The 44,128-nt window shown below is 43.0% G+C and carries 37 protein-coding genes and 5 tRNA genes (1 of these 42 running past the window's edge); 29 read left to right on the plus strand and 13 right to left on the minus strand.

Features of this window, described 5'->3' with window-relative positions; all coding sequences use genetic code 11:
* The 19 genes from FTT83_RS01505 to rpoC all read left to right on the plus strand — a co-directional run.
* Nucleotides 1–835, plus strand: partial view of a type II secretion system protein N gene (locus FTT83_RS01505; RefSeq protein ID WP_180042016.1) — the 3' portion only. The gene continues 8 nt to the left of window position 1, outside the view; the window shows 835 of its 843 coding nt (coding positions 9–843); its start codon lies off the left edge, out of view; its stop codon occupies nt 833–835.
* A gap of 43 nt (nt 836–878) precedes the next feature.
* Nucleotides 879–3,140 (plus strand): type II secretion system secretin GspD, encoded by a 2,262-nt coding sequence (gspD, locus tag FTT83_RS01510; RefSeq protein ID WP_180042018.1) that lies wholly within the window; start codon nt 879–881, stop codon nt 3,138–3,140.
* Nucleotides 3,141–3,209: 69 nt separating this feature from the next.
* Nucleotides 3,210–3,893 carry an FHA domain-containing protein gene (locus FTT83_RS01515; RefSeq protein ID WP_180042020.1) on the plus strand — a complete coding sequence of 228 codons (684 nt, stop codon included), beginning with the start codon at nt 3,210–3,212 and terminating at the stop codon, nt 3,891–3,893.
* A gap of 85 nt (nt 3,894–3,978) precedes the next feature.
* Nucleotides 3,979–4,650 carry a phosphoglycolate phosphatase gene (locus FTT83_RS01520; protein WP_180042022.1) on the plus strand — a complete coding sequence of 224 codons (672 nt, stop codon included), beginning with the start codon at nt 3,979–3,981 and terminating at the stop codon, nt 4,648–4,650.
* Nucleotides 4,651–4,764: 114 nt separating this feature from the next.
* Nucleotides 4,765–6,258 carry an anthranilate synthase component I gene (gene trpE / locus FTT83_RS01525; RefSeq protein ID WP_180042024.1) on the plus strand — a complete coding sequence of 498 codons (1,494 nt, stop codon included), beginning with the start codon at nt 4,765–4,767 and terminating at the stop codon, nt 6,256–6,258.
* Between the two features lie 98 nt (nt 6,259–6,356).
* Nucleotides 6,357–6,432, plus strand: a tRNA-Thr gene (locus tag FTT83_RS01530).
* 54 nt (nt 6,433–6,486) lie between these two features.
* A tRNA-Tyr gene (locus FTT83_RS01535) sits at nt 6,487–6,570 on the plus strand.
* 38 nt (nt 6,571–6,608) lie between these two features.
* Nucleotides 6,609–6,684: transfer RNA gene (locus FTT83_RS01540), tRNA-Gly, on the plus strand.
* A gap of 15 nt (nt 6,685–6,699) precedes the next feature.
* A tRNA-Thr gene (locus FTT83_RS01545) sits at nt 6,700–6,774 on the plus strand.
* A 147-nt stretch (nt 6,775–6,921) separates the two neighbouring features.
* Nucleotides 6,922–8,112 carry an elongation factor Tu gene (gene tuf / locus FTT83_RS01550; protein WP_086196440.1) on the plus strand — a complete coding sequence of 397 codons (1,191 nt, stop codon included), beginning with the start codon at nt 6,922–6,924 and terminating at the stop codon, nt 8,110–8,112.
* A 56-nt stretch (nt 8,113–8,168) separates the two neighbouring features.
* Nucleotides 8,169–8,244, plus strand: a tRNA-Trp gene (locus FTT83_RS01555).
* 73 nt (nt 8,245–8,317) lie between these two features.
* Entirely contained in the window at nt 8,318–8,758 is a 441-nt protein-coding gene (secE, locus tag FTT83_RS01560; RefSeq protein WP_092820249.1) for a preprotein translocase subunit SecE, read from the plus strand.
* A 7-nt stretch (nt 8,759–8,765) separates the two neighbouring features.
* The gene (nusG, locus tag FTT83_RS01565) at nt 8,766–9,299 is read left to right on the plus strand and encodes a transcription termination/antitermination protein NusG (protein WP_086197255.1); all 534 of its coding nucleotides are present in this window, start codon (nt 8,766–8,768) and stop codon (nt 9,297–9,299) included.
* Between the two features lie 118 nt (nt 9,300–9,417).
* Nucleotides 9,418–9,846 (plus strand): 50S ribosomal protein L11, encoded by a 429-nt coding sequence (gene rplK, locus FTT83_RS01570; RefSeq protein ID WP_034587972.1) that lies wholly within the window; start codon nt 9,418–9,420, stop codon nt 9,844–9,846.
* A 3-nt stretch (nt 9,847–9,849) separates the two neighbouring features.
* Complete coding sequence (gene rplA, locus FTT83_RS01575) at nt 9,850–10,545, plus strand: 50S ribosomal protein L1 (RefSeq protein ID WP_092820248.1); 696 nt, start codon at nt 9,850–9,852, stop codon at nt 10,543–10,545.
* A gap of 354 nt (nt 10,546–10,899) precedes the next feature.
* Entirely contained in the window at nt 10,900–11,406 is a 507-nt protein-coding gene (rplJ, locus tag FTT83_RS01580; protein ID WP_004813562.1) for a 50S ribosomal protein L10, read from the plus strand.
* Nucleotides 11,407–11,454: 48 nt separating this feature from the next.
* The gene (gene rplL, locus FTT83_RS01585; RefSeq protein WP_086197252.1) at nt 11,455–11,823 is read left to right on the plus strand and encodes a 50S ribosomal protein L7/L12; all 369 of its coding nucleotides are present in this window, start codon (nt 11,455–11,457) and stop codon (nt 11,821–11,823) included.
* 304 nt (nt 11,824–12,127) lie between these two features.
* Nucleotides 12,128–16,216 carry a DNA-directed RNA polymerase subunit beta gene (gene rpoB, locus FTT83_RS01590; protein WP_086197250.1) on the plus strand — a complete coding sequence of 1,363 codons (4,089 nt, stop codon included), beginning with the start codon at nt 12,128–12,130 and terminating at the stop codon, nt 16,214–16,216.
* Nucleotides 16,217–16,363: 147 nt separating this feature from the next.
* Nucleotides 16,364–20,554: a DNA-directed RNA polymerase subunit beta' gene (gene rpoC, locus FTT83_RS01595; protein ID WP_180042026.1), complete on the plus strand. Its 4,191-nt coding sequence runs from the start codon at nt 16,364–16,366 to the stop codon at nt 20,552–20,554.
* A gap of 158 nt (nt 20,555–20,712) precedes the next feature.
* Here the strand turns inward: rpoC and FTT83_RS01600 are convergent, their stop codons facing one another.
* Nucleotides 20,713–21,579 carry an alpha/beta hydrolase gene (locus FTT83_RS01600; protein ID WP_166168486.1) on the minus strand — a complete coding sequence of 289 codons (867 nt, stop codon included), beginning with the start codon at nt 21,577–21,579 and terminating at the stop codon, nt 20,713–20,715.
* Between the two features lie 385 nt (nt 21,580–21,964).
* On the opposite strand from FTT83_RS01600, the gene FTT83_RS01605 reads away from it, so the two are divergent.
* Nucleotides 21,965–22,324, plus strand: coding sequence for a DNA transfer protein p32 (locus tag FTT83_RS01605; protein ID WP_086197247.1), 360 nt, complete (start codon nt 21,965–21,967; stop codon nt 22,322–22,324).
* Nucleotides 22,325–22,375: 51 nt separating this feature from the next.
* Here FTT83_RS01605 and FTT83_RS01610 read toward each other — a convergent pair whose 3' ends face one another.
* Nucleotides 22,376–22,861: a PaaI family thioesterase gene (locus FTT83_RS01610; RefSeq protein ID WP_180043493.1), complete on the minus strand. Its 486-nt coding sequence runs from the start codon at nt 22,859–22,861 to the stop codon at nt 22,376–22,378.
* A gap of 119 nt (nt 22,862–22,980) precedes the next feature.
* Here FTT83_RS01610 and FTT83_RS01615 point away from each other — a divergent pair, with 119 nt between their 5' ends.
* From FTT83_RS01615 to htpG, 5 genes are all read left to right on the plus strand, one after another.
* On the plus strand, nt 22,981–23,850 hold the full coding sequence (locus tag FTT83_RS01615; protein ID WP_180043490.1) for an alpha/beta fold hydrolase: 870 nt from the start codon (nt 22,981–22,983) through the stop codon (nt 23,848–23,850).
* Between the two features lie 129 nt (nt 23,851–23,979).
* On the plus strand, nt 23,980–25,392 hold the full coding sequence (locus FTT83_RS01620; RefSeq protein WP_180043488.1) for a Na+/H+ antiporter family protein: 1,413 nt from the start codon (nt 23,980–23,982) through the stop codon (nt 25,390–25,392).
* A gap of 300 nt (nt 25,393–25,692) precedes the next feature.
* Nucleotides 25,693–26,355, plus strand: a complete 663-nt coding sequence (locus FTT83_RS01625) for an OmpW family protein (protein ID WP_180043486.1) — start codon at nt 25,693–25,695, stop codon at nt 26,353–26,355.
* Nucleotides 26,356–26,537: 182 nt separating this feature from the next.
* Nucleotides 26,538–26,882 carry a lysozyme inhibitor LprI family protein gene (locus FTT83_RS01630; protein WP_180043484.1) on the plus strand — a complete coding sequence of 115 codons (345 nt, stop codon included), beginning with the start codon at nt 26,538–26,540 and terminating at the stop codon, nt 26,880–26,882.
* 93 nt (nt 26,883–26,975) lie between these two features.
* On the plus strand, nt 26,976–28,895 hold the full coding sequence (gene htpG, locus FTT83_RS01635) for a molecular chaperone HtpG (RefSeq protein WP_180043482.1): 1,920 nt from the start codon (nt 26,976–26,978) through the stop codon (nt 28,893–28,895).
* Between the two features lie 98 nt (nt 28,896–28,993).
* Here the strand turns inward: htpG and FTT83_RS01640 are convergent, their stop codons facing one another.
* The 5 genes from FTT83_RS01640 to FTT83_RS01660 form a co-directional block, all read right to left on the minus strand.
* Entirely contained in the window at nt 28,994–30,052 is a 1,059-nt protein-coding gene (locus FTT83_RS01640; RefSeq protein ID WP_373456097.1) for a hypothetical protein, read from the minus strand.
* Between the two features lie 145 nt (nt 30,053–30,197).
* Entirely contained in the window at nt 30,198–31,697 is a 1,500-nt protein-coding gene (locus tag FTT83_RS01645; RefSeq protein WP_180176162.1) for a hypothetical protein, read from the minus strand.
* A gap of 15 nt (nt 31,698–31,712) precedes the next feature.
* Nucleotides 31,713–31,892 carry a hypothetical protein gene (locus FTT83_RS01650; protein WP_086197238.1) on the minus strand — a complete coding sequence of 60 codons (180 nt, stop codon included), beginning with the start codon at nt 31,890–31,892 and terminating at the stop codon, nt 31,713–31,715.
* 353 nt (nt 31,893–32,245) lie between these two features.
* On the minus strand, nt 32,246–32,431 hold the full coding sequence (locus FTT83_RS01655; RefSeq protein ID WP_086197237.1) for a hypothetical protein: 186 nt from the start codon (nt 32,429–32,431) through the stop codon (nt 32,246–32,248).
* A 242-nt stretch (nt 32,432–32,673) separates the two neighbouring features.
* Nucleotides 32,674–32,889, minus strand: coding sequence for a hypothetical protein (locus FTT83_RS01660; RefSeq protein WP_180043476.1), 216 nt, complete (start codon nt 32,887–32,889; stop codon nt 32,674–32,676).
* A 241-nt stretch (nt 32,890–33,130) separates the two neighbouring features.
* Here FTT83_RS01660 and FTT83_RS01665 point away from each other — a divergent pair, with 241 nt between their 5' ends.
* Nucleotides 33,131–33,331 (plus strand): dodecin family protein, encoded by a 201-nt coding sequence (locus FTT83_RS01665; RefSeq protein ID WP_086197235.1) that lies wholly within the window; start codon nt 33,131–33,133, stop codon nt 33,329–33,331.
* Nucleotides 33,332–33,416: 85 nt separating this feature from the next.
* On the opposite strand, the gene FTT83_RS01670 is transcribed toward FTT83_RS01665, so the two are convergent.
* Nucleotides 33,417–34,118: a DsbA family oxidoreductase gene (locus tag FTT83_RS01670; RefSeq protein WP_180043474.1), complete on the minus strand. Its 702-nt coding sequence runs from the start codon at nt 34,116–34,118 to the stop codon at nt 33,417–33,419.
* Between the two features lie 246 nt (nt 34,119–34,364).
* Between FTT83_RS01670 and FTT83_RS01675 the strand changes: the two genes are divergently transcribed.
* Both FTT83_RS01675 and FTT83_RS01680 read left to right on the plus strand, forming a co-directional pair.
* On the plus strand, nt 34,365–35,624 hold the full coding sequence (locus FTT83_RS01675; protein ID WP_180043472.1) for an OmpP1/FadL family transporter: 1,260 nt from the start codon (nt 34,365–34,367) through the stop codon (nt 35,622–35,624).
* 218 nt (nt 35,625–35,842) lie between these two features.
* Nucleotides 35,843–36,592 (plus strand): hypothetical protein, encoded by a 750-nt coding sequence (locus tag FTT83_RS01680; protein ID WP_086197232.1) that lies wholly within the window; start codon nt 35,843–35,845, stop codon nt 36,590–36,592.
* 95 nt (nt 36,593–36,687) lie between these two features.
* Here the strand turns inward: FTT83_RS01680 and FTT83_RS01685 are convergent, their stop codons facing one another.
* From FTT83_RS01685 to ompR, 3 genes are all read right to left on the minus strand, one after another.
* Nucleotides 36,688–38,205, minus strand: a complete 1,518-nt coding sequence (locus tag FTT83_RS01685) for an acetyl-CoA hydrolase/transferase family protein (protein ID WP_180043471.1) — start codon at nt 38,203–38,205, stop codon at nt 36,688–36,690.
* Between the two features lie 205 nt (nt 38,206–38,410).
* Nucleotides 38,411–39,871, minus strand: a complete 1,461-nt coding sequence (locus FTT83_RS01690) for an ATP-binding protein (RefSeq protein ID WP_086197230.1) — start codon at nt 39,869–39,871, stop codon at nt 38,411–38,413.
* Nucleotides 39,872–40,118: 247 nt separating this feature from the next.
* A complete protein-coding gene (ompR, locus tag FTT83_RS01695) occupies nt 40,119–40,883 on the minus strand; it encodes a two-component system response regulator OmpR (protein ID WP_086197229.1) in 765 nt (254 codons plus the stop codon).
* A 335-nt stretch (nt 40,884–41,218) separates the two neighbouring features.
* Here ompR and FTT83_RS01700 point away from each other — a divergent pair, with 335 nt between their 5' ends.
* The gene (locus FTT83_RS01700) at nt 41,219–43,579 is read left to right on the plus strand and encodes a Tex family protein (protein WP_180043468.1); all 2,361 of its coding nucleotides are present in this window, start codon (nt 41,219–41,221) and stop codon (nt 43,577–43,579) included.
* A gap of 52 nt (nt 43,580–43,631) precedes the next feature.
* Here FTT83_RS01700 and FTT83_RS01705 read toward each other — a convergent pair whose 3' ends face one another.
* Both FTT83_RS01705 and FTT83_RS01710 read right to left on the minus strand, forming a co-directional pair.
* Entirely contained in the window at nt 43,632–43,949 is a 318-nt protein-coding gene (locus tag FTT83_RS01705; protein ID WP_180043466.1) for a hypothetical protein, read from the minus strand.
* An 85-nt stretch (nt 43,950–44,034) separates the two neighbouring features.
* On the minus strand, nt 44,035–44,128 hold a 94-nt coding region (locus FTT83_RS01710; protein ID WP_180176163.1), incomplete at its 5' end, for an IS3 family transposase.

The following is a 44,128-nucleotide window of genomic DNA, read 5'->3' on the forward strand; positions in this document are numbered from 1 at the left end:
GTGGTTAGAAAAAATTCAACAACTCAACTGGAAGCAGACAGACCGGATTGCTCCCTTATTTTTGGTCCTGCTGATTTTATATTTATGCTGGAAGTTGGCAAACATTTTTTGGCTGCTGGTGGCGCCGCCTCAGGTCATGCAGCTGGACCGTGTTGAGCTGGGTTCACACCAGCCACAGGTACCCAATATTTCTTCATTTGCCCTGTTTCAGGAAGCAGGTAGAACAGCTGCGGCAGAAGACACGGCTAATTTGATTTTGCAAGGTGTGGTGGTTGGTCATCCCAATCAGTTTTCCTCCGCAGTCATTAAAGTCAATGATCAGGCCGATCGCTATCAGGTGGGTGAAAATATTGCCCCGACCTCTTATCAGTTGGCTGAAGTGTACTGGGATCGGGTAGTGTTGCGTCAAAGTAATGGGACTACGCGAGAACTACAATTCAAAGGTATGGAAAATGGTCTGGATCAGAGCATTATTCCGCCTGTAGCAACAAACAGCTTACCGATGAATAATCAGACCACACCGCCTATGCCCAGTCAGGAACAAAATGCTTTAGGGCAGGCGGTGCAGAAGATACAGGAAGACCGTGATCAGTATTTAAAAGATATGGGGGTCAATGCAGCGAGTGGGGGCTATGAAGTTACGGCAAGAACGCCAGCGGCATTGCGCAGTAAGCTGGGACTGCAACCAGGTGACCGCATCATGTCTTTAAATGGACAGGCTGTGGGGCAGGGGCAAAGTGATGCCCAGCTGCTGGAACAGGCTCGACGTGAAGGTCAGGTCAAAATAGAAATAAAGCGTGGTGATCAAGTGATGACCATACAACAAAATTTTTAAGTGATGCATCGTCACCTTACAGGATTAGGAAGCACGGAACTTTATGGCTTTATTTAATCATCGTCCAGTGTGGGCTTTATTTGCGGCTGCACCCCTGATTGCTATGGTGAGTACCTCTACTCAAGCGCAAACATGGAAAATCAACTTACGAGATGCTGATTTAACTGCATTTATTAATGAAGTGGCCGATATTACCGGGAAGAATTTTGCTGTTGATCCGCGTGTGCGCGGCAATGTCACGGTCATTTCCAATAAGCCTTTAAATAAAGCCGAAGTCTACGATCTGTTTCTGGGCGTATTGAACGTGAATGGTGTGGTCGCCATTCCTTCAGGCAATACCATCAAACTGGTTCCAGATAGCAATGTCAAAAGTTCCGGTGTGCCTTTTGACAGCAAGCACCGTGCGACTGGTGATCAAATTGTCACACGGGTGATCTGGCTGGAAAATACCAACCCGAATGACCTGATTCCTGCCATCCGTCCATTGATGCCGCAATTTGCCCATTTATCGGCAGTGGCTGGAACCAATGCACTGATTGTGTCAGACCGTGCCAGTAACATTTATCAGCTGGAAACCATTATCCGTAATCTGGATGGTACCGGACAAAATGACATTGAAGCGGTGAGCCTGCAATCCAGTCAGGCTGAAGAAATGATTGGTTTGCTGGAATCTATGAGCTCTACCGGCGCAGCCAGAGATTTAAAAGGTTCCCGTATCCGTATCATTGCAGATACCCGGACCAACCGCATTGTATTGAAAGGTGACACCGCAACACGCAAACGCATCCGCCAGATGATTGAAATGCTGGATGTGCCAGCAGCAGATCGTTTGGGTGGTTTAAAAGTGTTTCGCTTAAAATATGCCAGTGCCAAAAATCTGGCGGAAATCTTACAGGGCTTGGTGTCTGGTCAGTCGTTATCCGGTTCATCCAATTCAAATAGTTCATCAAACAATAATGTGATGAACAATTCAAACAATAACAATTCGGGCAGTAGTTCATCTGGTAGCAGTTCTTCCAGTATTTCGACCCCAAGTATTAATCTGGGTGCAGGATCAAATACTAGTAATCAGAATAGCATCACCAGTTTTAATGCTAATGGCGTCAGTATTATTGCTGATGACAGCCAAAATTCATTGGTGGTGAAAGCTGATCCACAACTGATGCGTGAAATTGAATCGGCCATTCAGCAGCTGGATATCCGTCGTCAACAGGTCCTGATTGAAGCCGCCATTATTGAAGTGGAAGGCAATGATGCCGATCAGCTGGGTGTGCAGTGGGCTTTGGGTGATCTGACCAACGGCGTCGGCTTAATTAATTTTAGCAATGTCGGTGCAAGTATTGCCGAGCTTGCCGCCGGATATGTAGCCGGTGGTGCGGCAGGTGCTGCGGCCAATTTGGGAACCGGTACCTCGTTGTTACTTGGTGATTACAGGGAAAGCGATAACGGTTCACGCAAACTTTATGGCGCATTGATTCAGGCGCTAAAAAGCAAAACCAAGTCCAATCTGCTCTCGACACCTTCCATTGTCACCATGGATAATGAAGAGGCTTATATTGTAGTGGGACAGAACGTGCCGTTTGTGACCGGTTCTGCAACAACGACTTCAGCAGGGTTGAATCCTTATACCACGGTAGAACGCAAGGATGTTGGCGTCACGTTAAAAGTGGTGCCGCATATTGGGGAGGGTGGTTCGGTGCGTCTTGAAGTCGAGCAGGAAGTTTCTGCGGTACAGGACAAAGGTCAGGCCCAGGATCTGGTGACCAGCAAGCGTGCCATTAAAACCTCGATTCTGGCAGAACATGGACAGACTATTGTTTTGGGTGGCTTGATTTCCGACAACTCGATTCATAGCCGTCAGTCGGTACCGGGTTTGGGTGCAATACCTGGTTTGGGGCGTCTCTTCCGTGCCGATGCCAAATCCAATGAGAAGCGCAATTTGCTGGTCTTTATCCATCCCACGATTGTTGGAGATAAGAATGATGTGCGCCGTTTGTCGCAGCAGCGTTATAGCCAATTGTACAGCTTGCAGTTGGCCATGGATCAGGATGGTACTTTTGCCAAATTACCTGAAAATGTAGAAGATATTTATCAGCAGCGCATTCCGGTTACCTCATCGGCACCGAAAGCCTCTGATTATCAAACATTGCCATCAGCAACCCAAAATCAGCCCAATACAGCCACGTTTAGTACACCGGTTGCGATAGAACCGGTAGTGCAGAAACAAAGTGTTGCTATGCCGGTGACCGAGGTTAAAAAAACCAAAAATACCGTGACCACAACCACGATTCGTTCTGGTTCTTGACAGCGTGGCTAAAGAATTGAATATTTGCCGTGATATGATGATTCAAAATCACAAAGAGAAGTGCATTTCATGACTTGGAAAATACAAGCAATTACTGGTGAATTAACGGGACAGGAAATCAGCATCGACCGTGATATGTTGGTCGGGCGCCATCAGAGTGCAGATATCGTATTGCAGGCCGGGGAAATTTCCCGTAAACATGCGGCTTTCTTGCTCAAAGACCAAGCCTTATGGCTGCAAGATTTAAACTCATCCAATGGCACCTTTGTCAATGATGTACGTATTGAACATGAAACCTTGTTAAAAGAAGGGGATATCATTCAGTTCGCAAGCCTGAAATTTTCAGTTCTAGAACCTGCTCAAGCAATAGACGTGCCGCTTGAGATTGAACAGACTGTCGCTGCATTAAATCAGGAAGGGCCAGCAGTTAAACAGCCTGTAGAAACTGAAGTGCTAAAGACCGCAGCACAGCAAATGAATGATCAGGGCATGCCTGAACTGACCGAGCGCGATGCCAGCGTTCAGCTGAGTCGTGATGGTATGCCACAAGGGGTTGCCATCCCAAAACCTGCACCTATTCCTGAAGGTGTAGACTTGAGTACAATTCCCGAGAAGCAAATACCTATCGCGGTTGAAACACCGGTATTACGTGTAGAGCAAGTCAAGGAAGAGCAGAAAAATGCATCGGTGGGCCTAATCTCCATTGTTGTATTGATTATCCTTGCAATCATTGCCTGGTTGTTCTTTAAATAAGCCTGCACGCGACATACAATAAAGGCATGCAATCGCATGCCTTTATTGTATCTGTATGGTCGAAATCAATCATAAGAGGGAAATGATGTCTGTAGCAAAACTTGCAAGCCGTAAACTGATTTTATTTGACTTGGATGGTACCTTGGTTGACTCGGCATCAGATTTATACCGGGCCATGAACATGAGTCTCAATGTCTTGCAATTGCCGACCGTGACTGAGCAACAGGTGCGTACCTGGATCGGTAAGGGCACTTCTGTTTTTTGCCATAGCACTTTGCAATATCTTACCGGAAAGGTCGATCCTGCACAGCATCAGCAATTATTGGCGACTTTTTTAAGTATTTATAATGCAGATCCCTGTGTGGATACCCAGCCTTTTAAAGGGGTAGTTGAATTTCTTGACTGGGGTTTAAGCTGCAATAAGCAAATGATTTGTGTCACCAATAAACCCGAACAGCCGGCACGTGCGATTGTTGAAGCCTTGGGGCTGAATCATTATTTTGTCGATGTGATTGGCGGGGACCGTTTTGAAGAACGTAAACCTCATCCACGGCAGTTGCTGTTTTGTGTTGGTGAATATAATGCCACTGCGGCAGAAACGCTCATGATTGGGGACTCCAGTAATGATGTGGAAGCAGCAAGACGTGCGGGAGTTGATTGTATTGTGGTGAGCTATGGCTATAATCATGGTGAAGATATTCATGATTGCCAGCCGCAACAAGTGGTTGATGATTTAACAGAATTACTTGCGCAATAAGTGAAAATTAAGGATAGTGGAATGAGAAATTGTATGGTTTTTCGATGGCGAAACTAAGTCAGATTACAGGAAAACAAACTTAAACCAGCCATATCGAAAACATAGAGAATACTCATGACAACTCAAGCTCAATTCGAACAGTTAAAATCTGAGGGTTATAACCTGATTCCGGTTTATCGTCAGCGTTTGGCCGATACCGAAACTCCATTATCCGTATTTGCACGTCTGAAAGACCACAGTCAGGCCTATCTGTTTGAATCGGTCGAGGGAGGAGAGAACTGGGCACGTTATTCCATTATCGGTTTGGGTGAGTCCACTGTTTTTTCATGCAACCGCGGTGTATTAACCGTTCAGCAGGTGGATGGTTCTGTTGATACTCAGCCATGTAGCGACCCATTTCAGTATATCCGTGATTTTCAGGCGCAGTTCCATGTGCCGACGCAAAAAGATTTGCCTGATTTACCGAGCTTCACCGGGGGGCTGGTGGGCTATTTGGGTTATGATTCAGTACGCTATATTGAACCGCGCCTAAAAAATGTGCCTGAAGCCGATCCGGTCGGTTTGCCGGATATCTGGATGATGCTGTCTAAAACCGTCATTGTGTTTGATAACTTAAAAGACACCTTGTTCCTGATTGTACATGCAGATGCAAATGATCCCGAGGCCTATGCCAAAGCCCTGGTTCAATTGGATGAACTAGAAAATACGCTGGCAACCCCGATCAGCCTGCAAGCCAAAAAGCATACCGCTCCCCATTTTGAGTCTTTAACCGGGCATGACAAGTTTATTGAGTCGATTGCCAAGGTGAAGGAATATATTAAAGCGGGCGATGTCATGCAGGTAGTGCCGGGGCATCGTATGGTCTCGAATTTCGATGGCGAGCCTTTACAGGTCTATCGTGCCTTGCGTCATTTAAATCCATCACCTTATCTGTTTCTGGTTCAAGGGCGGACGTTAGATAATCAAAAGCCATTTCATATCGTAGGATCTTCACCTGAAATTTTATCGCGTCTGGAAAATGGCATTGCAACTGTGCGTCCTTTGGCCGGGACGCGTCCACGTGGTAAAACCAAAGAAGAAGATTTGGCACTTGAGCAAGATCTACTTTCTGATGAAAAAGAGATTGCTGAACATTTGATGTTGATTGATCTGGGGCGTAACGATGTCGGGCGTGTGTCAAAAATCGGTAAAGTGCAGGTCACGGATAAAATGGTGATCGAACGTTATTCGCATGTCATGCATATTGTCTCGAATGTGCAGGGTGAAGTTCGCGATGATGTCGATGCGCTGGATGTGTTTAAAGCCACTTTTCCGGCTGGTACGCTTTCGGGTGCACCTAAAATCCGTGCCATGGAAATTATTGACGAAGTTGAACCGGTCAAACGCGGAATTTTCGGCGGTGCTGTGGGTTATTTAGGCTGGCATGGTGAAATGGACATGTCGATTGCCATTCGAACCTGTGTGATTCGTGAAAATAAGGTTTATGTTCAGGCTGGCGCAGGGCTGGTTTATGACTCAAATCCTGAATCTGAATGGAATGAAACCCAAATAAAAGCTCGTGCAGTGATCAAAGCGGTTGAATTATCGTCAAACGGATTGATTTTATGAGTTTTTGACGGTTTTTTTGAAAAAAACACTTGCACGGATTCTAAGTTTTGCTAAACTGCACACCGTTCCGATACGAAACGTACGAAACACTAAGAAACGCCGGCATAGCTCAGTTGGTAGAGCAACTGACTTGTAATCAGTAGGTCCACAGTTCGAATCCGTGTGCCGGCACCATCTTAGAAGTTTGGGTAGTGGGGTAAAAGAACAACACTGAAGTAAGTGTAAAATGGTGAGATTCCCGAGCGGTCAAAGGGAACAGACTGTAACTCTGTCGCGTAAGCTTCGAAGGTTCGAATCCTTCTCTCACCACCAATTTTAAGACTTCGATAAGTGGTTTATACCAACATCGTGCGGGAGTAGCTCAGTTGGTAGAGCGGTAGCCTTCCAAGCTACATGTCGCGAGTTCGACCCTCGTCTCCCGCTCCATTGAAGTTTTTATTTGCTCTTATAGCTCAGTGGTAGAGCACTCCCTTGGTAAGGGAGAGGTCTCGAGTTCAAATCTCGATAAGAGCTCCAGATACAGTTTGGCAACTTTGTTGCAAAGATTTTAAAAAGCAGGCTTATTAGTCTGCTTTTCAAGTATTGGGTGTTTGATTTTTTAAACGACATGTCGGAGCTGGGTTTTACTCAGGATTGTGTTCGACGTAAACGAGGAAGATGAACATGGCTAAGGCTAAGTTTGAACGTAACAAGCCACACGTAAACGTGGGCACAATTGGTCACGTCGACCATGGTAAAACTACTTTAACTGCTGCGATTGCAACTATTTGTGCAAAAACTTACGGCGGTGAAGCGAAAGATTACGCAGCAATTGACTCTGCACCAGAAGAAAAAGCACGTGGTATTACCATTAATACTTCACACGTAGAATACGATTCTCCATCTCGTCACTACGCTCACGTAGACTGCCCAGGACACGCCGATTATGTTAAAAACATGATCACTGGTGCTGCTCAGATGGACGGTGCAATCCTTGTATGTGCTGCGACTGACGGTCCTATGCCACAAACTCGTGAACACATCCTTTTGTCTCGCCAAGTAGGTGTACCTTACATCCTTGTGTTCCTGAACAAATGTGACCTTGTAGACGACGAAGAGTTGCTTGAACTGGTTGAAATGGAAGTTCGTGAACTTCTTTCTACTTATGACTTCCCTGGTGATGACACTCCTGTTATCCGTGGTTCAGCTTTGGCTGCGCTTAACGGTGACGCTGGTCAATATGGCGAATCTTCAGTTCTTGCTCTTGTTGAAGCGCTTGACACTTATATCCCAGAACCAGAACGTGCAATCGACAAAGCATTCTTGATGCCAATCGAAGACGTATTCTCAATTTCTGGTCGTGGTACAGTAGTAACTGGCCGTGTTGAATCAGGTATCGTGAAAGTAGGTGAAGAAGTTGAAATCGTAGGTATCAAAGATACAGTTAAGACAACTGTAACTGGCGTAGAAATGTTCCGTAAATTGCTTGACGAAGGTCGTGCAGGCGAGAACTGTGGTGTTCTTCTACGTGGTACTAAACGTGAAGACGTTCAACGTGGTCAAGTACTTGCTAAACCAGGTACAATCAAGCCGCACACTAAATTCGATGCAGAAGTATACGTACTTTCTAAAGAAGAAGGTGGTCGTCACACTCCATTCCTTAACGGTTACCGTCCACAGTTCTATTTCCGTACAACTGACGTAACTGGCGCGATTTCTTTGAAAGAAGGCGTTGAAATGGTTATGCCTGGTGACAACGTAGAAATGTCAGTAGAATTGATTCACCCAATCGCAATGGACCCAGGTCTACGTTTTGCGATCCGTGAAGGTGGTCGTACAGTTGGTGCTGGTGTTGTTGCTAAAGTAACTGCATAATAGCAACCATAAGTTGAAATTACAGATCGGGGACTTTAGTTCCCGATTTGTACTGTAGGTCAGTAGTTCAATTGGTAGAGCGTCGGTCTCCAAAACCGAATGTTGGGGGTTCGAGTCCCTCCTGGCCTGCCATTTTTTTAAAAAAAAGCTTGATGCTGGTTAAATTGTCATATAATAAGTCGCGAAGCCTACGACGAGTACAAAAATGTCGAATGATAAATCGCGTGACGCATTAAGCGAAGCGCCAATTCCACAAAGAAATAATTCTGCTGAAGTTGTTAATTCTGGTTCCCCTTTAGATATTGTTCTATGGGTTATCGCATTGATTTTATTAATCGGTGCAGCCATGGTGGGTCAGTATTTGCCAGCGTATTGGGCACCTGCCAACAATGTTTGGGTGCGCGTTGGAGTAATTTTGGCTTGTATCGTAGTGGCTTTAGGTTTATTATACGCCACCCATCAAGGCAAAGGCTTTGTTCGTTTGTTGAAAGACTCTCGAATTGAGCTGCGTCGTGTGACTTGGCCGACTAAGCAGGAAACGGTGTCCACATCCTGGCATGTTCTTGCTGTTGTTGTAATCGCTGCCATTGTTTTATGGTGTTTTGATTACATCTTGGGCTGGTTAATGAAGTTTTTTATCGGGTAAAAGAGCTATGAAACGTTGGTACATTATTCATGCCTATTCAGGTTATGAAAAACAAGTGATGCGTTCACTTAATGATCGAATCCAGCGTAGCGCTGTAGCCGATAGCTTTGGTGAAGTCCTGGTTCCTACCGAAGAAGTGGTAGAGATGAAGGATGGCAAGAAGCGTAAATCAGAGCGTAAATTCTTTCCTGGCTATGTATTGGTCGAAATGGAAATGAATGATGATACCTGGCACATTGTTAAAGAGTGTCCAAAAGTATTGGGTTTCATTGGTGGTACAGCAGAGAAACCTGCACCAATTACGCAAAAAGAAGCTGATGCGATTCTTGCACGTGTACGCAATACTGGTGAAGCGCCTCGTCCTAAGACGATGTTTGAGCCAGGCGAAGAATTACTTGTTATTGATGGTCCATTCACAGACTTTAAAGGTGTGGTGGAAGAAGTTCTTTACGAGAAGTCACGTTTAACGTTGACAATCAATGTATTCAATCGTCCAACTCAGGTTGAGCTCGAATTTCGTCAAGTCGAAAAAGCGAACTGATTTAAGCTGGATTGAAAACGCCCGATTTGTTATGGATCGGGCATTGTTGTTGTAACAGTTTTGTTACGTGAATAATGTTGGGGAGCCTAGCGGCGTTTGTACCCAGAGGTAATTTGAAATGGCTAAGAAGATTGACGGCTATATCAAGCTGCAAGTTCCAGCTGGTAAAGCGAATCCATCTCCACCGATTGGTCCTGCACTAGGTCAACGTGGTGTTAACATCATGGCATTCTGTAAAGAATTCAATGCTGCAACACAAAAAGTTGAACCAGGTCTTCCAATTCCTGTAGTGATTACTGTGTACAACGACAAGTCGTTCACATTCATCATGAAAACTCCACCTGCTGCTATTCTTCTTAAGAAAGCTGCTGGTATTCAAAAGGGTTCAGCTGTACCGAACAAAACTAAAGTTGGTAAGTTGACTCGCGCTCAGTTAGAAGAAATTGCGACTACTAAAGAACCAGATTTAACTGGTGCTGATTTAGACGCACGTGTACGTACCATTGCTGGTTCTGCGCGTTCTATGGGCTTGGAAGTGGAGCTATAAGACATGGCAAAGTTAACTAAACGTCAAAAAGCCATTGCTGCTGCTGTAGAAGCAAACAAAGTTTACACTTTGGAAGAAGCGGTACAAGTTTTAACTAGCCTTCCTGCTGCTAAATTCAAAGAATCTTTGGATGTATCAGTAAACCTGGGTGTTGACCCTCGTAAATCTGACCAGGTTGTTCGTGGCGCGACTACACTTCCTGCAGGTACAGGTAAAACTGTACGTGTTGCTGTGTTTGCTCAAGGCGCTGCTGCTGAAGCTGCTAAAGCTGAAGGCGCAGACATCGTTGGTTTTGATGACCTTGCTGAAAGCATCCAAGCGGGTAACCTTGACTTTGACGTTGTAATTGCTGCTCCAGATGCAATGCGCGTTGTAGGTAAACTTGGTACGATTCTTGGTCCACGTGGCTTAATGCCAAACCCTAAAGTGGGTACAGTAACTCCTGACGTAGCTGGCGCGGTTAAAAACGCTAAAGCTGGTCAAGCACGTTACCGTGTAGACAAAGCGGGTATCATCCACGCTGCGATCGGTCAAGTTGGCTTTGAAGCTGCTGCTGTTCGTCAAAACGTTGAAGCTCTTGTAGCTGACCTTAAGAAAGCAAAACCTGCTACTTCTAAAGGTGTTTACATTAAAAAGATCACTTTAAGCTCAACTATGGGTCCTGGTCTTACTATTGATGTAGCAAACGTAACTAACTAAGTTTGACTTAGAAAAGAATTTTAAAGCCCTGAGTAAAAATCAAAGCGCTGCTTTGATTTTTACGCAAGATAAGAAATAGGCTTCACTCGAAGCGTAGCTTCTTGTCTTGCGTGTCGGCAAAGCGATACTTTGCTGATCGCCCCTCAGGCAAACTTTGAATTGATAAATGTAAATTTGTCAGCGTCAAAGACCTCGGGCGAGGGGAGTTCTTTGGAACTCACTTCTTAAAAGTCCAGTCCGAGTAGACGCGGTGGTGTGATTTGTTCATCCTCCGCGTGTAAGTCCAGTGATGGCCTTACGAATTGGGAGTGTACTTCTTTGTAAGTGCATAAATCACCGTTAGGAGGTTTTACAATGGCTCTTCTTATCGAAGGCAAAAAACAGATCGTAGCTGAAGTAGCTGAAGTTGCTTCTACTGCATTTGCTGCTGTTGTTGCTGACTACCAAGGTTTAACTGTTGAGCAATTAACTGCTCTTCGTGTTGAAGCTCGTAAACTAGGTGTTCACACACGTATCGTGCGTAACACTTTGGCTAAACGTGCTCTTCAAGATACTCAATTCAATATCTTGAATGACAACCTTGTTGGCCCAACAATCTTAGCTTTCTCAACTTCTGAAGACGACATGGGCGCAGCTGCTCGCTTGTTTGAAGAATTTGCTAAAACGAACAAAGCATTTGAACTTAAAGCTGCTGCCTTTGATGGCAAAGTTTATCAAGGTGCTGAAGTTAGCGTTATCGCAAACCTTCCAAACCAAGAAAAAGCGCTTACTATGCTTGCAAACGTTCTTCAAGCTCCTATTTCGAAATTGGGTCGCCTTATTACTGCGCTCAAAGAGAAAAACGAGTCAGAAGCTGCATAAGCTTAAATTTACTTTCACACCATTCAATCCCCATTTGGAGTTATTCTCATGGCTTTAACTAACGAAGAAATCTTAAACGCAGTTGCTGAAAAAACTGTTCTTGAACTTGTTGAACTTATCTCTGCTTTTGAAGAAAAATTCAACGTATCTGCTGCTGCTGTAGCTGTTGCTGCTGGTCCTGCTGCTGGTGCTGCTGTTGAAGAACAAACTGAATTCAACGTTGAGTTGACTTCTTTCGGTGCTAACAAAGTAGCTGTAATTAAAGCAGTTCGTGAAATCACTGGTCTTGGCTTGAAAGAAGCTAAAGACATGGTTGAAGGCGCTCCTTCAGTTCTTAAAGAAGGCGTTTCTAAAGAAGAAGCTGAAGAACTTAAGAAAAAACTTGAAGAAACTGGTGCTACAGTTACTGTTAAGTAATTTCGATCGGGGTCTAATTTTAAATTGACCCCAAAAATTGGCTGATGGCTCTTGGGTCATCAGCCTTTTTGCGTTACAATTATCGGCTCGATTTTTGTTTGATTGGTGTAAAAAAGCATCAATTATTATAATAATCAATAATATCAAACGTTTACCAATATTTTTTATATTTGAAAATATTGCTAAGCGTTTTAATACCACTAAAAATTGCAGCATTTGTAAAAAGTGGTGGCCATATCGGCCTGTGTAATTCCTTCTAGGTCCGTTCTGCAGGCGGACTTAGTTTACTTTCCGAGGACTCCAGATGGCATACTCATATACCGAAAAGAAACGGATCCGTAAGAATTTTGGTAAATTGCCTAGCGTCATGGATGCTCCGTACTTGCTCGCGATTCAGGTCGACTCGTACCGAACATTCTTACAAGATGGCAAAACACCAAAAAACCGCGAAGATATCGGTCTCCAAGCCGCATTTCGTTCAGTTTTTCCTATTGAAAGTTATTCTGGCAATGCTGCTTTAGAATTTGTTGAGTATAGTCTTGGTAAGCCTGAGTTTGACGTGCGTGAATGTATTTTACGCGGTTCAACTTATGCAGCACCAATGCGTGTAAAAATTCGTTTGATCTTAAAAGATCGCGAAACCAAATCAATTAAAGACGTACGTGAACAAGAAGTGTACATGGGTGAAATGCCACTCATGACAGAAAACGGTACTTTTGTCATCAATGGTACTGAGCGTGTAATCGTATCTCAATTACACCGTTCACCAGGCGTGTTCTTTGACCACGATAAAGGCAAAACACATTCTAGCGGTAAAGTTCTTTATTCTGCACGTATCATTCCTTACCGTGGTTCATGGCTGGATTTCGAATTCGATGCTAAAGACCTTGTATATGTTCGTATTGACCGTCGTCGTAAATTGCTTGCGACTGTGGTTCTTCGTGCTTTGGGTTATAGCAACGAACAAATCCTGGATATGTTCTACGAAAAAGTACCTGTGTATCTTGACATGGGTAGCTACCAGATTGACCTGGTTCCAGAACGTCTTCGTGGCGAAATGGCGCAATTCGACATTGCTGACAATGACGGTAAAGTGATTGTAGAGCAAGGTAAACGTATCAATGCGCGTCACGTACGTCAGATGGAAGCTGCTGGTTTAGAAAAACTTTCTGTTCCGGATGAATACTTGTACGAACGTATTGTTGCTGAAGATGTTGCTTTACGTGACGGTGAAGTGATTGCAGCCAATACGGTATTGAGCCATGAGATCATGGTGAAATTGGCTGAAGGTGGCGTAAAACAATTTAACGTATTGTTCACGAATGATATCGATCGCGGTTCATTCATTGCTGACTCTTTACGTGCTGATACAACTACTGGTCGTGAAGAAGCACTGGTAGAAATTTACAAAGTGATGCGTCCAGGCGAGCCACCAACAAAAGAAGCTGCTGAGAACCTGTTCAACAACCTGTTCTTCTCTTCTGAACGTTATGACTTGTCTCCGGTCGGTCGTATGAAGTTCAACCGTCGTTTGGGTCGTCCTTACGAAGTCGGTACTGATCAGAAGTCTCGTGAAGTTGAAGGTATTCTTTCAAACGAAGACATCACTGATGTATTAAAAACATTGGTTGAAATTCGTAACGGTAAAGGTGAAGTCGACGATATTGACCATTTAGGTAACCGTCGTGTTCGTTCTGTTGGTGAAATGACAGAAAACCAGTTCCGTGTTGGTCTTGTTCGTGTTGAACGTGCTGTTAAAGAACGTTTAAGCCAAGCTGAAACTGACAACTTGTCTCCGCAAGATTTAATCAATGCGAAACCAGTTGCTGCTGCAATCAAAGAATTCTTTGGTTCAAGTCAGTTGTCTCAGTTCATGGACCAAAACAACCCGTTGTCTGAAATTACACACAAACGTCGTGTATCAGCGCTTGGGCCTGGTGGTTTGACACGTGAACGTGCGGGCTTCGAAGTACGTGACGTACATCAAACTCACTATGGTCGTGTGTGTCCAATTGAGACTCCTGAGGGTCCAAACATTGGTTTGATTAACTCACTTTCTGTTTATGCGAAATGTAATAACTTCGGTTTCCTGGAAACTCCATACCGTAAAGTTGTAGATGGTCGTGTAACAGATGACGTTGAATATCTTTCTGCAATTGAAGAAGTAGGTACTGTCATTGCACAGGCCGATTCTGCAATTGATAAAGAAGGTAACCTGACTGAAGAATTCGTTTCTGTACGTCACCAAGGTGATTTCGTACGTATGCCTCCTGAAAAAGTGACGCATATGGATGTATCTGCTCAACAGGTTGTATCTGTTGCTGCATCACTTATTCCATTCCTTGAACACGATGATGCGAACCGTGCATTGATGGGTTCAAACATGCAACGTCAGGCAGTACCTACGTTGATCGCCGACAAGCCGCTTGTTGGTACTGGTATGGAAGCAAACGTAGCGCACGACTCAGGTGTATGTGTACTTGCGAAACGTGGTGGTCGTATTGAATTTGTAGACGCGTCTCGTGTGGTAATTCGTGTCAACGAAGAAGAGATGATCGCAGGTGAAGCAGGTGTAGATATTTACAACCTGATCAAATATACACGTTCGAACCAGAACACTTGTATCAACCAGAAAGTTCTTGTGAAACTTGGTGATAAAGTTGGTCGTGGTGACGTTCTTGCGGATGGTCCATCTACGGATGGCGGTGAATTGGCGCTTGGTCAAAACATGCGCGTAGCGTTCATGACCTGGAACGGTTACAACTACGAAGACTCGATCTTGTTATCTGAGCGTGTTCTTCAAGAAGACCGTTTAACGTCGATTCATATTCAAGAATTGTCATGTGTTGCACGTGATACCAAGTTAGGTGCAGAAGAAATTACTGCTGATATTCCTAACGTTGGCGAAGCTGCACTGTCTAAACTGGACGAGTCAGGTATTGTTTACATCGGTGCTGAAGTAACAGCGGGTGACATCCTGGTTGGTAAAGTAACACCGAAAGGTGAAACGCAGTTGACGCCTGAAGAAAAATTGCTTCGTGCAATCTTCGGTGAAAAAGCAGCTGACGTTAAAGACTCTTCTTTACGTGTGTCTTCAGGTGTGAAAGGTACAGTGATTGACGTTCAAGTGTTTACACGTGACGGTCTTGAAAAAGACGAACGTGCTCAAGCCATTGAAAAAGCTCAATTGGATGCTTACCGTAAAGACTTGAAAGAAGAATTCAAAATCTTCGAAGAAGCAGCACGTGAACGTATTGTTCGCCTGTTGAAAGGTCAAGAATCGAATGGTGGTGGTACCACTAAACGCGGTGACAAGCTGACTGAAGAATTGTTATCTGGTTTAGAGCTTGTTGACTTACTGGATATCCAGCCAAGTGATGAAGCAATTGCTGAGCGTTTAACTCAAATCCAAGTGTTCTTGAAAGAGAAGAGCCAAGAGATTGACGAGAAATTTGCAGAGAAAAAACGCAAACTTTCTACGGGTGATGAACTGACTACTGGCGTATTGAAAGTGGTTAAGGTTTACCTCGCAGTTAAACGTCGCATCCAGCCGGGTGATAAGATGGCCGGTCGTCACGGTAACAAGGGTGTTGTATCGAACATCTTGCCTGTAGAAGACATGCCGCACGATGCCAACGGTGTTCCTGTGGATGTGGTACTTAACCCGCTGGGTGTACCATCACGTATGAACGTGGGGCAGATTCTGGAAACTCACTTGGGTATGGCAGCGAAAGGTCTTGGTGATCAAATCGACAAGATGTTGAAAGAGCAACGCACTGTACTTGAGCTTCGTGACTTCTTAGACAAGATTTACAACAAAGTTGGCGGTCAGCAAGAAGATCTTGACAGCTTGACTGATGATGAAATCTTGGCATTATCTGGTAATTTGCGTGCTGGTGTTCCTTTAGCAACACCTGTATTCGATGGTGCTGAAGAATCGCAAATCAAAGAATTACTTGAACTTGGTGGCATTTCACGTACGGGTCAAACGGTATTGTATGATGGCCGTACCGGTGAACGTTTTGACCGTCCAGTAACTGTAGGTTACATGTACATGCTGAAACTGAACCACTTGGTTGATGACAAGATGCATGCGCGTTCTACAGGTTCTTACTCTCTAGTAACGCAACAACCATTGGGTGGTAAAGCCCAGTTCGGTGGTCAGCGTTTCGGTGAGATGGAAGTCTGGGCACTGGAAGCATACGGTGCAGCTTATACGCTCCAAGAAATGCTTACTGTGAAATCGGATGACGTTGAAGGTCGTACTCGTATCTATAAGAACATTGTAGATGGTAACCATTACATGGACCCAGGTATGCCTGAATCGTTCAACGTATTGACCAAAGAGATCCGTTCTTTAGGTATCAACATTGAACTGAAAAATGGTGACTAATTAAATCCCCCTGACCCCCTTTTTCAAAGGGGGAAAGTTCCCCTCTTTATCAAAGAGGGGCTAGGGGAGATTCCAAATTTCAGTTAAAAAACAATATTTGTGACCCAGTTGTGAAGTGAAAATCTCCACAACACACGGAGAAAAAAATTGAAAGACTTGCTCGATATCATGCGCAAAAAGACGGATTCTGATGGTCATGCTCCAGTAGAGTTTGATCGCATCCGTATTGGTCTTGCGTCACCAGAAATGATTAAGTCATGGTCTCATGGTGAAGTTAAAAAGCCAGAGACAATTAACTACCGTACCTTCAAACCTGAACGTGACGGTTTGTTCTGTGCCAAAATCTTTGGTCCGGTAAAAGATTACGAATGCTTGTGTGGTAAATACAAGCGTATGAAATACAAAGGCGTCATTTGTGAAAAATGTGGCGTTGAAGTAACAACTGCGAAAGTTCGTCGTGAGCGTATGGGTCACATCGAATTGGCTTCTCCAGTTGCGCACATCTGGTTCTTGAAATCATTACCGTCTCGTATCGGTCTTCTTCTAGACATGACTTTACGTGACATCGAACGCGTATTGTATTTCGAATCTTACGTGGTCACTGACCCAGGTATGACTCCAATGGAGAAATACCAACTTCTGAACGATGAAGAATACTTCACGGCGTTAGAAGAGCACGGTGATGAATTCACTGCAAAAATGGGTGCAGAAGCTGTTCAGGACCTGTTGAAAGACATCGATCTTGAAGCTGAAATTTCACGTCTTCGCGAAGAAATTCCTAACACAACTTCAGAAACCAAGCTGAAAAAAGCGTCTAAACGCTTGAAGTTGATGGAAGCGTTCAAAGAGTCAAACAACAAGCCAGAATGGATGGTATTAACTGTATTGCCAGTTCTTCCACCAGACCTTCGTCCGTTGGTTCCGCTTGAAGGTGGACGTTTCGCGACTTCTGATTTGAACGATCTTTACCGTCGTGTGATTAACCGTAACAACCGTTTAAAACGTCTTCTTGACCTTGCTGCTCCAGACATTATCGTACGTAACGAAAAACGTATGCTGCAAGAGTCTGTAGATGCATTGCTTGATAACGGTCGTCGTGGTCGTGCAATTACCGGTTCGAACAAACGTCCGCTTAAATCTTTGGCTGATATGATCAAAGGTAAGCAAGGTCGTTTCCGTCAAAACTTACTTGGTAAGCGTGTCGATTACTCTGGTCGTTCGGTTATTACTGTAGGTCCAACTTTACGTTTGCACCAATGTGGTCTTCCGAAGAAAATGGCACTTGAATTATTCAAGCCATTCATTTTCGCAAAACTGCAAGCTTCTGGCCAAGCAACAACCATTAAAGCTGCGAAGAAAATGGTTGAGCGCGAAACTCCAGAAGTTTGGGACGTTCTTGCTCACGTGATCCGTCAACATCCAGTGATGTTGAACCGTGCGCCTACACTTCACCGTTTGGGTCTTCAAGCATTTGAACCAACCCTGATTGAAGGTAAAGCGATCCGTCTACACCCACTCGTATGTGCTGCATTTAACGCCGACTTCGACGGTGACCAAATGGCGGTACACGTACCATTAACACTTGAAGCTCAGTTAGAAGCTCGTGCGTTAATGATGTCGACCAACAACATCTTGTCACCAGCCAACGGTGAGCCAATCATCGTACCTTCTCAGGACGTGGTCTTGGGCTTGTATTACATCACGCGTGATGCAATCAATGCCAAAGGTGAAGGCATGGTGTTCGCGGATACTGATGAAGTAAACCGTGCACTTGCAACAGGTCAGGTAGATTTACACGCTCGCGTTAAAGCACGTGTACACCAGACTGTGATTGACGAAGATGGAAACCGTGAACAGCAAACCATTATTGTTGACACGACTCCAGGCCGCTGTCTGCTTTGGGAAGTTGTTCCTGAAGGGATGGACTTCCAGCAAATCAACGTTGAGATGACGAAAAAGAACATCTCCAAGTTAATTAACTCTTGCTACCGTAAATTGGGTCTGAAAGATACCGTGATCTTTGCTGACCAATTGATGTACCTGGGCTTCCGTCAAGCGACTCGTTCTGGTGTATCTGTTGGTATGGAAGACATGCTCATTCCACCAGCGAAATACTCGATCATCGAAAAAGCAGAAGTTGAAGTTCGTGAAATCGAACAACAATTCGAACAAGGTTTCGTAACTGCCGGTGAACGTTATAACAAGGTAGTCGATATCTGGGCGCGTACCAATGACCAGGTAGCGAAAGCGATGATGGACAACTTGTCTTTCACGACTGTTAAGAACAAACAGGGTGAAGATGAGAAACAGAAATCATTCAACAGTATCTACATGATGTCTGACTCGGGTGCCCGTGGTTCGGCAGCTCAGATTCGTCAGTTGGCGGGTATGCGTGGTTTGATGGCGAAACCAGATGGTTCGATCATTGAAACCCCGATTAAAGCAAACTTCCGTGAAGGTTTGACAGTACTTCAGTACTTCATTTCAACACATGGTGCGCGTAAAGGTTTGGCCGATACAGCACTTAAAACAGCAAACTCTGGTTACTTGACTCGTCGTCTGGTAGACGTAGCGCAGGATTTGGTTATTACCGAGCCGGATTGTGGTACTTATGGCGGTCTGGTCATGACGCCATTCATTCAAGGTGGCGATGTCATCGAGAATCTGGGTGCTCGAGTATTGGGTCGTGTTGTTGCTGAAGATGTGAAACGTGCTGGTTCTGACGAAGTGATTCTTCCACGTAATACTTTAATTGACGAAAAAATTGCTGCCTTCCTTGAAGAAGCAGGTGTCGATGAAGTTAAAGTACGTTCAGTTGTAAACTGTGAATCTACATTTGGCGTATGTGCGAAGTGTTATGGTCGTGACCTTGCTCGCGGTCACTTGGTTAACCCAGGTGAATCGGTAGGTGTAATGGCTGCTCAATCAATTGGTGAGCCAGGTACACAGTTAACCATGCGTACGTTCCACGTCGGTGGTGCTGCGAGCCGAACTTCTGCTGCAAACAGCGTACAAGTTCGTAACAAAGGTACAGTACGTTTCCACAACGTGAAAACAGTACAACATGCCAAAGGTCATTTGGTATCGACTTCACGTTCAGGTGAGATCGGTATTGCGGATGATTTAGGTCGTGAACGCGAACGCTATAAACTTCCTTACGGTGCATCTATCTTGTTGAAAGATGGTGAAGCTGTAGAAGCAGGCGGTATCGTAGCGACTTGGGATCCACATACACATCCATTGGTTACAGAAGTTGCCGGTAAAGTACGTTTCAGCCAAATTGCTGATGGCGTAACTGTGACATCGAAAACTGATGATGCAACAGGTATGACTACAATCGAAATCTTGCCAGTGACTTCACGTCCTGCGTCAGGTAAAGATTTGCGTCCAGCGGTTGTATTGGATACCATTGATGGTGGCGAACAGTTCTACTTCTTGCCACAAAATACCATTCTTTCTGTCCGTGATGGCGAAACGATTGGTGTCGGTGACGTTATTGGTCGTGTACCACAAGAAACTTCACGTACCCGTGATATTACCGGTGGTCTTCCACGCGTAGCTGACTTGTTCGAAGCACGTAAACCGAAAGAGCATGCAATTCTTGCTGAAATTTCTGGTGTTGTAAGCTTCGGTAAAGAGACTAAAGGCAAGAACCGTCTTGTGATTACTCCGGATGATGGCTCTGAGATTTACGAAGAGCTTATTCCGAAGTGGCGTACGATTAACGTGTTCGAAGGCGAGCATGTGAACCGTGGTGAAACCATTTCTGATGGTCCGCAAAATCCACACGACATCTTGCGCTTGAAAGGCGAAGTGGCATTGACCAACTACATCGTGAACGAAGTTCAGGACGTATACCGTCTGCAAGGTGTAAAAATCAACGATAAACACATCGAAGTGATCGTGCGTCAAATGTTGCGTAAAGTCGACATTACTGACGGTGGCGATACAAGCTTCATCAAAGGCGAACAAGTGGATTACATCCGTGTTATGAGTGAGAACCAAGCTGTTCTTGCACAGAACAAGTTCCCGGCGAAGTTTGAACGTCAATTGATGGGTATTACCAAAGCATCGCTTTCTACTGACTCGTTCATCTCTGCTGCATCGTTCCAGGAAACAACACGCGTGTTAACTGAAGCGGCTGTAACAGGTAAAGAAGATGACCTACGTGGCTTGAAAGAAAACGTTGTTGTGGGTCGCTTGATTCCAGCGGGTACTGGTCTTGCGTACCACTTGGAACGTCGTCGTCAAGAAGCAGAAGCTGCAGAACATGCGCTGGTTAATGACTTCTCTGATGTAGACCAAGCATTAAGCCAAGCATTTAACCAAGAATTCTAATTCGACGTTAAATGACTCAAAAAAGACGCCTTCGGGCGTCTTTTTTTATGCCTCTGTTTTTGAGAGCATATTGGGGATTTTAGAGAGGGAATAAGTTTTTTAAAAATAAGATCTTGTATGCTCAAATCATTTTTAGGTTAAATAAGATTGAAATAAGCTCATTTCTCCGTAGCGGAATGGCTTTGTATAAATAAATTCACCGCTTGGGTATATGTATTATTTTGCCCAAGTGACTGGTTGATTTCTCTGTGTGAAAGTGGAATAGGCAATAGCTGGGTTTTGGTTCCTGATTTTTGTGCTTGCTGAATAAATTGCTGTGCCTGTATACAGGGTTGGTCTGGCCGAATTGTGGAACAAACAGCGAGAAATGCCGGTAAAGTTTGGTGTACTTGAGATATAGGAGAAAGTGCTTTCCAGTTTGATGGCTGATTACCAAAGGCTTGATCATAAAACCGTGCATGTCGAGTTTGCATAATAATTTCGACATTATAGGCAGCACTGTCTAAAGCCACTGTAGCACGCCAGGGCTGAGGCTGCGATGTCAGCCAGAGGGGGCGTGTAGTGAGTAGGCTGACTAAGTGTGCACCTGCTGAATGTCCCATCAGAACCAAACGTTTAGGATCAGCATGCCAATTTGCAGCCTGTTTCTGGATATAAATAAGTGCTTCTGCAATATCTTGGGTTTGTTGTTGTACGCTGACCTCAGGAACCAATCGATAATTGAGGGAAATAAATACCCAGTTTTGTTTGGTCCAATATGCCACTTTGTTTTTGACTACAGCCGCATTATTTTTATCTCCAGTGGTCCAGGCTCCTCCATGTACCATCACAATTAACGGTGTCAGCGTTTTATCTGGGAAAGCTTTGGTGGGGAAATAGATATCCATGACCTGTTGAGCATGAGGCCCATAAGCAATATTTTTCAGGACTTTGGTTTTATTCATTAAGCTTGTATCAGAAGAATCCGGATAGGCCGATGAATTGTAACAGAACAATGTAAATATCAAGCAAAGGCGTTTTTTCATTCTCGTGATCCTTCCCATTTAAATAATATTAAATAAAGCCGCTGTGTTATTTAAAATTTTTCTTATAAAGTTATGTATCGATGGGAATACTTTAACTTAACTGATTTCTGATTTCTGATTTCTGATTTCTGATTTCTGATTTCTGATTTCTGATTTCTGATTTCTGATTTCTGATTTCTGATTTCTGATTTCTGATTTCTGATTTCTGATTTCTGATTTCTGATTTCGAACAATCGATCTTCCACATGCCGAATCGATTTTTTGGTATTTTAATTAAAATTAAATTACAACATTCAACATTAAAACTTGGAAAAGTAACATTACGCGGATATTAACTTCACACTCATGACGTATGCTGTAACAAATAGCCAAAAGGACATATCTCATGAAAAAGTTAATGAGCGTGATGGCAATGGCAACCCTGTCGACTTTTATGCTGGCAGGGTGTGATTCTATGTCTCCAAGAGAGCAACGTATTGGCGCAGCTGCACTTGGTGGTGCGGTTGGTGGTGGTGTAGGGAATCAGGTTGGTGGCGGTATCGGTGCAGCTGTCGGTGGTGGTGCCGGTGCAGCAGTAGGCAGTAAAACCCAGGGTGGTTCTAACCGTAATGCGACCTATAGTGGTGTCGGTGGTGCTATTGGTTCTGCGGTGGGTAAAAGTATCTTTGGGGGTAATGCCGGAGCTGCCATTGGTGGTGCCATTGGTGGTGGAGCAGGTGCAGCCATTGAAGAGAAAAAACGTTAATGAAGTTTAAAAAATTTGATAAAAAGCGCTTGTTAATTAGGCGCTTTTTTGTCAATTATGGCTGGCCTTTGGTTTTTTTCGGCGGATATAGATGGTTTTTTCTACCTCGGCAATCCGTACGCCCGATTCATCAAAAATATTTACATGATAGTTTCGGTATACCGGGGCGTGATTTTCAGCAAGTCGCTTAATCTGGTCAATTTCTGTTGGATCGAGACGAATATCGGCATACACCGTACCACGACCAGGTGAGAGAAATTGTATGGATGCAGATTTATCCCACACAATGTATTTTGAACCCAAATGATGCATCAAAATCAGCATATATAAAGGATCGACCATTGCATATAAACTGCCGCCAAAATGTACACCGACAACATTTTGATTTTTACGGGTTAAAGGCATTTTGATGCGAATATGGTAATTCGCCAGATCCACCTTATCGATTTCAATCCCTGCACCGCGGTAAGGTGCATAGCGATTTAATAAAAATTTAGAGATAGCAGGAATTGTCTGTAGTTTTTTGAAAAGGCTCATTTGGGTCAATTATTATTTTTCGGCTTCAGAACATACTAAAACACAATGATCAGGCTGGCATTGATCGGATTGCCCAGATTCTGCAATAAATAGGCAATAAAAGAATAGGATAAAAATATATGCAAGCACAAACACAATGGGTGACTACTTCAGATCAGCAGCGGCTTTATGTGAAAACATGGGGCAATGAGGCAAACCCTGCTTTAGTCCTGGTTCATGGCTATCCGGATAATCAGGAAGTTTGGGAGCTGGTCATTCAGCAGCTGATTCAAGATTTTTATGTGTTGAGCTATGATGTACGCGGTGCAGGGAAATCCTCCATTCCGAAACGGATTCGTGACTATCGGCTGGAACAGTTATCTTTAGATCTGGAAAGTGTGGTCAATACCGTATTGGAAGACCATCCTTTTCACTTGGCAGCACATGACTGGGGTTCAATCCAGTCTTGGGAATCGGTGACTGAGCCGAAGTTTCGGGGGCGAATTTTATCTTATAGTACTATTTCCGGGCCCTGTCTGGATCATACCGCTTTCTGGATGCGTCAGCAATTTAAACAAAATAAGCCCAGGTTTTTTAAACAGCTGACTAAATCCTGGTATATCGCGGTGTTTCAATTGCCCTTGTTGGCGCCAGTCATCTGGACTTTATTTACGCCTGAAAAATGGGACAAAGTTTTGCAACAGTTAGAGCAGCAAAAAGATTTACCTTTAAACAGCCATATTGCTGCAGATGGAAAACATGGTATTGGACTGTATCGTGCCAACTTCATCCCACGTTTAACCCAACCACGTCAGCGTTTTGCTGTTTGTCCGGTGCAGGCGATTGTGCTGAAAAGAGACAATTTTGTCAGTCCGGAACTGATTGATGAAATGCCGAAATGGGCAGAAAATTTTCAGCATGTAGAAATAGATGCTAACCATTGGGCAATATTGAGCCAAGCAGAGTTGGTCGCAGAATATATCAAAAAATTTGCGCTAAAAAATAATTGAACAATTCTTTTTGATATAAATTTTAATTAAAATCAATTTCTTGTTGTTTTTTGACTGAGCCGATTTATTTACAGTTTCAAAAGGGTGCATCTGTTAAAATAACGGCTTTTTATCTTCCTTAAAATTTTCATGAATGCAGTAGTAATTGCGATTGCCGTGATGTTTATACTCTCACTGGCACGAGTTTCTGTTGTCTTGACTTTGGTCATTTCAGCGATTATTGGTGGCTTGGTTGCAGGTCTAAGTTTGTCGGATACTGTAACTGCATTTAATGCGGGTCTGGGTGATGGGGCAGAAGTTGCCCTGGCTTATGCGGTATTGGGTGCTTTTGCTTTGGCCTTGTCAAAATCAGGCTTGCCTGATCTTTTGGCCCATAAATTAATTGGTTTGCTGGGTGCGGAAGCCACGCATCAAAAAACCAGAAAAGTAAAATATTTACTGTTAAGCATTTTACTGGTTGCAGCCATTTTTTCTCAAAACCTGATTCCTGTGCATATCGCCTTTATTCCGGTCTTGGTTCCTCCTTTACTTAAGGTTATGAATCACATGAATTTAGACCGTCGTGCGGCAGCATGTGTACTGACCATGGGGTTGGTCGGAACCTACATTTTCCTGCCAGTCGGTTTTGGTTCCATTTTCCTTGAACAAATTTTGATGGGCAACATCAATAAAATTGGTGCAGCCTATGGCTTGCATGTAGAGCGCTGGATGATGCCGATGGGGATGGCTATTCCGGTCATTGGCATGCTGATCGGTACGTTGACTGCTGTATTTTTCAGCTATCGCAAACCACGTCATTATATTGATCGTGCGGTTGCTCGTGTGACCACCATCGATCTGGACAAGCCAATTCGTGCGGGCGAAGTGAGTCTGCAAGCGGATGCCGAAGAACTCAAACATGAAGCAGAACAAGCGCCAGTCATCGCGAAAAAAACCATCTTTATGGCACTACTCGCGATTTCCTTGACTTTGGTTGCCCAGCTGTATTCAGGCTCGATGATCTTGGGTGGACTGGTCGGTTTTGCGGTACTGTCTGCTGCGGGTATCTTCAAATGGCAAGAGGCCGATGATGTCTTCGTTCAAGGCATGCGCATGATGGCATTGGTCGGCTTCATTATGATTTCTGCGGCTGGTTTTGCTTCGGTGATGACGCATACTGGTGACATCAATAGTCTGGTGAATGGGGTAGTGCATCTGATTGGTGACAACAAAGCCTTGGCTGCATTCCTGATGCTGTTTATTGGTTTGTTCGTAACCATCGGGATTGGTTCATCATTCTCCAGTGTACCGGTATTGGCAGTGATTTATGTACCGCTGTGCATACAATTTGGCTTTTCTCCATTGGCTACTGTGGCCTTGATTGGTACCGCAGCAGCATTGGGTGATGCCGGCTCTCCAGCTTCAGACTCAACTTTAGGTCCAACTGCAGGTCTGGGTGTAGATGGTCAGCATGATCATATTTGGGATACGGTTGTTCCAACATTTATCCATTTTAATATTCCATTATTGGTATTTGGCTGGATTGCTGCAATGGTACTTTAATGAATTTTTAATTCATTTTATTGCTTATTTTAAAACATGTATTTAAAATAAATGTTATTAAATAATTAATATAATAAAACCAAGCAATATACTTGGAATATAATCATTAATCTGATTAACATGGTTGGTATTAAAAACCAACTATGTTGATCTGATTAAAATAAATAACTAATATTTTCAATAGTTTAAAAATAAATAAATTTAAAATAATTAATGGCTATTGCATATTAATAATAGGCATGTTTATTATTAATTAATGTTTAAATTTTGTAGTAATTATCCTTCTAGAGGTGATTTAAAATGTTAAAACAAGTTGCTCTTATCGCGTTAATGGGGATGTCTGCTTCTGCAATGGCAGGTAACTGGCAGGTTAAAGTTGGTGCTTCAGCATTAGCTCCACAAAATGATGATAATGGTACTTTAAATGTGCCTTTAGCTACTGGTGGTTCAGCAGCATTAAAAGCACAAGTAAGTAATGAAGTTAACTTCACTCCATCTGTTGAATATTTCTTTAATAATTCACCAATTTCAGTAGAGTTATTGCTTGCATTGCCTTTTGAACATGATGTAAACGTTGGTCCAATTGAAGATGCTGCTTCATTCAAGCATTTACCACCAACCATTACAGCAAAATATAATTTTAAGAACTCTACTCGTTTCACACCTTACATTGGTGTAGGCGCAACTGTGGTTATTCCTTGGGATGAGCAATTATCTCAGACTACTAAAAATGTAACTGGTGCAGAAAGTTTAGATGCTGATGTAGCATACGGTGTTGCTGGTCAGGTCGGTTTTAATTATCAACCAGCTGATGCGAAAAACTGGGGTGTTTTTGCTGATGTACGTTATGCGGATGTGAAAACTGAATTAACTGCAAAAACACCAGATGGCACTAAAGTAAGTTTAGGTGACCTTGAAGTTAACCCTTGGGTTTACACAATCGGTTATAGCTACAAATTCTAAAATAAAAATAGATATAAAATAAAAACAATAAATCAGCGCCAAAATCCCCATCTCTGATGGGGATTTTTATTTCATCATTCAGTCACAATAAAGTACAGAAATTGAGCACTTTTATCCTGTTTCATCATTAAAAATGCGTTTAAGTTGAGAGTCTACAATAAGCTAAAAAAGCAGGAAAAATCATGAAATTATTCATTGTATGCAAAGTGGTCTTTTTTAGTCTTTTAAGTGGATCGGTTTATGCAGCCAGTTTTAATTGTGACAAAGCAGAAACGTCAACTGAACATGCCATTTGCGAGCACCGTGCCATTAATGATGCCGATGTCAAAATGGCCACCACCTACAATATTATTAAGCGTCTGGTACCGATGGGAACACGTGGTGTCATTCAGGATGAGCAGGTCAAATGGTTACAGTTGCGTGACCAATGTGGCAATTCAAGCCGCTGTTTAACTGAAGTGTATAAAATGCGCCAGCAAAAGCTGAATTTGTATATGGAGCGTGTGTATCAACAAGGGCCTTTTTAAGAAAAATTTATTTGACCCTATTGAAAATTCTTTAACTTACTCCATTCATTAAGCATCCAATAAAAACCATGTAATGAATTTAAGGAGTGATTTATGAGCGAACAAAGCGCACAAAAACATAGTTTCCAGGCGGAAGTAGCGCAGCTATTGCATTTGGTGACGCATTCTCTCTATTCAAACCCTGAAATTTTTCTGCGAGAACTGATCTCGAACGCTTCAGATGCCTGTGACAAGTTGCGTTTTGAAGGGATTAACCATCCTGAATATTATGAAAATGACCCTGACTTGCATGTACGTGTCAGTCTGGATAAAGAAAATAAAACCCTCACTATTTCCGACAACGGTATTGGTCTGACTCAACAGGAAGCGATTGATAATCTGGGCACCATTGCCAAATCAGGCACCAAGGACTTCATGTCTAAATTGTCAGGAGATCAAAAAGCGGATGCGCAGTTGATTGGCCAGTTTGGTGTCGGTTTCTATTCAGGCTTTATTGTGGCTGAAAAGATTACCGTGGAATCGCGCCATGCCGCTGCTGATGTCGCTGACGGTGTACGCTGGATTAGCACTGGCACAGGTGATTTTGAAGTTGAACAGATTAACAAGGCTTCACGTGGAACAGACATTATTTTGCATTTGCGTGACAATGCACTGGAGTATTTAGAATCTTATAAAGTTAAGCAAATCATCAATAAATATTCTGACCATATTAGCCTGCCAATTGAAATGCAAAAAGAAATCTGGCAGCAAGAAGAAGCGGCTGAGGGGGAAGAAGCTAAGCCAGGTCAGATGGTAAAAACAGATGAATGGGAAGCGATTAACTCTGCTAGCGCACTTTGGACCCGCAATAAAAACGAGATCACTGACGAGCAATATACCGAATTCTACAAGAATCTCAGTCATGACTTTGATGCACCTTTGGCCTGGGCCCATAACCGTGTAGAAGGCAGCACGGAATACACACAATTGCTTTATATTCCAAGCAAGGCTGCCAGCAATCTCTTTACCCGTGAAGCCAAAGCTGGCATTAAACTGTATGTCAAACGCATATTTATTATGGATGAAGCGGATAACCTGATTCCAAACTACTTGCGTTTTGTACAGGGGGTGGTAGACAGTGCCGATTTGCCGTTAAACGTGAGCCGTGAATTGCTACAAGAAAGCCGTGACGTGAAAACCATTCGCGAAGGGAATGCACGCCGTGTGCTGACCATGCTGGATACTCTGGCGAAATCTGAAGATGAAAAAGACCAGGAGAAATTCAAAACGTTCTATGCTGAATTTGGTTCGGTAATTAAAGAAGGTCTGGGTGAAGACTTTGGTAACCGTGAACGCATCTTAAAATTATTACGTTTCTCGACTTCCAGCAATGATGAAATTTCAACTTCATTGGCAGATTACAAAGCACGCATGAAAGAAGGGCAGAAAGCCATTTATTACGTGACTGCGGAAAGCCTCAGTGCTGCGAAGAATTCACCACAACTGGAGCTGTTCAAGAAAAAAGGCATTGAAGTGCTGTTAATGGCGGATCGTGTGGATGAGTGGGCGATGGAGTTCATTCATGAATTCGACGGAACACCAATGCAAAATGTGTCCAAGGGTGCAGTAGACTTGGGTGATTTGCAGGATGCTGAAGAGAAGAAAGCACTGGAAGCAGCAGCTGAACAGTTTAAGCCTGTGGTGGACAAGCTCTCCGATTCTCTCAAAGCAAAAGCCCAACAAGTGCGTGTGACGACCCGTCTGGTCGATTCACCTGCATGTCTGGTAACAGGCGAGGGTGAGCTGTCTCCACAGTTGATTCGCATGCTGAAACAGGCTGGTCAGGCGGTTCCTGAATCAAAACCGATCCTGGAAATTAACCCAGAACATCCGCTGGTGAAAAAGCTGGAAGGATCGAACCAGTTTGATGACCTGGCCAATGTGATTTTTGACCAGGCAGTGATTGCAGAAGGCGGTTTGCCTGATGACCCTGCAGCCTATGTAAAACGTATTAACAGTTTATTGCTGAAATAAGTCCTTTTTTCGCGTTAGGTAAAAAACCTCCCTCGGGAGGTTTTTTTATTGCAGAAAAATAGGCGTATGGATGGCTCAACTTGTTATATTGCCCAACATTAGAACAATGCTTCCATACGCACCAATACACCGAGGAAATGGCTGCGATCTTCACGATGGTCATTGAGATAGTTTAAATCGCCCTGTAGAAAAAACCATTCACGTACAAAAGGTTGCCGCCATGAAATATAGGGTCCCCAACTGTTCAGGCGAAGGTCGTTATTATTATAAAAACCGCCGGTATATAAGCCATAAGCAAAACGGTTATTCTGGAAAAATTGATGTTGTCTGAATAAATAATTATCCCAGCTTACATCGTCATCTTGCTTGTCTGCATAGGTCAGGCTGAGCTGATTGGATAAAAACGGCTGATTCGGCCGTGCATGGGTAAGTTCCAGATTGGTTCGCAAGTAGTTTTCACTATCTATGCCATAGCGGTAAATTTGTTCGGCATGAAATCTGAAATCATTTTCCAGTTGCCAGTCTCTGGACGCTTTAAGTCGTACATAAATATCATCCCCTGAACGAATCCCCAAATCCAGATCGGTTTCAAAAGGCAGCCGTTTGGAAAAATCCGACCAACGCAGGGCCAAGGAACTGTTACTTTCTTGCGTTCGTTCACGGTCTAAAGCTTTACTACTGGTGCTACCTGGATTTTCATCGGTAATGGCAACATTATTGTTCAGTTCGTTATCTAAAGAGTCATCACCGAATACCAAACTGATTTTACGTTCCAATGTTGGAAGTTTAATTTTTCCGCGCAGACGTGGGCTAACTTCATAACCATCATGTTTATTCCAGCTGTTATCGATAATCAGGCGTAGGGTTGCTGAAGCTGGATCATTTGGATCGGGTTGCCCAAACCAGTTATCTATTTTATGGGAGCTACGGTCTGTCCAGTTGCGGATTTCATGTTGTTTACGGTCTAGCCAGCTTTGTTTTTCAGTGGCCTGGATCGGAGGGACAATCACTGCATCCGACTGTTGCGGTAAAACTGTCGGCATCGCATCAATCAGGCTTGGAATCTGACTGAGCAAATTAAAATCTGTTTCTGTTGCGTTAAGCTTTTGTTGATCAACCCCGGTTTCAGCTGAGCTTGACCAGCTGACAGTAGACATGAGTCCAGAGATCAACACACATAAGAGGGGGCTTAATAGAGATAATTTTTTTTTCCGCATATCCTTGCTCTTATATTGTCTGATGATGACTAGTCTTGTAAAAAATCACACTAAAAAGCAAGCTCTTGCTACAAAAAATAAAAACTTAATTTGAAATATGCTTTTGAATCTCTTTATATAATTCCCGGCAATTAATCGGGGAGCTGAATTGAGCAGTAATCATCTGAATCATTTGCCAGCTAATGCCATGATGGCGTTCCAATAAAAAATAAGGATAGGCCGATTCATTCTGTGACAGGGCTAAACGTTTGTGCCCATGAATAAGCCGTATTTTTTGCCGTTCTTTGAGTAAAAGTAGCGGTGTTTTAATATCGGCGGCACTTTCATCCAGCTGAATAATTTTTTGGGTTTGAATCAGTTGTGCAGGAATAAAGGGCATATAGTTTTCATCATGCCAGATGCAAATGGCTTTATGCGTATAGACATCAAACAGGGATTCAATAGAGTTAAAATGATCGGCCAGGTCTATCCAGGGAATTGTCTTGATTGCAGCCAGGGCATATTGCTCAGCATTATTGAATAATGGCATGAACTGCATGGCCTGCGTCTGGTTTTCTGCACCCAGTAATGCCAAATATCGAACAAAACAACCTTGCTGATTGATTTGCTCTGCCAGATAAATTGGGTAATGCTGCCATTTTTCCAGGTCTGCACCATGTAACAGTAAATCTAGATACGGGGCAATTTCTGGCAGGCTGGGAATGTCTAAACGATATAGCTGCTGTAATGAGGCTTCTTCGCCAGATAGCGAATGAATACGGGCGACATATTGATTGAGTTCCAGGGTTTCTGCAACATCTTTGATGATAGATGACGGAGCCGCCGTATTCTCTATATCGGTGTGGGCGAGCGTAGAAGCCGCCATCGGCAGATCAGGTTCTACAGCTGAAGACGGTTGCTGAATCTCGGCAGGCTGCTGGCTTTGCTGCGCAAATGTTTCAGTGGCTATCGGCTCTTGATCTGAATACAGCTCAGTTATGGATAAATCCATTAAATTGGATTGTTCATGTTCAGCAATGGTTTGAAGCTCATCAGCAGCTACAGTTAGATTGGTCTCAGTCTCAGTCTCAGTCTCAGTTAAAACACTCGTTAGCTTTGATACAATCAAATTTTGAATCTGTTTGAGTTCGTAGTCTGTTTTTAGGCAACCATAGTTCTGTTGTTGTTGCAGCATCCAGTGATAGGCATCATCCAGATTTTCCCATTCGCTGATTAGGGCTGTACGATTTGCTGCCGGAATTAACCAGATTTTCCAACCGAGTTGAGGATCATGCAAAATAGCCCAGCCAAAATCTGGATGTTGATAAAGGGCTTGCTCTAGCGCTTTACCTTGCTGAAATACGCCACGAAAAGAGAGCTGAAACAGGGTTTGAGCGGCGAAATCTGTAGCTGCTTTTTCGGGCTGGCTATGGGATTTAAATTGTAAAATCTGTTTTTTAAAAATCGGTTCATCACATAAAGCAAAAATGTCTTTTATCCGGGCTTTTGAGCGAGCAATTTCAAAGAAAGATAAGGAACGTTGTTGCAAGCCATCGATGAGTTGATTTAATTCTTGAATCAGCTTGGCTTTTTCTAAGACATTCATGTGCTGATCTCACCTCTAGAGATGCTTTTGCGCTTTTTCTAGATAACTTGCCAATACGATATTAATCGCGAGTTCAAGTAACTTATATTCTGCAGACGTGGGCTGGGAGTAATGCTCAGCAAGCATGATCAACTGATCGGTGTTGATCGTTTGCGGAGGAATCTTGCCTTGAATCAGTGCTTGAAGTTCTTGCATATACACACTTCTTCTTGAGTGAATTATTTATTTAATTGTTTTGATTATATGTATTTAGTAAAAAAAAGCATGAAAAAAAATGTCAGTTTTTGAGTATTTATAGACATAATTTGCAAAAAATGTAAATTTTAAATAAAAAATAAGCAATTTTTTGGCAGGAGAGAGCAGAAATCTGCTGATCAGGCTTTAGCTGTCCTGTTATTTTGCAAAGAAATGGATAAAAAGAAAGTGATGAAATGACAGATTAAAACGATGTTCTGATCGAACATAAGCTGGTGAACAAAATGCCAATTTATGCTGATAAAAAAACCAGACCACATTTGTTTTGTCTGGTTTTTTTATGGATTTTTAGATTAGGCAGCTGTTTTAGATGCAGTCACACTCTGTGTCTCAGCTTTAGCAACTGGTGCTTTTTGTTCAGCATTCACTGTTTCAGTTGCTTTGTTGACAGGAAAATCAGGAGTATAAACAATTTGAGCAGAAAGGTTAGCAGAGCAAGCCACAATAGCAACAGCGATAAGAGATTTAATCAGGTTCATCATCATTTTCCTTTAGTGAAAGGATGTCTGGTTCATTCAAAAATGAAGCAGGCAAGGAGAGAAATAAAAATAAATTTCATGTGAATGATATCAAGAAGTGATTGAATAAAGTAAGGAGGTGAGAGCGAAAAAAGATGAACGGTGAGTTTAAAATATTATATAAATCATATATTTAGAGTTTTTGCTCTAAGAAAGACTGTCTGTTAACAATCTGTCTTAACTGCTTTGAAAATATATAAAAATTATTTTGCATGGCATTTATTTTGGTATTTTTTTTCGTAAACCTTTCCCGCCACACCTCCAATAATGGCACCACTAAACGTACCGAAAACGGGTAATACACTACCAGCCACTGCACCAATCAGTACGCCTTTGAGCGTGGGTGAAAAAGGAGATTTTGCTGATGTACTTTGTTCTGGACTGGTATCAATCATCGGATCTTGTATTTCAGTGTTCATATTTACCTCTATAAATTTCATGATTAGGAACTCAGATATTCCGCATATTAGCCTAGCGAATTGCGCTTTTAATTGTGTCCAAACCTTGTATAGATAAGTTGTCTTTTGTAAGAGGTTCAAAGCAAATAAGGGTATTGTGACCCGGCTGTAAGTTTTTGCGCTGTAATGTTAAAACTCACTTTTTTATTTAGAAAATGTCCTATGATCTGGACTCAAAATAATAAAACCTGAGGTAAAAACAATGGCTATCGCAAAAGTGGTTGAAGTGAATTCAAGCAGTAATAAAAGTTTTGAAGATGCTATTCAAAGTGGCATAGATAAAGTGACCGAAACAGTGAAAAATGTGCAGGGTGCATGGATAAATGAACAAAAAGTGGTGATTAAGGATAATAAAATTACAGAATATCGGGTGAATTTAAAAATTAGCTTCTTGGTTGACTGAATTGAATAGATCAATGAATCTTAAAATAAAAAATCCCCAAGGACTGGGGATTTTTTTATTGACTTGCTGTAGTTAAGACTTCAGCTTATTTTTCCGGAACATCACACTGATCTTCTTTACAGATTGCGCTATCTTCAGCAACTATGTTGTCTTGTTGAGGTGCTTCAAGAGCTTTTTTCATCACCTGTAAAAATACTTCACGTGGCTGTGCACCCGCGAGTGCGATCCGTTGATCAAAGACAAAGAAGGGTACCCCGGTCACTTTGAGCTGATCACGTGCTACTTCTTCATCAAATTTGACAAAATCTGCAAATTCGTCTGAATTGAGCACATCATCTACTTCAACCGGATTTAAGCCAATACGGGCTGCAACATCTTCCAGGGTTTCACGTTCACCAATGGCTAAACCTTGGGTCATATAACTATAGAAAAAGGCTTCTTTGGCTTCGGAACCCAAGCCTTTGCTTTGTGCCAAATGAATAATACGGTGAGCATTGAAGGTGTTGCCTGAATTGGCATTTTCCCAATTGAACTGAATACCTTCTTCTGCAGCCATTGCGGCAATATTGCGCTGCATTTCTTCAACTTCAGTCAGAGTACGGCCGTATTTTTGCGCCAGACGTTCAGAGTTGGATACTTCCTGGCGAACAGGTGCTTCCGGGTCAAGTTCATAACTATGCCAATGAACTTCAAGTTCTAAACCTGCCTGTTCAGCAGCAGCTTCCAGACGTTTTTTACCAATATAACAAAATGGGCAAACTACATCTGACCAGATATCTACGCGCATGAGAGTTCTCTTATCTTTTCTTGCTTCTATTGATGGGGATTCGGATCAAAATTTAAAGCATCTAAAAATGAAAAATCAGGAATTTATCAAATGGTATAAAATATATAGGTTTAAGGATAGATTGAAACTTAAAGAAGCGGGGGTCTTATGAAAAAATCGAATAAGCAATTCCATTTTAATTAGATTACAAGCCTTACAACAAATAATATTATTAAAAAATATATTATTATTTAATCAATTGTTAGCATGAATATTCACACTTCTCCCCGTTTTTTAGCTGCTTTATTGCCATTGATCAGTACTCCTGCATTTGCAACAACTGGATATTTTATGCATGGTTATGGTATTAAGGCTCAAGGGAATGCTGGAGCCTCTGTTGCACATTTTCAAGATGCATTGACCATTGCAAATAACCCGGCAGGGTTGAGCTGGATTGGCTCAAGAATCGATATTGGCGCTACACTTTTTGCTCCTGATCGCTCAGCAGAAATAGTGGGGAATGCTGTACCTGGTGCCAATGGTCATTATGATGGCAATGGTCGAAAGTATTTTGTGCTTCCTGAACTTGCTTATAACCATCAAGTGAATAATCAAGTTAATTTGGGGATCGCTATTTATGGCAATGGCGGTATGAATACCGGCTATAAGCAAAATCCATTTGCTGCATTTGGAAATCAAGGCAGTGCGGGTGTGGATTTGTCACAGGTGTTTATTTCTCCTGCTGTCTCTTGGCAATATGCGAAAAATCAATCGATTGGGGTTGCGACCAATATCTTGTATCAACGTTTTGAAGCCAAAGGTATTAGCGGTTTTGCGGGTCTTTCTGTCGATGGCAATAAGCTCAGTAATAAGGGTAAAGACTCCGCTACAGGCGTTGGCGTACGTTTCGGTTGGGCTGGGAAGTTCTTTGATGAGCGTTTAACTCTAGGTGCAAATTATAGTTCTAAAATTGATGCAGACCGTTTTGATCAATACAGTGGCTTATTTGCACAACAAGGTGATTTTGATGTACCTGAAAGTTACGGTATTGGTGCAGCCTATCAGCTGACAGCAAAGTTGAACGTGGCTGCCGATGTGGAACGTATTAACTATTCAGATGTCGGTTCGGTTGGACATGCGATTAATCCGCTATTCCAGGGGCATGCCTTTGGGTCGGATCAAGGTCCAGGCTTTGGCTGGAATGACATTAACGTGTATAAAGTTGCAGCAAGCTATCAGGCTCATCCAAAATTAACTTTACGTGCCGGGTATAGTCATAACGACCAGCCCATTTCGGCGGATCAAACCTTCTTGAATATCTTGGCACCCGGGGTCGTGCAAGATCATTTGAGCGTAGGTGCAACCTGGAATGTAGATGCTCATCAAGAGCTCAGCATTGCATATACCCATGCTTTAGAAAAAGAAGTAAAGGGCAGTGAGTCCATTCCTGCAAACTTTGGTGGTGGTGAAGCGAATTTGACAATGAGTCAGAACATTTTAGGCTTGGCTTATGGTTATAAGTTCTAACCTGAGGCTTTCAAAAGTTGCGATAAAAGCCCTTTTCATCGGGCTTTTTTAGCTATGCGGTTTAATCTTCAATGAGCCATTTTCTTAAACAAGACATATGGACTTGATTTTAACTCATTTGCTGTCCTGCATACTTTGTGTCCTTATTGTTTGATAAATGAACGATTTAAGGCTGAATCAAGTTATGATGTGAAAAAGGCGGTATAGGGGAGTCTGGTATGCCCAGAATTTTTCTCATCTTGGCATTGGCAACATGCAGCGTATTTGGCTGGATGTTGTATCAATATTCGGTCCAGCAAAAGGAACTCAGCCAACTGCACAGCTACCAAACGGTATTGTATGAAAAAGCCGAACTCATTTATCAGCAGGCCCAAGACTGGTCTAAGCCAATCCAGATCAATGTTTCAGATAATCGTCTGCAGGGCGATTATAAAGTGATGGCAGATTTTGTGTTGAGTGAAATGATTCAAAATGCTGAAGCAAGAAATCAGTATTTGCGCGAGCTGAAAGCGATTCACTGGGATCAGTTTTTAAATATCGACCGTTTAGACCAAGACCGCGAGCAGAAATATGTAGAAACCGAGCAGATGTTGCAGCAAGCACATCTGCTCGCGAAGCGCTATCAGCAACAAACCCTACAGCGTGAACAAAATACCTTAGCCCGGGCCAAACAATTATCGATTAAATCGCATCTCAGGCATCAGCTCACCGATAGCTTGCGTGAAAGCCGGGATAGTGATCAGACCCACGCTCTATTTGCTCTGGAGCTACAGGTTCTAGATAAGGCGGATGCCTTATTCCAGATTCTTAAAAATAATCAATGGGAGAAAAAGAACAAGACCTTTATGTTTTATCAGGATCAGCCCCTCAAGCAGTTTAATGATTTGTATAAGCAGATTCTGCAGTTAAATGCAGAAATAGAAAAAATTAAAAAGCAAAACCGTCAGGCAGTTGAGCAGCGTTTATAGATTTTGAGTTTCAACTGGGGGATGTCAGCTAAAGCAGCAGTTTAAAATAAAAAAGCGTACCGAAGTACGCTTTTTTATACTATTGAGTGAGGCGATTAAGCACTTTTCTCTTCAGTCTGAGCAGCAAGCATATGGCCGGTTTCTTCGAAGTTTGAATGCCAAGACAGCGCTTCACGAAGAATGTGTGGAGTTTGACCACCTTTAGCACATGCACGATCAAAGTAATCGTTTAGAGCATCACGGTACATTGGGTGAGCACAGTTGTCGATAATCACACGCGCACGTTCACGAGGTGCTAAACCACGTAAGTCAGCAAGACCCTGTTCAGTTACCAGAATGTCTACGTCGTGTTCAGCATGGTCAACGTGAGAAGCAAATGGCACCACAGAAGAAATGTCACCGCCTTTAGCGATAGACTTAGTCACGAAAATTGCCAAGTGGGCATTACGTGCGAAGTCACCAGAACCACCAATACCGTTCATCATTTTGGTACCGCATACGTGAGTTGAGTTTACGTTACCGTAAATATCGAACTCTAATGCAGTGTTGATACCGATAATACCGAGACGACGAACCATTTCAGGGTGGTTCGAAATTTCTTGTGGACGAAGCACAAGTTTGTCTTTGTATTGTTCAAGGTTGTTAAATACTTTTTCGCCATATTTAGCAGAAAGCGTAATTGAAGAACCTGAAGCAAATTTCATTTTGCCTGCGTCAATCAATTCGAAGGTACAGTCTTGAAGTACTTCTGAGTACATGATCAAGTCTTCGAAGTTTGAATCTTTCAAACCGGTCAATACTGCGTTGGCAATCGAACCGATACCTGCCTGTAATGGACCAAGATTAGAAGGAAGACGGCCTTCTGCCACTTCTTTTTCAAAGAATGCGATCAAGTGGTTCGCAATGCCTTGAGTTTCATCATCCGGTGCAGTCACGGTAGATGGAGAATCGTGGTATTCGCTGTTGAATACGATACCGACAATTTTTGCAGGATCGATATTGATGGCTGTTGTACCAATACGCTCATCCACTTTAGTCAAAGGAATAGGTTGACGTGTTGGACGATACGTTGGGATGTAGATGTCGTGTAAACCTTCAAAAGCAGGGCTTAAGTTGGTGTTGATTTCTACAATCACTTTTTCAGCGAAAATAGCAAAGCTAGCAGAGTTACCCACAGATGTGGTTGGAATAATGCCGCCATCTTCAGTAATGGCAACAGCTTCAATCACTGCTACATCTGGCTTTTTAAGTTGCTGGTTACGCATTTGTTCAACAGTTTCAGACAAATGCTGATCGATGAACATCACTTCGCCTTTGTTAATGGCTTTACGTAACGTATTATCTACCTGGAACGGTAAACGGCGAGCAAGTACACCAGCTTCAGTTAACTGTTTATCTAAATCGTTACCAAGACTTGCGCCTGTAATTAAAGTAATTTTCAAAGGATTGGTTTGAGCTTGTTTTACCAGTGCCAGGGGAACAGCTTTTGCTTCACCTGCACGAGTAAATCCACTCATACCTACAGTCATACCATCTTGGATAAAAGTAGCAGCTTGTTCTGCGCTCATGACTTTGTCATGAAGTGACGCTAAACGAATACGATCTAAAGACATGGTCTACGCTCAATTCTTGTTCAAAACTAGACGGATTGTACCGTCCAAAAAACAAATTGTGCATGCCTGTTAGGCTAAGGTCTAATTTTTTGAAAAAATGTGGGTATAACGAATTTTTATGGTTTTTAATGCCTTGATTTTAATAGTGTAAAAACCAGGGGGTTAATCATTAAACAAAACTGTTTGTTGATTAATTGATCAAAGCTTAAAAGTGTCCCGTAATCGTTTGTTTAATTTTTTCTAAAGTGCCTTGCGGGATATTTTCCTCAACTTCATCATGCAGTAGAGGTAAAGAAATCAGTGCTTCCAAACCGCCTTGCGGGCGATTTTGAATGGTAAGCTGTCCTTGATGAAGATCAACAATACGTTTTACGATGGCCAAACCTAAACCACTGCCCTGAATGGTTCGGGCTTCATTGCCGCGCACGAAAGGTTGCATCAAATCTTCAATTTGGTCTTCAGGAATACCTTCGCCATGGTCGGCGACACGAATCAGCAGGTGATTGTTTTCCACTTTGGCGGATAACTCGATCGGTTCGGCGCCATAGCGTTTGGAATTGTTAATCAGATTACCAATCAGGCGCTTTAAAGACTGGCTACGTGCTTGAATAATTGGAACTTCCTCAGCTTCAAAACGCACGTCCAGCGGCTTGAACTGAATGACCAGTTCCTGTAACAGCATATTAATATCGGTGTCCTGAAGTTCTTCATCAGAGCCATCACGCATGTAGGAGATGAACTGGTTCAGGATGGCATCCATATCTTCGACATCATAAATGAAGCCTTCTTTCAAAAAGTCATCATCGGGCATCATTTCTGCACTTAAGCGGATACGGGTTAGCGGAGTACGCAAGTCGTGCGAAATCCCCGCCAGCATAATACGGCGGTCACGTTCAGTCTGCTCCAGCGTATAAATCATATGATTGAAGGCCTGATTGACTTCACGAATCTCTTGTGGCCCATGATTGGTTTCCAGATAGGGTGCTGAGCCGGTTTTGCTATAGTTGTTCGCTGCATCCTGCAAACGGCGAAGCGGGCGGTTCAACTGGCGAACTAGAGTCAAAATGATGGCAGCAGCAATCAGTGGAATACCAACTAACCAGCCATAGATCAGTTCGGGACTATAGTTGGCATAGGTTTTTAAAGGTTCACGGACCCAATTTCCGTTCATTTCTGGAGTCTGAATCCAGATACTGGGACTGGGTTTAAACTGGAAATAAACCGTTACATTTTCAACTTTCAGTTCTTTTGCCAGCTTTTTTTCTATTTGATTGGTAAAAAACTCGGCAATCACCTTGTCTCTTACACGGGGATATTCTGCAGGATTGGTAATATATTCAATACCGACCCGATTTTTGAGCCATAAATCGGCATCCACTTCGGCATTATTATGAAAAATACGTAAGTCAGGATTGTTTAGAATTTCCAGCTCGACCCCTAAATAGCGGGCATGCTGCTGAATTTCAGGAAGGTAAAGCGTACGCCAAAAGAACCACAACGACATAAATAAACTGAAAAACACAACGAATAACACCAGCACGGTGGTACGCATTGCAGCAGAACGCGGCTTAATCTTATCCAGAAAGCGTTCCCAGCGGGTTCGCTTCTTTTCTGAATAAGCTTCGTAATCCGTAAATTTTTGCGGGTCGATGGGTTCGAGTTTCACGCCAGCTTCCTGTAGGTATTTTTTTAAATTGAACAGTAATAATATTCGCGGTGGAATCTTACTGCCTGTACTTTCGATGGAAGGAGCTTGTTATGTTACTTTTTTTGAAAAAAGTAACCAAAAAACTTTGCCATTCGCTGAACTCGCGCATTTGCATGCGAGTTTTTAAAAAAGGGCGAGCTCAAACAGCAGCGAATGGCTTTTAGGGACAATTAATATTGCGAAGAATTATCCGCGTTGAGCATTTTTATTCCGCACCATCTGGAACAAAGACATAGCCTACGCCCCAAACCGTTTGAATATAACGCGCACGGGCAGGGTTTTCTTCCACCAGACGACGTAAACGTGATACCTGAACATCAATCGAACGTTCCATCGCACCCCATTCACGGCCACGTGCCAAATTCATCAACTTGTCACGGGTTAAGGGTTCACGTGGATGTTGTACCAGTGCTTTCAGTACTGCAAATTCGCCCGTGGTCAGCGTTACCACCTGGCCTTCACGGGTCAGGGTGCGGGTCGACAAATCCAGTGACCAAGGGCCGAAGCTCACGACTTCCATTTGCTGGCTTGGTGCACCCGGGACTTCACGAACCTGGCGGCGCAATACAGCACGGATACGTGCGAGCAGCTCATTTGGGTTAAACGGTTTAGGCAGGTAATCATCAGCACCTGCTTCCAAGCCGGCAATACGGTCAGAATCGCTGCCACGGGCGGTCAGCATGATAATCGGCGTATCGATATTGGATTGGCGTAAACGGCGACAAATACTTAAACCATCTTCAACAGGAAGCATAAAATCGAGCACGATCAGGGAGAAAAGTTCGCGCTGCAATAAACGATCCATTTGCGTTGCATCGTGAGCAGTTTTGACCACAAAACCTTTATCTTCTAGAAAACGCTGTAACAACGTACGTAAACGCACATCATCATCCACAACGAGAATGCGCTCGACGCGATCAGGGTCGCTTTGTACTGGATCTGTTTTTTCAGCAGGTACCACTAAACTCATGATGTGCTCCTTTATCTTTATTGTCATCGTAAACAAAAGTTTGGATGATCTTGAGTATACGATTCATTTGTATCTGTTTACTATGCTCTAAAGCAACAAATATTGCAGATAAAATCAAGACATAGATACCAAATATATACATCTAAATTATCGCTTATCCTGCTGAATATGTAGAGTTAAAATCTACTTATCACCTAATTTTGTCGCAAATTCTAAAAAAACTGTGAATTGGCAATACTGACCACTGATAAATTTAATCAAAACAGTTGTGGATTTTATAGTCTTGGTCTTTATAATCATGCCATTTAGTACTTATCCTTGTGGGATCAAACACGATGACTGACTTAGTTCAGCAGTTGGCAAAAGAAATTGCCGTACGTCCAAATCAAGTAGAAGCTGCCATCAAGCTGATTGATGAAGGTGCAAGCGTTCCATTTATCGCACGTTACCGTAAAGAAGTAACCCAAGGCTTGGACGATATCCAGTTACGCCAACTCGACACCCGTTTATCGTATTTACGTGATTTATTTGAACGCCGTGAAAAAGTAATTGAATCGTTGAAAGAACAAAATAAATTGTCAGACGATTTGTTGGCACGTGTAAATGCTGCTGAAACCAAGAATGCTTTAGAAGAACTTTATGCACCGTACCGTCCAAAACGTACCAGCAAATCATTTAAAGCCAAAGAAGCGGGCCTCGGGCCAATTGCTGAAAAAATCTTCAGCGAGCAAGTTGATCCTGCGGAAGCACTCGCTGGCTTTAGCCATGAAGATTATCCGGATGTGGAAAGCCAGTTGGATGCGATCCAGCACATTCTGATTGATGACTGGGCACAAAATATTGCTTTAACCACTGAACTTAAAGCGACATTTGCCAAAACAGCTGTATTGAAAAGTCTGGTCGCCAGTGAAGAGAAAAAAGAAGTCGGTAAAAAATTCCGCGATTACTTCGATTTTTCTGAAAACTTAAACAAAGTACCTTCACATCGTTTATTGGCCATGCTGCGTGGCCGTCAGGAAAATGTCCTGGGCTTAAAAGTGGATGGTGAAGATGATGCCCCACTTGCTCGCATTGAAACTGAATACAACCTGGAAACAGTGCAACCGCAAAGCCGTCAGGATTACTTGAAGCAAACTGCAAAACTGTTCTGGTTAGGCAAAGTCCGTCCACAAATCGAACATTCATTATTGACTGAAAAACGCTTGGCTGCTGAAGCAGAGGCGATGGGAGTCTTTGCTGAAAACCTGCGTCATTTATTGCTTTCTGCTCCTGCCGGTGCACGTTGTACCTTAGGTGTAGACCCTGGCATTCGTACCGGCGTGAAGCTGGCTGTGGTGAATCAGTCCGGCGATGTGGTTGCGCATAGCACCATTTATCCGTTTGCACCAAAAGAAGATAAAGCAGGTTCAATTGCAGAACTTGCCCGTCTATGCCGTGAATTCAATGTTGACCTGATTGCCATTGGTAACGGTACTGCAAGCCGTGAAACTGAAGCTGTTGTGGCTGAAATGATGGCGGCCAATAGCGACCTGAAATTGACCCGGGTTTCCGTCAGTGAAGCAGGCGCATCGGTTTATTCGGCATCTGAACTGGCTTCACAAGAACTTCCAGAACTCGATGTTTCAATTCGTGGCGCTGTATCTATTGCACGTCGTTTACAAGATCCACTCGCGGAACTGGTGAAGATTGATCCGAAAGCGATTGGTGTGGGCCAGTACCAGCACGACGTAAATCAAGCTGGTTTGGCAAAAACGCTGGAAGCTGTGGTTGAAGACTGTGTGAACTCGGTCGGTGTTGATGTAAATACCGCGTCTCCTGCAATCCTGTCGTATATCGCAGGTTTGAACAAATCGATTGCACAACAGATTTTTGACTACCGTAAAGAAAATGGTCGTTTTGACAACCGTCAAGCCTTGAAAAATGTACCTCGTTTAGGTGAGCGCACTTTTGAACAGGCAGCTGGTTTCTTGCGTATTCAAGATGGCTCTGAACCATTGGATGCGTCTGCCGTTCACCCTGAGTCTTATGGCTTGGTAGAAAAAATTGTTGCAGCAAAAGCCACTACGGTAAAAGACATTATTGGTAATTCTGAAATCATTCGCCAGGTGAATGCCGAAGAATTTGCCGATGAGCAGTTTGGTTTGCCAACCATTCAAGATGTATTGGCTGAACTGGAAAAACCGGGCCGTGATCCACGTCCGGAATTCCGTACTGCCAAGTTCCGTGATGACATTACTGAAGTGTCACAATTGACTGAAGGCATGCAGCTGGAAGGCGTAATCACCAATGTCACCAACTTCGGTGCATTTGTAGATGTAGGTGTACATCAAGACGGTTTAGTGCATATTTCTGAACTGGCGAACGAGTTTGTCTCTGATCCGCACAAAGTGGTGAAACCGGGTCAGATTGTGCAAGTTCGTGTGCTCACTGTCGATGCTGAACGTAACCGTGTGAATCTGTCGATGCGTCCTGAAGGTTCAGAAGCTCCGGCTAAAGCACCACGTCAGCCACGTCGTGACAATGCTCAAAATGAACAACGTGCTGAACGTAAGCCTCAAGCTAAACGTCCACAGCATACACGTCCGCAAGGCGACCGCCCACAAGGCAAGAAACCTCAAGCGGCTAAACCACAAGAAAATAAAATTGGTGGTTTGGGTGCATTATTACTTCAAGCCGGGATTAAAGGTTCGAAATAATCTTTGATGGTTCAAAGAAAACCTCCCAATTGGGAGGTTTTTTATTTGATCTTTATGAATTAATGATTGGCACAATCCAGCTACAGATAATCAGAATAATACCCAAATGACCCAACTTACGCGTGATTTTTTCTATCGTTGAAACCCGAACAGCAGGCTGCTGAGAAGCGTTTTTCATTTTTAGCGATGCCAGAGACTTATTGAAATGTAGGAATACGCCTAAATCGATACAAATTAAAATAGTACCGATATCGCTGACGATATCCATCAATTTATAATCTTGCAGGTATAGAGAAGTACCGACTTGATAGCAAAGAAAAAGAGCAAAGGCAAAACAGGCATATTGGAAAATGAGAGCAGCAATCCGCATAAAAATCTAAAAACAAAAATGATGGGTGTTTATAACATAAAAAAGCCAGTCTTTTGATCTGACCCCAGAAAGTTAGACGGTTTGATTAAGCAGCTTTTAAGGACTGACTCCTGTACTCTACAGGACTCAGTCCTTTTAATTTAACCTTGATTCGTTCATGGTTATAATAGTGAATATAT

Source organism: Acinetobacter sp. YH01018, assembly GCF_013420295.1.
Classification (GTDB): Bacteria; Pseudomonadota; Gammaproteobacteria; order Pseudomonadales; family Moraxellaceae; genus Acinetobacter.

What these genes read in the sequence shown, in the direction of transcription:
- rplL (WP_086197252.1), top strand. Translation starts at nt 11,455, where the DNA reads ATGGCTTTAACTAACGAAGAAATCTTAAACGCAGTTGCTGAAAAAACT.
- tuf (WP_086196440.1), top strand. Translation starts at nt 6,922, where the DNA reads ATGGCTAAGGCTAAGTTTGAACGTAACAAGCCACACGTAAACGTGGGC.
- rpoB (WP_086197250.1), top strand. Translation starts at nt 12,128, where the DNA reads ATGGCATACTCATATACCGAAAAGAAACGGATCCGTAAGAATTTTGGT.
- FTT83_RS01625 (WP_180043486.1), top strand. Translation starts at nt 25,693, where the DNA reads ATGTTAAAACAAGTTGCTCTTATCGCGTTAATGGGGATGTCTGCTTCT.
- FTT83_RS01685 (WP_180043471.1), bottom strand. Translation starts at nt 38,205, where the DNA reads ATGTCTTTAGATCGTATTCGTTTAGCGTCACTTCATGACAAAGTCATG.
- FTT83_RS01520 (WP_180042022.1), top strand. Translation starts at nt 3,979, where the DNA reads ATGTCTGTAGCAAAACTTGCAAGCCGTAAACTGATTTTATTTGACTTG.
- FTT83_RS01655 (WP_086197237.1), bottom strand. Translation starts at nt 32,431, where the DNA reads ATGAACCTGATTAAATCTCTTATCGCTGTTGCTATTGTGGCTTGCTCT.
- FTT83_RS01670 (WP_180043474.1), bottom strand. Translation starts at nt 34,118, where the DNA reads ATGCGCGTAGATATCTGGTCAGATGTAGTTTGCCCATTTTGTTATATT.
- FTT83_RS01650 (WP_086197238.1), bottom strand. Translation starts at nt 31,892, where the DNA reads ATGCAAGAACTTCAAGCACTGATTCAAGGCAAGATTCCTCCGCAAACG.
- ompR (WP_086197229.1), bottom strand. Translation starts at nt 40,883, where the DNA reads ATGAGTTTAGTGGTACCTGCTGAAAAAACAGATCCAGTACAAAGCGAC.
- FTT83_RS01680 (WP_086197232.1), top strand. Translation starts at nt 35,843, where the DNA reads ATGCCCAGAATTTTTCTCATCTTGGCATTGGCAACATGCAGCGTATTT.
- FTT83_RS01630 (WP_180043484.1), top strand. Translation starts at nt 26,538, where the DNA reads ATGAAATTATTCATTGTATGCAAAGTGGTCTTTTTTAGTCTTTTAAGT.
- FTT83_RS01645 (WP_180176162.1), bottom strand. Translation starts at nt 31,697, where the DNA reads ATGAATGTCTTAGAAAAAGCCAAGCTGATTCAAGAATTAAATCAACTC.
- gspD (WP_180042018.1), top strand. Translation starts at nt 879, where the DNA reads ATGGCTTTATTTAATCATCGTCCAGTGTGGGCTTTATTTGCGGCTGCA.
- FTT83_RS01610 (WP_180043493.1), bottom strand. Translation starts at nt 22,861, where the DNA reads ATGAGCCTTTTCAAAAAACTACAGACAATTCCTGCTATCTCTAAATTT.
- FTT83_RS01640 (WP_373456097.1), bottom strand. Translation starts at nt 30,052, where the DNA reads ATGTCTACTGTCAGCTGGTCAAGCTCAGCTGAAACCGGGGTTGATCAA.
- FTT83_RS01615 (WP_180043490.1), top strand. Translation starts at nt 22,981, where the DNA reads ATGCAAGCACAAACACAATGGGTGACTACTTCAGATCAGCAGCGGCTT.
- FTT83_RS01515 (WP_180042020.1), top strand. Translation starts at nt 3,210, where the DNA reads ATGACTTGGAAAATACAAGCAATTACTGGTGAATTAACGGGACAGGAA.
- FTT83_RS01620 (WP_180043488.1), top strand. Translation starts at nt 23,980, where the DNA reads ATGAATGCAGTAGTAATTGCGATTGCCGTGATGTTTATACTCTCACTG.
- FTT83_RS01605 (WP_086197247.1), top strand. Translation starts at nt 21,965, where the DNA reads ATGAAAAAGTTAATGAGCGTGATGGCAATGGCAACCCTGTCGACTTTT.
- FTT83_RS01665 (WP_086197235.1), top strand. Translation starts at nt 33,131, where the DNA reads ATGGCTATCGCAAAAGTGGTTGAAGTGAATTCAAGCAGTAATAAAAGT.
- FTT83_RS01675 (WP_180043472.1), top strand. Translation starts at nt 34,365, where the DNA reads ATGAATATTCACACTTCTCCCCGTTTTTTAGCTGCTTTATTGCCATTG.
- FTT83_RS01700 (WP_180043468.1), top strand. Translation starts at nt 41,219, where the DNA reads ATGACTGACTTAGTTCAGCAGTTGGCAAAAGAAATTGCCGTACGTCCA.
- nusG (WP_086197255.1), top strand. Translation starts at nt 8,766, where the DNA reads ATGAAACGTTGGTACATTATTCATGCCTATTCAGGTTATGAAAAACAA.
- rplA (WP_092820248.1), top strand. Translation starts at nt 9,850, where the DNA reads ATGGCAAAGTTAACTAAACGTCAAAAAGCCATTGCTGCTGCTGTAGAA.
- FTT83_RS01660 (WP_180043476.1), bottom strand. Translation starts at nt 32,889, where the DNA reads ATGAACACTGAAATACAAGATCCGATGATTGATACCAGTCCAGAACAA.
- FTT83_RS01705 (WP_180043466.1), bottom strand. Translation starts at nt 43,949, where the DNA reads ATGCGGATTGCTGCTCTCATTTTCCAATATGCCTGTTTTGCCTTTGCT.
- rplJ (WP_004813562.1), top strand. Translation starts at nt 10,900, where the DNA reads ATGGCTCTTCTTATCGAAGGCAAAAAACAGATCGTAGCTGAAGTAGCT.
- secE (WP_092820249.1), top strand. Translation starts at nt 8,318, where the DNA reads ATGTCGAATGATAAATCGCGTGACGCATTAAGCGAAGCGCCAATTCCA.
- FTT83_RS01600 (WP_166168486.1), bottom strand. Translation starts at nt 21,579, where the DNA reads ATGAAAAAACGCCTTTGCTTGATATTTACATTGTTCTGTTACAATTCA.
- htpG (WP_180043482.1), top strand. Translation starts at nt 26,976, where the DNA reads ATGAGCGAACAAAGCGCACAAAAACATAGTTTCCAGGCGGAAGTAGCG.
- trpE (WP_180042024.1), top strand. Translation starts at nt 4,765, where the DNA reads ATGACAACTCAAGCTCAATTCGAACAGTTAAAATCTGAGGGTTATAAC.
- rplK (WP_034587972.1), top strand. Translation starts at nt 9,418, where the DNA reads ATGGCTAAGAAGATTGACGGCTATATCAAGCTGCAAGTTCCAGCTGGT.